Origin of the sequence: Streptococcus sp. 27098_8_73, from assembly GCF_041432495.1 — a bacterium.
Classification (GTDB): domain Bacteria; phylum Bacillota; class Bacilli; order Lactobacillales; family Streptococcaceae; genus Streptococcus.
Genome location: NZ_JAPVZT010000009.1, coordinates 1 through 57,671, shown reverse-complemented (window position 1 = coordinate 57,671; position 57,671 = coordinate 1). Strand labels below are relative to the sequence as shown.

Annotated in this window: 53 protein-coding genes, 2 pseudogenes and 1 riboswitch (1 of these 56 running past the window's edge); of the genes and pseudogenes, 5 read left to right on the top strand and 50 right to left on the bottom strand. The window is 42.5% G+C overall.

All coding sequences use genetic code 11. The features are described 5' to 3' along the window. From O3651_RS07230 to O3651_RS07220, 3 genes are all read left to right on the top strand, one after another. A protein-coding gene (locus O3651_RS07230; protein ID WP_179856437.1) for a DUF1836 domain-containing protein crosses the window boundary here: on the top strand, positions 1-55 show its 3' portion. 407 nt of this gene lie to the left of the window's left edge; 55 of the gene's 462 nt are visible here — the last part of the coding sequence; the start codon falls outside the window, past its left edge; it ends in the stop codon at positions 53-55. Then, positions 39-686: a hemolysin III family protein gene (locus tag O3651_RS07225; protein WP_005590131.1), complete on the top strand. Its 648-nt coding sequence runs from the start codon at positions 39-41 to the stop codon at positions 684-686. Before O3651_RS07230 ends, O3651_RS07225 begins: the two co-directional genes overlap by 17 nt. A gap of 189 nt (positions 687-875) precedes the next feature. Beyond that, a complete protein-coding gene (locus tag O3651_RS07220) occupies positions 876-1,634 on the top strand; it encodes a CPBP family intramembrane glutamic endopeptidase (RefSeq protein ID WP_005590130.1) in 759 nt (252 codons plus the stop codon). A gap of 105 nt (positions 1,635-1,739) precedes the next feature. Here the strand turns inward: O3651_RS07220 and O3651_RS07215 are convergent, their stop codons facing one another. The 4 genes from O3651_RS07215 to O3651_RS07200 form a co-directional block, all read right to left on the bottom strand. Then, a complete protein-coding gene (locus O3651_RS07215) occupies positions 1,740-3,380 on the bottom strand; it encodes a hypothetical protein (protein WP_371610043.1) in 1,641 nt (546 codons plus the stop codon). Continuing rightward, a complete protein-coding gene (locus O3651_RS07210; protein WP_371610042.1) occupies positions 3,370-4,113 on the bottom strand; it encodes an ABC transporter ATP-binding protein in 744 nt (247 codons plus the stop codon). Before O3651_RS07210 ends, O3651_RS07215 begins: the two co-directional genes overlap by 11 nt. 110 nt (positions 4,114-4,223) lie before the next feature. Then, on the bottom strand, positions 4,224-5,837 hold the full coding sequence (locus tag O3651_RS07205) for a M20/M25/M40 family metallo-hydrolase (RefSeq protein ID WP_371610041.1): 1,614 nt from the start codon (positions 5,835-5,837) through the stop codon (positions 4,224-4,226). Between the two features lie 124 nt (positions 5,838-5,961). Continuing rightward, positions 5,962-9,006, bottom strand: a complete 3,045-nt coding sequence (locus O3651_RS07200; protein WP_371610040.1) for a CocE/NonD family hydrolase — start codon at positions 9,004-9,006, stop codon at positions 5,962-5,964. Between the two features lie 179 nt (positions 9,007-9,185). Here O3651_RS07200 and O3651_RS07195 point away from each other — a divergent pair, with 179 nt between their 5' ends. Continuing rightward, positions 9,186-10,634, top strand: coding sequence for an alpha-amylase (locus tag O3651_RS07195; RefSeq protein WP_371610039.1), 1,449 nt, complete (start codon positions 9,186-9,188; stop codon positions 10,632-10,634). Positions 10,635-10,705: 71 nt separating this feature from the next. Here O3651_RS07195 and O3651_RS07190 read toward each other — a convergent pair whose 3' ends face one another. The 36 genes and pseudogenes from O3651_RS07190 to O3651_RS07015 form a co-directional block, all read right to left on the bottom strand. Further along, positions 10,706-11,620: an alpha/beta fold hydrolase gene (locus O3651_RS07190; RefSeq protein ID WP_371610038.1), complete on the bottom strand. Its 915-nt coding sequence runs from the start codon at positions 11,618-11,620 to the stop codon at positions 10,706-10,708. A gap of 156 nt (positions 11,621-11,776) precedes the next feature. After that, the gene (locus O3651_RS07185) at positions 11,777-12,814 is read right to left on the bottom strand and encodes a M42 family metallopeptidase (protein WP_371610062.1); all 1,038 of its coding nucleotides are present in this window, start codon (positions 12,812-12,814) and stop codon (positions 11,777-11,779) included. Between the two features lie 191 nt (positions 12,815-13,005). Then, a complete protein-coding gene (locus O3651_RS07180; protein WP_371610037.1) occupies positions 13,006-13,710 on the bottom strand; it encodes an MIP/aquaporin family protein in 705 nt (234 codons plus the stop codon). A gap of 68 nt (positions 13,711-13,778) precedes the next feature. Further along, a complete protein-coding gene (gene glpO, locus O3651_RS07175; protein ID WP_371610036.1) occupies positions 13,779-15,605 on the bottom strand; it encodes a type 1 glycerol-3-phosphate oxidase in 1,827 nt (608 codons plus the stop codon). A gap of 68 nt (positions 15,606-15,673) precedes the next feature. Next, positions 15,674-17,182, bottom strand: coding sequence for a glycerol kinase GlpK (gene glpK, locus O3651_RS07170; protein WP_371610035.1), 1,509 nt, complete (start codon positions 17,180-17,182; stop codon positions 15,674-15,676). Positions 17,183-17,339: 157 nt separating this feature from the next. Continuing rightward, positions 17,340-18,767 (bottom strand): helix-turn-helix domain-containing protein, encoded by a 1,428-nt coding sequence (locus tag O3651_RS07165; protein WP_371610034.1) that lies wholly within the window; start codon positions 18,765-18,767, stop codon positions 17,340-17,342. A gap of 188 nt (positions 18,768-18,955) precedes the next feature. Next, a complete protein-coding gene (locus O3651_RS07160; protein ID WP_371610033.1) occupies positions 18,956-19,468 on the bottom strand; it encodes a DUF6630 family protein in 513 nt (170 codons plus the stop codon). A 135-nt stretch (positions 19,469-19,603) separates the two neighbouring features. Further along, positions 19,604-20,059, bottom strand: coding sequence for a hypothetical protein (locus tag O3651_RS07155; protein WP_371610032.1), 456 nt, complete (start codon positions 20,057-20,059; stop codon positions 19,604-19,606). Beyond that, positions 20,052-20,243, bottom strand: coding sequence for a hypothetical protein (locus tag O3651_RS07150; protein ID WP_371610031.1), 192 nt, complete (start codon positions 20,241-20,243; stop codon positions 20,052-20,054). The genes O3651_RS07155 and O3651_RS07150 overlap by 8 nt, the downstream gene beginning before the upstream one ends. Positions 20,244-20,297: 54 nt before the next feature. Then, complete coding sequence (locus O3651_RS07145) at positions 20,298-21,185, bottom strand: DUF4300 family protein (protein ID WP_371610030.1); 888 nt, start codon at positions 21,183-21,185, stop codon at positions 20,298-20,300. A gap of 315 nt (positions 21,186-21,500) precedes the next feature. After that, positions 21,501-21,812, bottom strand: coding sequence for a hypothetical protein (locus tag O3651_RS07140; protein WP_371610029.1), 312 nt, complete (start codon positions 21,810-21,812; stop codon positions 21,501-21,503). A gap of 113 nt (positions 21,813-21,925) precedes the next feature. Then, positions 21,926-23,692: a glycoside hydrolase family 13 protein gene (locus O3651_RS07135; protein ID WP_371610028.1), complete on the bottom strand. Its 1,767-nt coding sequence runs from the start codon at positions 23,690-23,692 to the stop codon at positions 21,926-21,928. Positions 23,693-23,995: 303 nt separating this feature from the next. Beyond that, positions 23,996-24,331, bottom strand: a complete 336-nt coding sequence (locus tag O3651_RS07130) for a PoNe immunity protein domain-containing protein (protein WP_247951313.1) — start codon at positions 24,329-24,331, stop codon at positions 23,996-23,998. A gap of 393 nt (positions 24,332-24,724) precedes the next feature. Next, positions 24,725-25,825, bottom strand: a complete 1,101-nt coding sequence (locus tag O3651_RS07125; RefSeq protein ID WP_371610027.1) for an AAA family ATPase — start codon at positions 25,823-25,825, stop codon at positions 24,725-24,727. Then, the gene (locus tag O3651_RS07120) at positions 25,825-27,078 is read right to left on the bottom strand and encodes a hypothetical protein (RefSeq protein ID WP_371610026.1); all 1,254 of its coding nucleotides are present in this window, start codon (positions 27,076-27,078) and stop codon (positions 25,825-25,827) included. The genes O3651_RS07125 and O3651_RS07120 overlap by 1 nt, the downstream gene beginning before the upstream one ends. Positions 27,079-27,081: 3 nt before the next feature. Beyond that, positions 27,082-27,381 carry a hypothetical protein gene (locus O3651_RS07115; protein ID WP_247951316.1) on the bottom strand — a complete coding sequence of 100 codons (300 nt, stop codon included), beginning with the start codon at positions 27,379-27,381 and terminating at the stop codon, positions 27,082-27,084. Further along, the gene (locus O3651_RS07110) at positions 27,378-29,189 is read right to left on the bottom strand and encodes a hypothetical protein (RefSeq protein ID WP_247951317.1); all 1,812 of its coding nucleotides are present in this window, start codon (positions 29,187-29,189) and stop codon (positions 27,378-27,380) included. The genes O3651_RS07115 and O3651_RS07110 overlap by 4 nt, the downstream gene beginning before the upstream one ends. A gap of 543 nt (positions 29,190-29,732) precedes the next feature. Beyond that, positions 29,733-29,873, bottom strand: a complete 141-nt coding sequence (locus O3651_RS07105) for a group II intron maturase-specific domain-containing protein (RefSeq protein WP_371610061.1) — start codon at positions 29,871-29,873, stop codon at positions 29,733-29,735. A gap of 96 nt (positions 29,874-29,969) precedes the next feature. Continuing rightward, positions 29,970-30,391 (bottom strand): annotated as a pseudogene (locus tag O3651_RS07100) (SAP domain-containing protein); the annotation flags it as partial. A 104-nt stretch (positions 30,392-30,495) separates the two neighbouring features. After that, positions 30,496-30,624, bottom strand: coding sequence for an ADP-ribosylglycohydrolase (locus tag O3651_RS07095; protein WP_148880911.1), 129 nt, complete (start codon positions 30,622-30,624; stop codon positions 30,496-30,498). A gap of 11 nt (positions 30,625-30,635) precedes the next feature. Further along, entirely contained in the window at positions 30,636-31,442 is an 807-nt protein-coding gene (locus O3651_RS07090; protein WP_371610025.1) for an alpha/beta hydrolase, read from the bottom strand. Between the two features lie 44 nt (positions 31,443-31,486). Then, complete coding sequence (gene rlmD / locus O3651_RS07085; RefSeq protein WP_371610024.1) at positions 31,487-32,845, bottom strand: 23S rRNA (uracil(1939)-C(5))-methyltransferase RlmD; 1,359 nt, start codon at positions 32,843-32,845, stop codon at positions 31,487-31,489. Between the two features lie 182 nt (positions 32,846-33,027). Then, positions 33,028-34,365 carry an LCP family protein gene (locus O3651_RS07080; protein WP_371610023.1) on the bottom strand — a complete coding sequence of 446 codons (1,338 nt, stop codon included), beginning with the start codon at positions 34,363-34,365 and terminating at the stop codon, positions 33,028-33,030. Further along, positions 34,362-35,210 carry a prephenate dehydratase gene (gene pheA / locus O3651_RS07075; RefSeq protein ID WP_371610022.1) on the bottom strand — a complete coding sequence of 283 codons (849 nt, stop codon included), beginning with the start codon at positions 35,208-35,210 and terminating at the stop codon, positions 34,362-34,364. The genes O3651_RS07080 and pheA overlap by 4 nt, the downstream gene beginning before the upstream one ends. Beyond that, positions 35,207-35,683, bottom strand: a complete 477-nt coding sequence (locus O3651_RS07070; protein ID WP_371610021.1) for a shikimate kinase — start codon at positions 35,681-35,683, stop codon at positions 35,207-35,209. The genes pheA and O3651_RS07070 overlap by 4 nt, the downstream gene beginning before the upstream one ends. Continuing rightward, positions 35,676-36,959, bottom strand: a complete 1,284-nt coding sequence (gene aroA / locus O3651_RS07065) for a 3-phosphoshikimate 1-carboxyvinyltransferase (RefSeq protein ID WP_371610020.1) — start codon at positions 36,957-36,959, stop codon at positions 35,676-35,678. The genes O3651_RS07070 and aroA overlap by 8 nt, the downstream gene beginning before the upstream one ends. Positions 36,960-37,169: 210 nt before the next feature. Continuing rightward, positions 37,170-37,361, bottom strand: a complete 192-nt coding sequence (locus O3651_RS07060) for a DUF3272 family protein (protein ID WP_125379726.1) — start codon at positions 37,359-37,361, stop codon at positions 37,170-37,172. Positions 37,362-37,399: 38 nt separating this feature from the next. Then, positions 37,400-39,064, bottom strand: coding sequence for a DNA polymerase III subunit gamma/tau (gene dnaX / locus O3651_RS07055; RefSeq protein WP_371610019.1), 1,665 nt, complete (start codon positions 39,062-39,064; stop codon positions 37,400-37,402). After that, positions 39,064-39,561 carry a GAF domain-containing protein gene (locus O3651_RS07050; RefSeq protein ID WP_371610018.1) on the bottom strand — a complete coding sequence of 166 codons (498 nt, stop codon included), beginning with the start codon at positions 39,559-39,561 and terminating at the stop codon, positions 39,064-39,066. Before O3651_RS07050 ends, dnaX begins: the two co-directional genes overlap by 1 nt. 220 nt (positions 39,562-39,781) lie before the next feature. Next, positions 39,782-40,384, bottom strand: coding sequence for a lysozyme family protein (locus tag O3651_RS07045; protein ID WP_371610017.1), 603 nt, complete (start codon positions 40,382-40,384; stop codon positions 39,782-39,784). Next, positions 40,384-41,358: a nucleoid-associated protein gene (locus O3651_RS07040; RefSeq protein ID WP_371610016.1), complete on the bottom strand. Its 975-nt coding sequence runs from the start codon at positions 41,356-41,358 to the stop codon at positions 40,384-40,386. The genes O3651_RS07045 and O3651_RS07040 overlap by 1 nt, the downstream gene beginning before the upstream one ends. 1 nt (position 41,359) lies before the next feature. After that, positions 41,360-42,622 carry a serine hydroxymethyltransferase gene (glyA, locus tag O3651_RS07035; RefSeq protein WP_371610015.1) on the bottom strand — a complete coding sequence of 421 codons (1,263 nt, stop codon included), beginning with the start codon at positions 42,620-42,622 and terminating at the stop codon, positions 41,360-41,362. Positions 42,623-42,669: 47 nt separating this feature from the next. Then, positions 42,670-43,260: an L-threonylcarbamoyladenylate synthase gene (locus tag O3651_RS07030; RefSeq protein ID WP_371610014.1), complete on the bottom strand. Its 591-nt coding sequence runs from the start codon at positions 43,258-43,260 to the stop codon at positions 42,670-42,672. Further along, complete coding sequence (gene prmC / locus O3651_RS07025) at positions 43,253-44,083, bottom strand: peptide chain release factor N(5)-glutamine methyltransferase (RefSeq protein WP_371610013.1); 831 nt, start codon at positions 44,081-44,083, stop codon at positions 43,253-43,255. The genes O3651_RS07030 and prmC overlap by 8 nt, the downstream gene beginning before the upstream one ends. Further along, entirely contained in the window at positions 44,083-45,162 is a 1,080-nt protein-coding gene (gene prfA, locus O3651_RS07020) for a peptide chain release factor 1 (RefSeq protein ID WP_371610012.1), read from the bottom strand. Before prfA ends, prmC begins: the two co-directional genes overlap by 1 nt. A 35-nt stretch (positions 45,163-45,197) precedes the next feature. Further along, positions 45,198-45,770 carry a thymidine kinase gene (locus O3651_RS07015; protein WP_062123192.1) on the bottom strand — a complete coding sequence of 191 codons (573 nt, stop codon included), beginning with the start codon at positions 45,768-45,770 and terminating at the stop codon, positions 45,198-45,200. A 161-nt stretch (positions 45,771-45,931) separates the two neighbouring features. Here O3651_RS07015 and O3651_RS07010 point away from each other — a divergent pair. Continuing rightward, positions 45,932-46,120 (top strand): annotated as a pseudogene (locus tag O3651_RS07010) (4-oxalocrotonate tautomerase); the annotation flags it as partial. Between the two features lie 206 nt (positions 46,121-46,326). Here the strand turns inward: O3651_RS07010 and O3651_RS07005 are convergent. The 10 genes from O3651_RS07005 to O3651_RS06960 form a co-directional block, all read right to left on the bottom strand. Beyond that, complete coding sequence (locus O3651_RS07005) at positions 46,327-47,667, bottom strand: MATE family efflux transporter (protein ID WP_371610011.1); 1,341 nt, start codon at positions 47,665-47,667, stop codon at positions 46,327-46,329. 238 nt (positions 47,668-47,905) lie between these two features. After that, positions 47,906-49,171 carry a nucleobase:cation symporter-2 family protein gene (locus O3651_RS07000; protein ID WP_371610010.1) on the bottom strand — a complete coding sequence of 422 codons (1,266 nt, stop codon included), beginning with the start codon at positions 49,169-49,171 and terminating at the stop codon, positions 47,906-47,908. A 1-nt stretch (position 49,172) separates the two neighbouring features. Next, a complete protein-coding gene (locus tag O3651_RS06995; protein ID WP_371610009.1) occupies positions 49,173-49,754 on the bottom strand; it encodes a xanthine phosphoribosyltransferase in 582 nt (193 codons plus the stop codon). 146 nt (positions 49,755-49,900) lie between these two features. Further along, positions 49,901-49,998: riboswitch (purine riboswitch) on the bottom strand. Further along, on the bottom strand, positions 49,993-50,976 hold the full coding sequence (gene guaC, locus O3651_RS06990) for a GMP reductase (protein WP_371610008.1): 984 nt from the start codon (positions 50,974-50,976) through the stop codon (positions 49,993-49,995). (Overlaps the previous riboswitch by 6 nt.) A gap of 170 nt (positions 50,977-51,146) precedes the next feature. Next, complete coding sequence (locus O3651_RS06985) at positions 51,147-51,332, bottom strand: twin-arginine translocase TatA/TatE family subunit (RefSeq protein ID WP_061423004.1); 186 nt, start codon at positions 51,330-51,332, stop codon at positions 51,147-51,149. Beyond that, positions 51,332-52,039, bottom strand: coding sequence for a twin-arginine translocase subunit TatC (gene tatC, locus O3651_RS06980; RefSeq protein WP_371610007.1), 708 nt, complete (start codon positions 52,037-52,039; stop codon positions 51,332-51,334). The genes O3651_RS06985 and tatC overlap by 1 nt, the downstream gene beginning before the upstream one ends. Continuing rightward, positions 52,032-53,729 (bottom strand): FTR1 family protein, encoded by a 1,698-nt coding sequence (locus O3651_RS06975; protein ID WP_371610006.1) that lies wholly within the window; start codon positions 53,727-53,729, stop codon positions 52,032-52,034. The genes tatC and O3651_RS06975 overlap by 8 nt, the downstream gene beginning before the upstream one ends. Continuing rightward, a complete protein-coding gene (gene efeB / locus O3651_RS06970) occupies positions 53,707-54,915 on the bottom strand; it encodes an iron uptake transporter deferrochelatase/peroxidase subunit (protein WP_371610005.1) in 1,209 nt (402 codons plus the stop codon). The genes O3651_RS06975 and efeB overlap by 23 nt, the downstream gene beginning before the upstream one ends. Positions 54,916-54,919: 4 nt before the next feature. After that, complete coding sequence (gene efeO, locus O3651_RS06965) at positions 54,920-55,792, bottom strand: iron uptake system protein EfeO (protein ID WP_371610004.1); 873 nt, start codon at positions 55,790-55,792, stop codon at positions 54,920-54,922. Between the two features lie 126 nt (positions 55,793-55,918). Further along, positions 55,919-57,472: a chloride channel protein gene (locus O3651_RS06960; protein ID WP_371610003.1), complete on the bottom strand. Its 1,554-nt coding sequence runs from the start codon at positions 57,470-57,472 to the stop codon at positions 55,919-55,921. Between the last annotated feature and the right edge of the window lie 199 nt (positions 57,473-57,671).

Here is a 57,671-nt window from a genome sequence, read left to right as displayed (position 1 = left end):
TGCTTTTATCCAAGTACCCGAAAAGGAGGCCGATAACGATGAACTACGCGCTTAAACTCAGTAAACAACTCTCTTTTGGAGAGGAAATTGCCAATGCTGTCACTCATGCCGTCGGAGCTGTTTTGATGCTGATTCTTCTACCCATCTCTGCTATTTACAGCTATGAAGGGCATGGCCTCGTTTCTGCTGTTGGTACTTCTATCTTTGTCATTAGCCTTTTCCTCATGTTTCTTTCTTCTACCATTTACCACTCCATGTCCTATGGCTCTACCCACAAATACATCCTACGGATTATTGACCACTCCATGATTTATATCGCTATCGCAGGCAGCTATACGCCAGTCGTCCTTTCACTCATGAATGACTGGCGGGGTTATCTGATTATCGTGATTCAGTGGGGCACGACCATCTTTGGTATTCTCTACAAAATCTTTGCTAAGAAGGTTAATGAGAAATTCAGCCTAGCCCTCTATCTAATTATGGGTTGGCTGGTGATCTTTATCATCCCGCAAATTATCGGACAAACTGGACCAGTGTTTTGGGGACTCATGCTAGCAGGCGGTCTTTGCTACACAGTAGGTGCTGGTTTTTATGCCAAAAAGAAACCCTACTTCCACATGATTTGGCACCTCTTCATCCTAGCCGCTTCTGCCCTCCAGTACTTAGCTATTGTTTATTTCATGTAAAACTGCTTTTCAAGCAGTTTTTTCTATAGCATAAGGCAGCTCTTCAACCAATCCTGCAACAGGTCTGCACTAACCACCTCTCAAAAGTAAGAACTTTGAAATAATATAAATTTAAGCTTTCTCTGCTAAGATAAAGATAGAAAAGATGATCTCTGGCAATTAAATCTGCCAATTATGGAAGGGAAATGAATGACTATTTTATCAAAAATCCGCCCATCGCAGCCCCTGAAAGAGCTGAAATGGTTCGATATTCTTGTGATTACTCTGCTCATGTTTGGTCAGTTCATCTACACATCAACCGAACTTTATCTAGCTAGCTTTGCAACAACAGCGACGACAGCGGCAACTGAAACGGTCAGCAATACAGCTAGCGAAGGCGCAGCATTCTCAAGCAATTTCAATCTTCAGCTCCTGATGCTGGTCTTGACCATTCTATACCTATTGCTTCGGCGCTTCGACTTTAAGCAGCTTCCTATCCGTCTGAGCTGGTCAGTTCTCCTTTGGACTCCTCTTATTTTTGTAGTGGTAGGGTTCTTTGGTGACATTGTGACGACACTGAGTGGCGAGTATAATTACTTTGATTCAACCCTCTGGTCCTATATAGATTTACTGGAAATCTTCCGGAAATTTGCTGAACTGACACCTATGGCCATCCTCTACGGACTTCTCAATGGTTTCTATGAGGAATTCTTCTTTCTGGGTCTTATGACCTCAGTCAAGGATAAGTATAAGTGGTGGGCACTGGCCTACTCTACCATCATTCGGATTTCTTTCCATACTTATCAAGGAATGCTCTGGGCCTTGGTTATCGGAGTGGTCTATGGTCTCTTCTACTATTTTCTTTACAAGTACAAGGTCAAGAACCTCCTGCCTTTCTTTCTCATGCACGCCTTGGCGGATATGTTTGGCTCCAGCTTAATGTATGTCTTGATTAATTGGCGTTCCTAAAAGGATAAATATCAGCTAACAAAAAACTATAGAATAAATCGCAACTAAAAAGCTTAGAAGTAGGTAATCAAATCACCATGCTGCTAAGCTTTTTATTATTGTTATTTAGGAATTGAAACTAGCAATTTCGCTATCAAGTTTTTTCATATAATAGCGATAAATCAGATAAGAAACAAGTCCAGAAATCAAAATCAGCAGAAGGGAAAGGAGGTAGAGAACAGTGAGAGGCAGGGAGTATGAAATCACATAGAGAAGACCAATCACGATAATCACTCCAATAGTAAAGGCTAGTCCTAATAAGGTCTTACCCATACTATTATCTCGAGTCATCAGCTCGTTGACATTGGACCAGTTGGTCACTAAATGCTTATAATCCCGATGATAGCCCCAAGCGCTCCAAGCTAGGCTAGCCATAAACCAAACCAGCAGCATAACCAGAAAAGTCACTTGATGAACATGGAAGATAAGACTAGTCACCAACAGAAGAATCACTGGTAGAATGGACTGAATAGCAAATAGATACCAAAATTTGAGACGAACGTATTTTCTGAGCTCAAAAGGCAAAACCTTCAGATAATCAAAATTTTCCCGCTCCAAGGATAAACCAATAGAGGTCAGATTATTCCCACCCGAATTGAGGGTAGCGATGAACATAGATAGGAAGATAAGCGGAAGCAAAAATCGTGGAATCAAGAACGGGCTAACATCCAGACCTGCATTGATCGCCCCCATGACCATGCTAAAAATGATGATGTAAGGTATCAGTGCCGACATAAAGAGAGCCTGCAAGATGACCGAACCTTCACTCAGCAGCCGAATGTGATAGCGCCAGACGAACTTCTTGAAATTCTTGGCCTCGTCCATATTGATATCGTGCACACGCTCGCGTTTGCCTCCTGCTGCTCCTGTCATCAAGGCTGCTTCATAAAATTCTGGTATGACCTTGAACTTGACCACCAAAAAGAGCAGAACCGCCACAGCAAGCCAAGCTAAAATTCCTAAAATCGCAGTCAAGCTAAGAGGGTTGATGATAAAGTCGTAAAAGGCTACAACTGGCGGGAAATAAGGTGTAACCATTGTATTGCTGGCGATACTACGACTGTTCATTTGATTGATAAAGATATAGAGTCCTACCGAACCAAGGGAAACCAGCCCTAGAATCACATTGGATAGAATAGTCTTATACTTTCTAAAGAAAGCTGTCTTGGTGATAAAATGCACCAAAATCAAAATGATAAAGGTTATAACAGAGCTTAAAATTCCAATCGAAATCAAGGCCATAGGCAAGCCGACTAAGGGATTTCCGCCTTGAAGAGCTAGCACGATGAAATAGCTATACATGGGCAGAATTGCAATCAAGAGTGTCAGGACAACAGAGATACTCTTTCCGACAATGATTTCTGATTCACTAAAGGCATAGGGCCGATAGGACTGCAAATCCTTGCTTTCATAAAAGACATTATAGAAAACCAAGAAGCCCTGTGACATGGAAAATATAGCAAATACGGAGACCATATTGGCAAAAAGGCCCGGATTTCCTACCATGTGATTGAAGGCACTCATGATGCCAAAAATAACCAAGTAGACAAAACCCAAAATCAAGTACATGCGAATGGTCTTCTGAGAGACATTAACCTTGACCGAGGGATTCTTTTCCTGCTTCTTGCGGTATTGCTGCAACTGCGAAGCTTGAATCGCATAAAGAATATTGATATCAACCAATTTTTTAATGGCATTAAAGCGCATCTGGACTCACCTCTTCTCTGCGGCCAGCCAGACCTAGATAGATGGTTTCGAGGGATTGGTCTGGATGCTGGGCTTTCAAGTCTTCAACCGTTCCGTAGAATATCAGCTCTCCTTTTTTGAGAATGGCAATCTTGTCGCATAGCTGTTCAGCTACTTCTAACACGTGGGTTGAAAACAGAACTGTATTTCCCTTGTTAGCATGCTCACGCATCATCTGCTTGAGATCAAAAGCTGCCTGAGGATCCAATCCCGTCAAGGGCTCATCCAAAACCCAAATATCTGGATCGGACAAAAGGGCACCAATAACAAAGACCTTCTGCCGCATACCGTGTGAAAACGACTCAATCACTTCATAGCGATGGTTGGCAAAGTCAAAAATAGCCAGCAGTTCACCCAAACGAGCTTCTACTTCTGCCGTGGTCATATCGTAGGAAGTCGCTACTAGCTCCCAAAATTCATTAGCTGTCAGGCGCAAGAAAAGGTCAGGAGAATCAGCTACATAGCCGATTTTTTTCTTGATTTCTAAACGATTACTGGATAGCTCCTTGCCATCCACAAAAATTTGTCCCTGTGTCGGATTGATGACGCTGACCAAGGATTTAATGGTCGTTGACTTACCCGCTCCATTGTGACCAATCAGACCGACAATCTCACCGCTTTCCAAGGTCAGATTCAAATGGTTAAGCGCCAGCTTGCCATCATAGTCTTTTGTAACATCTCTAAATTCAATCATGAGAATCTCCTTTACTATGTTTTAAGCTTATTATACTATCTTAAAAGTTATTTGTCTTAAAATGAGCGAAAAAGTTCGGATTTTGCTTTGAAAGAATCCATAACTATCCTTTAGACCTTAAAAGATTGAGCATTCTCCAGCAGATAGAGCAAGAAATTGGGAATGGTTTCCAGCATGTCCTGCTCATAAACACGCTCAGTCAGCTGATGCAAATCTTTCCCCCATGGGCCTAGATTGATGCCGGGGATATGATTGGCCGCAATTTCTGGGAAATCCAGATGATAGAGATTCTCAGGAACAGGCATACTGGCAATCAGGTCCTGGTATTCAGCGGCAGGCTTCTCCAAGGCGCAGTAGCTAAGGTCACATATTCCCATAAAAAATTCGTCCACTTGGAGCTGACAACCAGCTTCCTTGTCCAGATAATCCCCATAAAGTTGAACGACCTTATCAATCATAATCGGACTATCTGACAAGCGGCGACAATTCATAGATGGATAGTAAGGCGGCGCGATCGCTAAGACAACCAAAGCTTCCTTACGGTCGTAGAAATCTAAAACCTTCTGGATATTTTGAATGCTGATTTCCTGATAGGAGGCACCCTCTTGCAGAGCCTGCTGTGCTTCTTCATAAATTTTCTTCAAGGTACCTTCAAAACCGATTTTTTCTTGGCATTCTTGCAGTAATTCCTGATAGGTCAGCACGCGCGGTTTCGCTACAAGCTTGCTTTCTCGATAGACTTTCTGAAGCTGACAGTAGTTTTGATAAAAGCAATCCACTGCTTCCTGACTGAGATTCTTTATGGTTGCCAGCAGGTCACTTGGACTCTTTTCTAAATAAAGGACGCTGAAATAGCCTGCAGCACGCAGCACAGTTGACACATCGTAATTTTCCTTCAAATCACGCAGATAAGACCAAGATGGCAAGGGCGAGCGTTCGCCGTAGGCTATGTCGGATAGAGCCGGATTAAGGTCAATTTTTTCAGCAACCTTGGCCAGCAAGGACAGGGCATTAATCCCCTTGAGTGGCTCTTTCATGTGAGAAAGGATACCCTGAGTCACGACAACTGGCATCAACTTGCCAACTGTTCCTATATGAAGCACCTTTTCCTCCGCTGACTGACTCTCAAAAGGCTCAGAATCCACGGCCAGAAGATAATGAAGGTGGAAACGCTCCTTTAATTCAGCAAGCAAGGCTGTTGCTGCCCGCATGCTTTGGGAATAGGACTCCTCATCTCCGACCGACAGATAGAGCAAATTGACCTGACCAGACTGTCTCTGACTGTATCTTTCCACCACTCCCAGCTGCAAGGCCAGAGCCGCCTTCATGTCGCAAGAGCCCCGACCGAACTGCCACTTGTCTGAGGCAATATCCGCTAAAAGATCTGAATCTGAAGAAATGGAGGGTAATTTTTCTTTAAGGGACTGATTATCAAAAGCCCAGTCTTTGAGACTGCCAAAGTCCTCAATGTCCACTGTATCATGATGATGAAAAAGAATCACGGTGTCAGCTGTATCTCGCTTGACCAAAGCCCAGTTGACACTGCGTTCATAAAAATCATTCGGAATCTGATAGCAGCCAAACAGCTCAGGATGCTCCTGAAAATAAGGAATCTCCCCTATCCGCTCCTGAAGAAAGGCTTCAATCTTCCGCTCAGAACTAGTATGGGTAAAACTTTCAATCGCCATACTTTGGTCAAAAATATCTTGAATATACTGTTTCATTCTTTCTACCTCTATATTGCTGGCACTTCTGACTTGCAGGCCAAGGCCAGCTGAAAGACGATAAGGCAAAAGCAGCCAATCTTTACCTAGTCAGGAATGTTTGGCTGCTTTCTTCTTGTAATGACTAACGATGAGAATATTTCTTAACGAGGCCAGACATACCGAATGTGCTGACAAGAAGCACCAAGCCAAGATAGAACATTCCTTTTTCTGAACGACTACCAGTTTTTGGCAAGGAAGCTGCGGCTTGTTGAGCTTGTTGAACAGCTGCCTGCTCCACTTGAGACGCTTCTGGTTGACTAGCCAATTGCTGCACCTGAGACACCACTTTCTGACTGCCTAATTGCTGCACATGGTCAGTCACGCCTTTCTCATCTTCTTTACGTCCAACCCTCGAATCGACTGACGGCGCTCCTTGTTGCGGTTCCTGTCTATCAAAGATATATTCTGGAACTTCTCTGATTTCTGGTGCAACTAGTTTTTCCCCAAGAATTTCAGGTAAGTTAGCATATTCCGTATCAAGGGCACTCGCTACATAATCAGCTTTTTGAGAACGACTAGCTTCCACAGTCGGTACTAGCGCACTAATAGAATCCATCTTGAAAGTCACCGCATACTGACGCTTAATCGTCAAGTCGCTAGGGTCATAGGTATTGAAGACCAGAGCCAGCTTGTGGCCCTTTTTCACCGTGTAAAGATTCGGCTGCAAATACATGGTATAATCATGGAATTGGCCGACTTTTGGCTTAATACTTTTTTCTGAACTAGACGGTGTATAGCCTGATTCTGGATTGGCTAAGTTTAGCCATCCCTTAGCAATCACCTTGTATTTAGTTTTGATTGTCGCAAAGTTTTTAACATCCAGATTGCTGAGATTGCTACCCATCCAGAAGTCACCAGCCTTGCTGTCATCACTAGCAGCACCATTTCCAACAACATCAAACTCTTGGTCTGATACATCTACCAAGAGCGCATTGACCTGCAGATTTCTGCCACTGCCCTTGGCCAAAGCTGCCTTGAAGTGAACCGGAATATGGCCTTTGATAGTCGTATCTTCTTTGACTTCTGTCATAAAGGTCATGCTAGCCTTAGAAGATCCTTGACTGACAGTTTCATCTCGCTTGCTAGTGTCAATCCCAGCCCCCGCATAGTCACTGGAAATGGTTTCTTCTAGACGTTTGGACTTAGCTGTCAAAATCAAACGATTAGTGCTTTTCCAATTGTCATAGCTCGTCCATTTATTTGGATCGTAGTTATTTTGTGCCAAAACAGCAGGAAGCTTGCTAACATCGTTCTTGACATCGTAAAGATAATGAGAGAACCAAGTATTGAGCAAGTCGTAGAAATCTTGATTGTTGGCCTTGATACCATAACCTCGAGAGATAGCTGCTGGATGGACATGGTCTCCTTGGTGGAGGTAGAGTTTTACGTTTTGTCCCGCTTTTTTCAAGACATCATACATAAGCTCAAATTGTTTGGTTTTGACATTGTCATCATTTAAGCCATGTACCAGCAGGGCACTAGTCTTTATCTTTCCTGAATTTAGGGTATAATCGCGTTCCCGCCAAACTTGGCTATAATTGCGACCGTGAGCTTTTTGGTCCTTGTTTAGCTGATTGATGTAGTCAGCATACTTGTTCCAGATTGAAGCCCAATCGTCTTGATCAAGCATCCGAGTAGAAACGTAGAGTGACAGCCAAGACAGATCACTGTATGGCGGATTGCTGTAGGCTGTTCCTTGACTATTAAAATAATCATACCAGCTAGCAATTCCTGCGGCTGGAACGATGGTTCTCAGACCTTCTACACCCGTTGTTGCCACACCGAAAGTTGTCGTACCGGCCCAAGATAGGCCTGTCATGCCGACCTTGCCATTGGCCCAGTCAGCCTTGATTTCAATATTGCTAGTTCTGTCCGTGTAGGCTGTTCGTTTACCGTTGATCCATTCGACAATATTTTTAAAGGCTTCTACTTCCAAATCAGATCCAGTTGTATTGAAGCCTTCTGAACCCTTAGTACCCAGACCAGCACTGGAAACAAAGGCATAGCCGCGCACTAGGAAGTAATCATACCAGTTCAAATTCTCGTAATCATGAATCCCTTCATAAGGGCTATAATAGTACCAATCTGACGCTTTGGCCTTCTTTGCCGCATCAATACTGCTCATGCTAGAAACCGGTTGGCGCTTAGCGGGCTTATTGTGCAAACTCTTCATATCATAAGAACCGTTTGTCGGCAGATTGAGGCTTTCTAAGGTCACATAGTTTTCATCCAAAGTCCCTGCGACGTAAGGACGAGCTTCTAAAATTGTCGAAGCCTTAAAATCGCCTTGGGCTACTGCTTTAGGAAGTTGTACGATAGCCTTGACGAGGTCCCGCTTTCCATCTCCATCCGTATCATGATCCGTCTCAACATAAACAGGAAAACGGACGATGTCGCTTTTCTCATACGAATAGTCTTTATCTTCCTTAGCTCCACTGCTGTATGGGAAAATTGGCTGCGCCCGACCATTCAAAAAGAGCGGTGCTTTCTTTTCAGCACGATAGGCATCATGCAGCCGCTTGGCAACAGCATACATAGTCTGCAGATTGCTTCCCTGTACACGGGCTGTCAAATCAGCCTCTTTGTCAATCATTCCCATGCTCTTGGCTAGATTCACTCTATCTTGAGCACTGGTGCCTAGCTGAGATTCATTGACGGCTGCCCATTTCAGTAGTTCATCGACTGCTTCTTGTAGGGTCAATTCCTTATCAGCCAAGGCTGGATTTGAAAGACTTCCCGTATAAACGGACAGGTCTTGTCCTTTGGCAGTAGCAGGCACAGCAGAAGGCACTAAGCTAGCCTCTTGAGCCCAAGCTAAAGGTGGCGACTCCAATGATGAAGTAGGCTTTTCAGAGTCCACAACTGATTTTTCAGCAGTGACCGATTCCTCTTCTTGCTTTTCTGGTCTTGCAGTAACCGACGATTCCTTGCTTTCAACCTCTAAAACTGCTGGCTGCTGGACTGAAGATATAGGCTCAGATGGCTTTGCGACAGCTTCTGTATGAAGAATCTCCTTGCTTTCGACATTCGCCTGACTCGCCTCATCGGCTTGAACAACTTGGCCTAGGGCCAAAGGCGCAAATAACGAGACTGATAAGAGTAACCTCACTAGTCCTCTCTTTTTCATAAAGAACCCCTTTCTTTTTATAAAGTTTATTACTTGTCCATTATACTATGTAAGCGTTTCAAATTCAATGCTAGTTTTAGCTTATCATCAAAAAATATAAAATTAACTTGTATAAACGTTTGTATCATCATTCTTCTTTTGGTAAAATAGACCCATCCCAAGAATGTGAGGTATCTCGTATGGAAAATCAAACATTAATGCAATATTTTGAATGGTACTTACCAAATGATGGACAACATTGGAATCGCTTGGCGGAGGATGCTCCTCATCTAGCATCAAAAGGCATCCGCAAGATTTGGATGCCGCCAGCTTTCAAAGCAACAGGCTCAAATGATGTCGGCTATGGAGTTTATGATCTCTTCGACCTAGGCGAGTTTGACCAAAAAGGAACTGTCCGCACCAAATATGGTTTTAAGGAAGACTACCTAAATGCTATCCAAACTCTCAAATCCAATGGCATTGAACCCATGGCTGATGTGGTTCTGAATCACAAGGCTGCCGCAGACTACAAAGAGCGTTTTACTGTCGTTGAAGTGGATCCTAACGACCGAACAAAGGTTTTGTCAGAACCTTTCGAAATCAAAGGCTGGACTAAGTTTGTCTTCCCAGGCCGCAAAAAGACCTACAATGACTTTGAATGGCATTGGTACCACTTTACCGGTACGGACTATGATGCCAAAAACAACAAGTCCGGTATTTATCTCATCCAAGGAGACAATAAAGGCTGGGCGGATGATGAGTTAGTGGACAATGAAAACGGAAACTACGACTATCTCATGTATGCCGATATTGACTTCAAGCATCCAGAGGTCATCCAAAATCTCTACGACTGGGCCTACTGGTTTATCGAAACAACTGGCGTTCAAGGATTTCGTTTGGATGCTGTTAAGCACATTGACTCCTTCTTCATGAGAAATTTTATCCGCGATATAACTGCAAAATACGGTGAGGATTTCTATGTCTTTGGGGAATTTTGGAATAGCGATGAGACGGCTAATAACGACTATCTAAAAAATATTGAATACCGTTTTGATCTTGTTGACGTCAAGCTCCACCATAATTTCTTTGACGCTAGCATAGCTGGGGCAGACTTTGACCTACGGACAATTTTTGATCAGACGCTTGCCAAGAATCATCCTGAATCAGCCGTGACCTTCGTGGACAATCACGACACTCAGCGAGGTCAAGCTCTGGAGTCCACCGTCGAAGAATGGTTCAAGCCAGCAGCCTATGCTCTCATCCTGCTACGAGAGGAGGGACTGCCTTGCGTCTTTTATGGCGACTACTATGGTATTAGTGGAGAATTTGCTCAAGAGAGCTTCCAAGAAGTGCTGGACAAGCTCTTGGATATTCGTCTCAACCTAGCTTACGGTGAGCAGACTGACTACTTTGACGATGCCAACTGTATCGGCTGGACTCGTCAAGGCAAGGACGGTGTGCAGCCAATCGCTGTCCTTGTCAGCAATGACCAAGCCAGCAACAAACGTATGCTGGTCGGTTCAGAATGGGCAGGTAGAGAATTCAGCGATTATCTGGGCAATAGTTCTCAAATCGTGACCATTGACGAAGAAGGCTGGGGAGAATTTCCAGTGGAGGAAAAGTCAGTCAGTGTCTGGTCTGTCAAATAATCTGTATATTCAAAAACGAGAGGGAATCTTTCCTTCTCGTTTTTCTAGTATTCAAGCTCATATAAAACTTGCTATTTTAAAAATTGCTTTATTTTTTCTGCCAACTCATCACTGGCGTAATCATGCACATAGTGAGGGCAGTCCAATAGAATCAGCTCTGTCTGTGGATGCTGCGTTGCAAAATCCTTCTGGAAACCCTGCCACTCTTCCTGACTGTAGCCAGTCCCTTGGCCATTTGAAGAAAAGAGCAAGATCGGTAGTTCAGGAAGCTTTTCCTTCGAAACCAGCTCAGCATTTTGCTTGACCTGAGTGACCTCTTCATAAACAGCATTTGACAATGGACGACGATAGAAAAGAGCCTTGTATGCTTGCTTTTCTTCTACTGTCAAATCACCAGCCGCAAGAGCGGGAACCTGCTTGTCAGCATCATAAAATACCCGACTTAAGCCTAAATTAGCAGCCATTTGTAAACCTTTATAAGCCCATGGATAGAGGTTCAAATCGTTGTAAGAACTTGGCAAGGCCATATCTAGTCCGATAATAGCTTGGACTTCTTCAGGATATGTTGCAATCCAATGAAGCACTTCTAATCCGGCCATAGAGTGTGCTACCAAAGTATATGGACCTGTGATTTCAGCCTTTTTCAAAGCCTGCCTCGTCTGGGCAAGTACCGTGTCAATATCTCTGCTATCCCCTTGGCTGTCATCACTGAAGCCATAGCCTAAGCGTTCAACAATAACAACCCGATAGTCTTTTTCCAATTTAGAATAGAGGGTCTTAAAGTCAAGAATAGGAGACGTTGTGCCACCACCCGCCAAAAAGACCAGCGTCGACTCTCCCTGACCAGTTACATAGACATTCATATTCTTGCCGTCTACTTGAACCTGGCGACCTGCGGGTTTATCCAGCAATTTCTGCTCTTTAGTCAGGCAGATTCGATGATAAGTAAAGATTAAGGCCAGAGCACTGATGATTGTAAAAAGCAAACATAGAAAGAATTTCTTCAAATACCTGAACATCATAAATTTCCAAATATTTTTAAGCATCTACGAAAATTTAACCAATTGAACAAGAACAGCCATTCTGATTTCCCATAGGATACTCAGATCTCTGCCTTTTATTCAAGGCTAGATACCCTACTATTACTTCACCAAGCCACTTCTTAGATAAGCGTCCACCATGCGCTCAGTTGCAACGACCGAGTCAATATGCGTGCGCTCATAAGAGTGGCTGGATTCGATGCCAGCGCCTAGCAAGGCATGCTTGACTTCTGCTCCTGCGCTCATGGCTGCCGAGGCGTCTGACCCGTAAAATGGATAGATGTCAAGTTTGTAAGGAATGCCCTGCTCCTTGGCTAAATTTACCAAATGCTGGCGGAAAGCATAGTGATAAGGCCCTGAAGCATCCTTGACACAGATGGAAACCGTGTACTCATCTGTCTGCTGGTCGTCACCCATCGCCCCCATATCAACTGCCAAATACTCTACCGCTTGCTCCGACAGACTGGAATTAGCCCCGTGGCCGACTTCTTCAAAAACACTGAAAGCAAAATGAGTCGTCACTGGCAGCTGAATATTTTCCTCTTTGTAGACGCGCAAAAGATTGAGCAAAATAGCTGCGCTGACCTTGTCGTCAAGAAAGCGGGACTTGATGAAGCCTGTCTCGGTAACTATAGTACGCGGATCAAAGGAAATAAAATCACCCACTTCGATTCCTAAATCCCGCGTTTCTTTCTCACTTGTCACCTTTTCATCCAAACGGACTTCCATATTATCCTGAGTACGTTCAACCGTCCCTGCATCCTTATAGACATGGCAGGATGTCTGGTGAACTAAGATTGTGCCGCTGATAGTCTTGCCACTGCTGGCCACATGGACTAGACAGTTTTCTCCTTCAATCATGTTCCAAGGGAAACCGCCAATTCGATCCAGCTTGAGACGACCATCTGGCTTGATTGCACGCACAATAGCCCCCAGAGTATCCACATGAGCCGTCACAACCCGATGCTGGGCATCATTTTCGCCCTTAACCACAACATGAACGCCGCCTTTATTGGTCCGGACAGGCTCATAGCCCAATCTTTCAAGCGTTTTTACCAAATAGTCTGCCACCTCAGCCGTAAAACCTGTTGGGGAAGGAATAGCCGTTAATTCTTGTAAATATTGAACAGTTTGATTCATCATAACTCCTTTAGATCATTTATACTGTCAATTATAGCATAAATCTGCTGTCAAATATCGTCCTGACTGGCTCTTTTCTCCTGATTTTAGATTGCTTTAGCAAGTTCTTCGAAGAAATTAAAAAATCTATACAAAAATACTCTTCTCTAAGCATGTATCAATCTCAGAGAAGAGTATTACTTTATTTTAGTCTAAAATAGGGAGAAGACTGCTACTGCAAGGACGGCACCAATGATTGGTCCAACAACTGGAATCCAAGCATAGCTCCAATCGCCATTTCCTTTTTTGGGAATCGGAAGAAGACTGTGCATGATGCGAGGTCCTAAGTCACGAGCGGGGTTGAGGGCATAACCAGTCGTTCCACCAAGTGAGAGACCAATCCCGACAATCAAGGTTCCAACTGCAAATGTACCAAGGCCTGCTTGCAGCTCATAAAGTCCTAGAGCAAAGATAGTCAGAACAAGGACAAAAGTTCCAAGAATTTCACTAATCAGGTTCGAGAAAGTATCTTTGATAGCTGGCCCAGTGCTGAATGTACCCAGGATATTAGCTGGATTTTCTTCGGCCAGATAGTGAGGCTTGAACTGTAGGAAGACCAAGAACTGTCCGACCATAGCACCCGCAAACTGTGCAAGGATATAAGGAAGAACAGATGCCCAAGACAAATCACCTTTGAGAGCTACTCCGATTGTTAGGGCTGGATTCAGATGGGCTGGGCCAAGGTTGCCAGATACAAAAGCAGCGATGGCAACGGCAATCCCCCATCCCATGGTAATCACAATCCAACCAGAGTTGTGGCTCTTAGTTTTGGGAAGAACCACGCCTGCAACGACACCATTTCCCAAAAGGAGCAAGAGCAGTGTTCCTAAAAATTCGCCGAATATTTCTTTCATCATTTATGTTACTCCATATAAAAGAAGGGGAGGCAGACAGTTGTTTTGCCTACCGCCTCTTCTCGTATTTTCTATTTTTTTAATTCTTCTAAATCGTTATTTGCAAGGGCAGCTTCTAGGTCATTTCGATAAGCTGCTTTTTCTTCTTCTGTCCAGTCGTAGAAGCGTCCCATTTCTTCCAGAACAGGCTCTACAATAGCATCCAAGCTATCGCGCATAAAGAGCATGTGGTTTGTCCGGCGAAGTAGGAAGTCAACTGGACTGAGTGCCAATTCACTGCGCATCGCATAGTGGAGTGACAAGGTATCCGCTAGGCTAAGTCCTGGCGCTTGCTCGATGCTGTGAGCGAGAGCAAAGACCTTAGGAGCATTGGAACCATAAAGGTTCGCAAGATAGAAGGCTTCTTTGCTGTCCAATCCACGTGAGACACCAAGTTGCGCAAAGGCTTCGATTTCTGAGTCCACATTTGCTGGGTTCAATTCTCCACCTGAAACTGGGTAGGTCTTAGAGTTGATTAGTTTAAAGCTACGGTCAAATTCTGCTTTGAGGATGTCAACCACGCGCTCCATAGCACCTTCTGCCATCTTACGGTAGTCTGTAATCTTACCACCAGCAAGGGTCAAGAGGCCATTGTTATCACGATCCAAACTAGAGCCACGAGATACGGCAGATGGATCCAAATGTTTTTCAGAAGTACTGCTTTCGAGCTTAGTAACAGCCGCCTCAACATCCTCACGAGATTTTTCTTTGGCCAGATAGCTTTCAACAGTCGCAATCAAGTTATTAAAGCTTTCATCACTGATGGTTCCGTTGTTTCCGCCGTTGTAGTCAGAAGCGCTGTTTCCTGCAATCAGAGGACGCAGACCTGCCCAGCTGCTTTCGATGTCGTCAATTGTGATGTTTGCTTCTGGGAAGCGATTGTTGACAATGCCCAAGAGGTAATCAACATCTTCTTGTGTTACTTTTGGATGCTCAAGGTCGCCAGTGTAGTCAGTATCTGTCGTACCAAAGTAGGTTTTATTTTCACGTGGAAGAACAAAGACCATCCGGCCATCTCCCAAGCCTGTATCAAAGTAAACTGGCTGAGAAACCTTGATCTTGCTAGAATCAACCACCAAGTGAACTCCCTTAGTTGGACGCATTTGTGAGTATTGCTCACCGTCATTTGACAGATTGCGCACCTTGTCGCTCCAAGGTCCAGTTGTATTGATGACTAGGCGTGCCTTGATTTCAAAGACTTCATCTGTCAAGAGGTCACGCGCAACAACGCCTGTAATCTTTCCAGCTTCATCAAAGAGGAAGCCTTCTGCCTTGACATGGTTGGCAATCAGGGCACCGTCTTGGTTGGCACGTTTGATATTTTCAATTACGAGGCGTGCATCGTTGTTGCGGAAGTCAAGATAGACACCGCCGCCGACCAGGCCTTCCTTCTTGAGTTCAGGTTCCCGTTCTAGCACTTCTTCCTTGCTCAAGACCTTGTTGGCAGCAGGAGTGTTGTTAACACCAGCCAGAAGGTCGTAGAGATCCATAGCCACTTTGAGACGGAAAAGGCTAAATGTCGCTCCATCCTCATCGTAAACTGGCAAGAGCATAGGATCTGGTTTTGGAATATGTGGAGCAATTTGCTGTACCACAGCACGCTCAGAAACTGTATCTGAGACCACCTCTACGTCGAATTGCTTAAGGTAACGAAGGCCACCATGGACCAGTTTGGTAGAACGGCTAGAAGTTCCTTCTGCAAAGTCCTGCATTTCAATCAGACCGGTCTCCAGGCCACTAGCTGCAGCTTGCAAGGCTACCCCAGCACCGGTAATCCCACCACCAATAATCAGGAGATCCAAGGTGCGTTCCTGCATTTTTTTAATCGATAATTCACGTGTTTTCTTTGAGAATTCCATAATTACACACTTTCTAACTTCGTCGTTTCATGCTTCTACTGACTTGATTATCAAAATAAGAATCAGTATTAGTCGTCGATTTCTGCAAAGACTCGGGTTGCCTTAACGGCTTTTTTCCACCCTTTGTAGAGTTGTTCCTTGCGAGATTCGTTCATAGACGGCTCAAAGAGTTCTCCAGTTTCATTGAGGGTGCGGAGTTCATCTAAGTCTTTCCAGTAGCCTACTGACAGTCCTGCCAAGAAGGCTGCACCTAGAGCCGTTGTTTCTAAGTTCTTAGCACGGGCTATATCGATTCCCAAGATGTCAGCCTGGAACTGCATAAGGAAGTTATTCATAGCAGCACCGCCGTCGACTTTAAGCACTTGAATGGCAGTATTAGCATCCACCTGCATAGTATCGATAATGTCACGTACTTGGTAAGCGATGGATTGCAGAGTAGCCTTGATAAAGTCTTCCTTGCTGGTTCCGCGGGTCAAGCCAAAGACAGAACCACGGGCATTTTGATCCCAATATGGAGCTCCCAGTCCTGTAAAGGCAGGCACTACATAAACTTCATCGTTGTTGTGAGAAGCAAGGGCATATTTTTCAGATTCTGGTGAGCTCTCCACCATCCGAAGACCGTCGCGCAGCCATTGAATAGCACTTCCGGCAATGAAGATAGAACCTTCTAAAGCATAGTAAACCTTGCCGTTGATACCGTAGCCGATGGTTGTCAAGAGGTTGTTTTCAGACAGCTGCATCTCTTCACCAGTGTTCATGATGATGAAAGAACCAGTTCCATAAGTATTCTTGACCATGCCAGGCTCAAAAGCTAACTGTCCAAAGAGAGCTGCCTGCTGGTCACCAGCCATACCAGAGATTGGAACTTCTCCGCCGTAGAAATGGAAGGCAGCAGTCTTACCATAGATTTCTGAGTTAGAGCGAACTTCAGGAAGCATAGCCTTTGGAATGTTGAGGATTTCCAAAATCTCATCGTCCCATTTGAGGTCCTTGATGTTATAGAGCATGGTACGGGCTGCATTTGAGTAGTCGGTCACGTGAGAAGCCCCGTCAGTCAATTTCCAAACCAGCCAGGTATCGATAGTACCAAAGAGCAATTCACCCTTTTCAGCTCTTTCTTGCGCTCCCTCAACATGGTCCAAAATCCAGCGAACCTTGGTAGCAGAGAAGTAAGCGTCAATGATCAAACCAGTCTTTTCGTGGAATTTTTCCACATAACCTTGGCTTTTTAGTTGTTCAGCCAAAGGTGCTGTCTGGCGTGATTGCCAAACGATAGCATTGTAGATAGGAAGACCTGTATTCTTATCCCAGACGACAGTTGTTTCACGCTGGTTGGTGATCCCGATGGCTTCGATTTGACTTGGTTTCACACCGCTTTCGATAAAGGCTCCAGCAATTACAGACTGAACAGAATTCCAAATTTCATTAGCATTATGCTCAACCCATCCAGCTTGAGGGAAAATCTGAGTAAATTCTTTTTGACTGGAGCTAACTTTTTCTCCTTTTTTATTAAAGATGATGGCGCGGGAACTAGTAGTTCCTTGGTCAATAGCCATGATGTATTTTTCTTGTGACATGAACTGTCCTCCTGGTAAAAATCTTGTGGATGTTTCCTCTACAGTAACTAGTATACAAAATAAAGCGCTTTCTTCTTTATCAACTTTTTTAAAATTTTAAAAAAAATTGAGGAGATTGTGTGAAAATCACAAAGAAACCTAGATTTCTCCAAGTTTCTTAATGAAATATCATGTGACGGATTTGAGCCAAATCTTCCAAATCCAAGTCATTTTTTAAATAATAAACGGGAATCTGCGGGGTCTGATGTATAGGATTATTGGTGATGATGAGGTCATAATTTTTAGCTGGATCGTAGGCTTCAATGCTAATAAAGCGATTGTACTCTAAATATCGTCTTAAAATGGCCGTCATCCTGGAAACAACGATAAAGCTATCTATCAAGTCCATGCCTATCTTGATGACTTGACCGTCGTTTTCAGCAATGTACTCCATCAGCTGGAGCCATTCCCACAAAACCTTTTTATCCAAAGATGTTCCCTGCTGGAAAATAGGCAGTTTGCTAAAAATAATGTCTGCCACTTGTCGATAATCGTCTTCGCTCCATAAGTAAGGATGGCGAAGTTCCAGATCATGCTTGTATTTGTCTTGCAATAGGTAGCCTCGGAAAAGAAAGACGCGGGCGCAGAGCTGGCTTAGTTCATAGGTCACTTGGTCTTCGATGTAGTCACCAAGCAAGTCCTGACTCTTCATTTCTTGAATCAGTTGCGTAATCAGACTGGCAATTTCACCGCCAAAGCCCAGTATATACTCCATGGTGTGCAGGGGTAAAATCCGATGGGAGAGCAGAAATGAAAAGAAAATCATCATTTCCCCGTCTTCGAGACTCAGGGTGATGTGCTGTCCGGAAAAGAAATCATTTGTCCGGCGATGTAGACGCTGATAAAAGATATTTTCAAAATAGCCCTGCATTTTCTGCTCAATGTTTTGAAATTGGCAGGCATTGACTCTTAGGCGCTGTTGGGTAATATGAGCCCAAAGAGCTAAATCCAATCGCTGTCCTTGCGAGAGCTGGGCTCCGCAGAGTTCTTCTAAGACGGCAACTTCCTGCCTTCTTTCTGATTTTTGAAGTTCTTTTTCCCAATCTTGGCTGGACCAGACCTTGCGAAGGAGGCAAAAATAAAAATAGCGGATCTGGTGCTCAGGCCCTTTCAAGCGACCATTTTGGATAGATAGCTCAAACTCTGATAAAATCTGATTTAGACCAGCTATATGACGGCCGAGGGTCGCTTCGCTAATCATCAACTCCTGAGCTAACTGGTGAGCCAAAAACTGCTGATGATAGAGCAGGTAGTTTAAAATCTGGTATTTGACGGCATTGTCCAAAAAAAGTCTGCGAATGTCCCGTCCCTTGGTATCCGGTCCGATAGACAGACTGAGCGTTTCGTCCTGGAGCTGGATGGATAAGGCTGTCTGATGTTCCATAGCCTTGTCGTTGATCAGGCTAATGTACTTGGTCAAGGTTGCTTTCGAGAAGCCTGTTTCAGACATGACGTCCTTCAAACTGGATGTAGAATGCTGCTGTAAATAAGACAGGACAATAAACTGCCCCGCTTCACTCTTTTCCATTAAGTCTGCTAGATACATCGGAAAAACCTTTCAGTTTGCTAATCTTAGCTTAACACAAAAAGAAAAAAAGACGAAGCAATCTGCTTCCTCTGCTACATCCATCTATGACTAAACAAAAAGGAAACCCGACCAGCGGGATGATTTCCCCAGCCGTCTCAGGCTTCCTTTATATCATCAGGCTTGGTTCACCTTTTTAAGCATGATATTTACATATTCTTTGCAAAATCAAAACGGAACCCAACCTTTTGACCTAATTGAGTCAGTTCAGTCAAAGCCTCTCTGCGGCAGACAAAGATGACATAACTGTCGCTATCGATGTCCATTGCTCCGAGGCAGTAGCCTGCTTCCTCCCATTTTTCATCCAAAACCTTGCACCATGATGGAATGTCTCCATCTTCATCTAGCCAGTCATCTTGCAGTGGGAGATTCTTTTGCTCTGCCAATTCTTTCATGAAATAGGTGAAGTCTTCTAATATTGAATTCCAATCCAGTTCAATAGCCTCACCACTCTCAATTAACTCATCCACAATTCCTAGCCAAACAATGGTATCTTCTGATTCATCGTCCTCTATCCCACGATCGTTATAGCGATCGATATTTTCATCAAAGTAGTCCCACGGTGAGGCAAGACAAGCTTCTATAGCAGAACGGACAGAGCTGTCCTCTGTAAGTAGTTCAACTATGCTGGTAAACATTTCTTTGTTCAGTTCATTTGTCATAACTGACTCCTTTCTTGTCCATAAGGACATATTTTTAACGTTATTGAAAAAAATTTTATCTATAATCTCGACTAATCCTAGTCATAGGACTGATGATTTAGGCAATTATCACTTGTTCGTTTAAGAAGGTTTCATTCATCCATAGTGTTCAGAACCTTCAATATCTCTGTATTGGAATTCTAAATCCAAAATTAATTTTTCGCCATATTCCAATAATTGAGCTTTAGTGAGAGCATTTACATTCTTGCCAGAAAAAGCAAGCTTTGCCTTCAAGTCAACTCGACAACTTCCAATAAGACTCGCTTGGATATAGGCTGTATAGTCATTTCTAGCAGACGCCCAGCCCATTAGTTGAAAGTCCATTTCAAAGCGAATGAACAATTCCCTACCATTCTGCTGCAAGTCTACAATAGTAAGGCCTTCGCTATCATGGATTTCGGATGAATCAACCATATCTAGCTTTTCTCTATTAAGATAGGGCAAATTCTCAGATAAGGCTTTGAATACGGACAATTCCTCTACTTTATGACCAATAAATTCCCATAAAATAATTTCTAAATCTTTTATTCGTAAGTACTGCTCTTTAATCATTATGCCTCTTAGTCTTTGTTAATAAGATAATGACACCTAGTAAAATAAGAATTCCAATTACAAAAACAACTATTTCTAATTCTTTTAATCCTTCAATATAGGGTATGATATAGATGCTTGATTCCACAAGTAGAAAACCGATAAGAACAAGGGCAATCGAAAAATATGTCTGTTTTTTATCCATTTTTATGGCCTTCCCTTAACTAGAGTTTACATAAAACTTAACTGGCTAAAAATTCTATTTCCCCTCTACCCACTTATCGTTGTCCATGATAAAAGGTTTGGCCAAACCTTCCCCTGTATAGTCTTTATATTTGGTCTGCAAGTATTTGTACACATCTTCCTTGGTCGCAAACTTGATAGCCTGGTAAGGCTCTTCAAAGGTCAGCTTTTCGATAAATAAATATCCGTCTTTATCTGGAACCAAGACGCCGACATGCCCTACAAAGAGAGAATCACCGTCAAGATTGTCGTGGACGATGACGGAGAGCATCCGAGCCTTTTCGTTAAACTTGAACTGTTTGAAGTATTCCTCCATCTTCTTAGCATGGACTTTGACATCTTGAGTCGCTTCAGTCTTGACTCTTGAAAATAGGATATTAAATTCTTCCTTATCCTTGGCATCAAAGAGCTTGCCCTTGTCAATCGAGTCATTATCGATGAACAAGAGTTCGTCGTCCTTTGCAATTTGAGGAATCTCGATGCTATTTTTCAGCAAAGTATAAGTATTGATCCGGCAATTTGTCCCGATAAAATCACCCTTCTTGGCCTGCCAGAGAGGATTGATTTTTTCTACGTCATATTCTGTTTTGCTAAATTTAGTGAAATCGCCTGTTAAACCAGTCGAGCCAACAAGTCCATTGTAGTCATTGACTAGATTGACAAAGTTATCGACACTGTCTTTATCCAAGTCGGCTGCCAACAAACTCTTGACTTCTTCGACACTCTTTTTACTGTTTAAATTTGAATAAGTCGCCTTCCATGGATATTTTTCCGAGCTAGTCTGACCAACTGTTGGATTTTCTTGACTGCCGTTTGATTGCTTTTGCGCCTTCCCACATGCGGCTAAGCCAAGAATAGCCAAGGTGCAGGCACTCATCAACATAATCTTTTTTACTTTCTTCATTCTTTCGTCCTTTTTATATTTTTCCAATATTCATCTTCAAATAATTCCTCTTGTTATTATATCAAGAAATATTGAAAAACAGAAAGGAAAGATCTAATTTGATTAGAAACTTCCTTGTTCTTGAAATCACTTTTGAACTGAAAGAGCAACATTATAAAACAAACACAAGAGTCAATGGAGCTATTTCCTCTAAGCAAAAAAATGACTGCAGTTGATAAAAGTGCAGTCACTTTGATTTATGAATTAATGAACAAGATAGAATAGCTAACTCCAAATGCCAACTTAAAGAAAATGAATCACTATACACTGGTAAGTCTACTTAATCTTGTGCTTGTTCATCTTTTCTTCAAAAATAGCTGTCATGATAGCGCGCAATTCCTCACTCTCCTTTTCAGGAAGCTCTCCTGCTTGCTTAGCCACAGCGTAGAGTTCTGGGTATTGCTTGGCAACTCGCTCAACCGTCTTGGTCGTTGCATGCCCTCTCACAAGGAAGGGAATTCGCTTAAGCCATTCTTGTGGCACCAGCGCCAAAATCTTTTTAGCCGCTTCCTTATCGCTAATGACGGCTGTACTAAGCCCTTCTTTGATTTGCTCTTGCTCTTTTTCGGTAAAATCTTTTAATTCCATTCTGAACTCCTCTTTTCTAATAAGTTACTTGCTCTTCTTGAACAGACTGCTCTTAGATTGGGTTTTTGAAATTTGAGTAACCCTGACAAGTCTTTCAGTCAAATTTCCAAAAATTAATTTGCAGCAGTTTCCAAAACTTCCGCAAAGATTACGAAGCCTTTTGATAAGATATGAAGCTGCCCGTCCGAGATTTGGCAATGACTTGCTAAAGTTGCAGAATCACTCTCTACAAGATAATTTTCTGCTGATTGGTTAAAAATGGCTTGGACCTTTTGACCATCATAATCCCATTCCAGAGACAGGACATCAGGCGTGATTTCTTCGAGACTATATTTCCCATGCTGGATAATATCTGAGACACTCTTGCGAAGCTGAATCAATTTCTTCATGAAATCGAGCATCTCATTGCTATCGGAAACACGTTCCCAAGGCATGACACGACGACAATCTGGGTCTGGTCCTCCGTCTAATTCTAGCTCGGTTCCATAGTAGAAACACGGTGTCCCTCTTTGTAAAAAGAGGCTGGCTACAGCAGATTTAACCAGTTGGGTATCTCTTTTGGCCGTTGCCAAAATGCGCTCCGTATCGTGCGAATCCAGAAGATTGAACATCACTTCTGAAATCTGCTGTCTATAATACATAGACTGACCATTAATCTCATCGATAAATTGACTGGTCTTCTTGACCCCACGTAAGAAATAATCTTTGATACTATCAGAGAGAGGATAGTTCATAACTGCGTGGAACTCATCACCATTTAGCCAAGGCTGAGAAGTGTGCCAGACTTCTCCAAGAATATAAAGGTCAGGCTTCTTAGCCAAGACAGTCTTTCGGAAATCTCTCCAAAATTGGTGGTCCACTTCATTTGCCACATCCAAGCGCCAAGCATCGATATCAAACTCTTCAATCCAGTAGGTCGCAACGCTCAACAAATAGTCCCTCACTTGAGGATTTGCTGTATTTAGCTTGGGCATATAGCTCTCAAAGGCAAAGGTATGATAAGGGAGCTTTCTTGGATTTGCAAGCTTATCCTTTGTCACTGGGAACTCTTGAACATGGAACCAGTCTTTATAAACAGAATTTTCACCGTTTTTGAGGACATCCTGCCACTGTGGAGATTGGTCTCCGATATGGTTGAAAACAGCATCCAGCATGATCTTCATACCACGCTGATGGGCTTGCTCCACCAGTTGACGGAAAGTCTCCTTGTCTCCAAAATGACGGTCAATTTCGAAATAATCCGTCGTATTGTACTTATGATTGCTTGGAGATTCAAAGATAGGACAGAGATAAAGTCCTGTAATGCCCAAGTCTTGCAAGTAATCCAGATGGTCAATAATACCCTGTAAATCACCACCAAAGAAATCGCTAATTTTTGGTTTGATAGAGGAATCCCAAGCTAGCGCACCTTCCGGAGAAATCTCAGGGTTCCCATTTGCAAAGCGTTCTGGGAAAATCTGATACCATACCGTCTTTGAAACCCAGTCAGGAACATGACAAGCATCAATTTCATGAATATAAGGAAGCTTAAAGCCATTCCCCTCGTAATGAAGATTTTCAAGCGTATTTTCAACACATCCCTTATCTCCATACAAGATAGTCTGGCCTTGCTTATCCTTAATCTCAAAGAGATACTGAAGTCGCGCATAGCCGACTGAAACCTCCACCTGCCAATAATCAAACAAAGCATCGGAGGTGACTTTGACCATTTCCTTGCTGTCCTCATAATAATCCTCCATAAAGATAAAAGGATCTCCATAGTGCAAGGTTATACTTTCAATATCTCCCCTTTTCGTCCGAATGCGAATGTGCATTGTCTTATCTTTATAAAGATAAGCATACTCCGACTCTGGACTGTGGTAAATAGCTGACAATTCCATATTTTCTCTCCTAGATTTCTCTTTATGGACTCATTGCAATTTTATGCAAACGATTTCAAAACATAGCCCTAGTATATCACTTTAAAAAAACGAATGCAAGGTGTTGGGTTACAAACGTTGTAATCTGAGAGTAAGGTAGCAAGTCAAACTTGACATGGAATTGATACTCACGGCCAATGATCTACTCATGTATAACAAGATTATGCCTCGAAACTAAAACAGAGACTCACAACAAATGTGAATCTCTGTTTTTCTTAGCCGAGAAAACTTTTTGTCCTAGACTCCATAATACATTTCTATTATTTAAAAACTTGGATAATATATTGACTCCTTCAACTTACTTTCTTTAAGTTTCAGAACAGTCGCTATAGCTGCGGCTTCAAAGCTCCAATATCCACAATATGTGTCTGAGCTACCCTTATGTGAATCATACCAAGCATATTCAGAATGATTCTTGTACCAACTATTCAAATATTCCAGAAGAGCAGCTTCCTTATCACTAGCTTCAAAAACATCATCCAATGCCGAAAACTCTCTTCCTAATTGTGCCTTATTATCCCATAATGCTTTTTTACCTTGTATATTGTTTGCGATATATTTAAGAAGTCTATCCTTCTCAATAATATCAATCCTTGTCAATTATTTCTCTATTCTATTATTTGACCATTCTTATGGACTCAATCTTATTTTCTCCAGTTCTTAAACTCACCTGTAGTTATTCTTCCATCAATTAATCTATTAATATATTCGTGAATAGCCCACGATCGTCCAAATTTAACTGCTCCTCGCATCTCACCACTGGAACACATGATTTTAGTCCGTCGTGGAGATTATCCCCACTCTACGACAGCTATCGCATGGGCGGAACATCTGCTTCTACTTCGTCGATGAATGAGCCCGTACAAGCAGTGATACTGCCTCCACATGGCTCGACATGACAGGAAGTACGTCATATCAAGTCGGTCGTTTACGGAAACTTATCCACGATACAATTTAACGATAGTTCAAAAAGTTATCGTTAAAAGGTGAACCCTAGTCTATCTTAAAGTCGTCCGGAAGTATTTGCGTCAAATCTTCCCTTGAGGGATTCTCAATATTCACCACGCGCTTTGCATGATTCATAATCATACCATCAAAGATATTTCGAATCAGTCTTGCATTTCCAAAATACTCGTCTTTGCGTTCCAATTCGTGGGTCAGGTAATTAAGAACTTTTTCTTTTATTTCTTCTTCTATGACATATGCGTTCTTTTCGCATTCGTACTCAAGTATCTTAATTAACTCATCAATACCATAATCCGGAAATTGAATAAAAGTATTAAACCGTGATCGTAATCCAGGATTCGACTCAAAAAACTTCTCCATTGGTTCAGTATAACCAGCTACAATCACAACCAAGTCATCTCTATGGTCCTCTAACGCTTTCGTCAACTCCGTCAGGCATTCTCTGCCATAAGAATCGCTATGATCATTTTCAGTGATGCTATATGCCTCATCTATAAACAAAACGCCACCCAAAGAGCGATCAATAACCTCTTTAACCTTTAATGCCGTCTGACCTTGATATCCGGCAATTAGATCAGTTCTTGAAACTTCAACAAAATGCCCCTTTGATAGAAGGCCGAGCTGCTTATATATTCTGCCTACTATACGAGCTACGGTAGTTTTACCTGTTCCTGGATTTCCCATGAACGCAATATGCATCGTACTTTTTTCTGAGTAAAGTCCGTATTCTCTACGTATTTTCTGCACTCTCTGATATGAAATAAGATTCTGTACCTGCTCTTTAACAGATTCAAGTCCAACTAAAACATTTAAATCTCGTAGCAACTCATCCAATGTTCTAGTATCATCATATGATTCGTCGTCCTTTTTACAGATATCATGCAAAGTTGTGTATCCGTAAAATTCAATTAAATTTCTGTGAACCACATCAACCAACTTATGTTGTTCTGGTCTGCATTCTGGCTCATTGATAGTTTCCGAAAACTTCTCCAATAATTGAATGGTGCACTTTTTATCTCTTTGCTCACACACTTTACTTACGAGCTGCGTAATCTCACCACAGCTGTCCGTTAGTGCATCAAGTTTTGAGGCATTGTTAATTAATGTTTTTTCATATTTATTTCCCATCATATTATCCCAAACAGAACAGCAGCGAGTTCACATAATATCAATACCAAAGATACACCCACACCAATATATGAATATTGAACTCTTTTCTTTAATAAAGCTATTTCATCTTCGCTTTTCGATAACTGCTTTGTTAATTCCTGATTCTTTTGTAGTAATTCCTCAATAGAGTTGCTATTTGCTTTAATACCATTTTGTATCTTGTCCAATCTTACAGTCACTGACGATAGATCATTCCAAATTACATCTATATCCATCACATGCTCATGACTAAATAATTCATACACTTTATTGTACATTTCATCTATATCAAAAAGATGATGTAACTCATCCAGTTTCGATACTTCAAGCTGTAATGCATTATACCTTTCTTCAATAGAATTATAATTTAATGATAAAGTATTAACGGTATTACTGAGTGTTTTTCTATTTTCAATTTCCTTATTGATTCTGAAATTCTGTACATCAATCTCAGCAACCACAGAGCTTTGCTTTTCAACAATACCTTCTAGCTGATTTTCATAATTAGTAAGCTTTTCTGTCAAATCGTTTACTGCAGTGGCTACTTCATCCAAACGAGCTTTCTCGCTAATATATGATTCTTTGACTTTATCAATTTTCCCTGAAAGTGATTTGATTTCCTCATATATCTTTGCCCTTGCTTCTTTGTTTTCTTTCGACACATGGTTTAGCGAATCGGATAAGCTACATATTTTTTCTCCCCATTCATCCCACATCTGATCCACATCCTGTAGATGTGCATAACCTTCCATTTTCTTCTTGAAGCTTTTTAATACTTCAAGTGTCTTTACTTGATCATCAACGATCTTGCTTATCTTTTTCTGCGCATCCGCAGTAGCTTCACTATTTTTCTCCGTAGCCTTGATCGAAATCAATATTGCAGATATATAATCTTTATCAAGAGCTTCCAATGCTTTATATACGTGACCTATCTGTGATATAAAAGCTTTGTGCATCTTATTAATATCGATCAGATTATCTTGTACATGACTTGCAAGAGTATTAAGCTCTTCTCCTGTCACTCTATGTTCTGTATCAATTCCTTTACCAAGGAAAAAGTCACCAACACCACCAAAGAATCCTTTTTTCTCGTCTACCATTGGAAGCTTATAATCTTGCGTCGCTTGTTCAGAGAAAATCTGTAAAGCTTTTTTATCACTCTCAAATTCATGGGTTTTTATTGTATCAAGAGTACTGTTTCCTTCACTTTCTTGCCTTGTACTACTGCTCATAATTTAATCCTCGCTTAACAGGTCATCTAGTTCTTTTGAAACCTGTTCCATTCTTTCTTGATCATCTTGGTCATATTGTACGTTTGCAATAATATTTTCAGTTGCTTCTCGTATAATTTCAGCTGCATCCTCGTGTCTAGCTTTGATTTCTTCAGAGCTATTTATCGAATTATTATGAGTCTCTGATTTTTCACAATTACTAATATCTTGGTTTTCTATATTTTTTCTTTTATTAATACATACTATTGCTGATATAACTGATGCCACAGCAGCAATGCCGATTACAATCCATGTTTTTCTCATAAATCTTCCTCCAATTCATTTAAAAGATCGTCAACCTTATCTAATTTTTCGTTCGTTTCTTCATCTACAGTACTATTGCTTAGGATATTTTCCACCGAGGTACTTACAATCTCCCCAGCTTCATAATGCCTCTGCTTTATAATTTCCGTATTTTCTTTAACTGTTCTTCTGAGTTTTTCTTTACTTACTTCAAGCAGCTCATGTTGCTTTACAATAACATCATTTGCCTTTTCAAAGTGTTGAGCACCATTTTCTCTTTTTAAATCTTCTTCTATCTTTTTTTCAATTGCATTTATAGAAATTGCGCCTATAATTCCAGATATTACAGCAGATAAGAAAATGCCTAAAATGTTAGCCAAGCTACCAATAAGCGGTATTTCGATGCCAAACCCAGGAATAACCAGAAGAGCTTTTTCTATTACATCACCGAGAACAATGGCACCCACACCGGATAATCCAGCAATGATGATTTTTCCAGTCTCCATCAGTAATCTACCAATAGGTTTTCCTTTATTTACTGGGTTACGTAAATAATCAATCGCATTTTTTAAGGACTTCCCACCCTGTTTGATTATTATCCAAGCCTTCTTAATAGTTGCAAATACTGGTCCGACAATTGCGGTAACAATAGTACTAACCACAACGTTTGCTACATTAAGTACTCGCTCCTTTAAATTCACAATAAACGAATGTATGGCGTCTTTGATACTGTTTCCCAATGATTTAAGAGTTCTTTCCGCAGATCTAAACCAACTCACAAGTTTTGCAATAATTGATTTCATCAAATCTGCCAGCAATGTCATAACAGCTGCACGTAATGCCTTTCCACCTATGCGGAAAGCTTCAGCCTTCTGAGATTTTCTCCCCTCATTTATTACTCTCTCTTTAGCTTTTCCTTTTTCTTCATCATATGCTTTTCGTGCATTTTTATCATTTTCTCTTAGTTCATCTTCGTCCAAACCAAAATAATCTGCTTGTTTTTGTCCATCTTCTCTAGGTTCGTTCAACCACTCTTCTGTTGATAAATCGCTTTTAGATTGATTTGCTGCGCTGTCTAAATCCTGAATATTTACATCATTCTTGGCAAACTTTTGTCGTTCATCCCTGTCCATATAAGCCGCTGCTTCATTGTCCCTCATTTGCTCAGCTGCTGATATTACATGATCTTTATTTACTGTTTTGGTACCTTTTTCATTTTTTGTTCTGGTGTCAAAATTCTTTCGTGCATCTTTTGCAAGCTTCTTTTGCCACTTACCGTTTCTAAGGTTATAATCCTCCCAGATCTTTGTTTCCTCGTTATATCTCGTTTTTCCGACCCATTTACCGGATTTTTTGTCATACCGCTCATATGTTTTGGTATTCTCGTCATACCTCATATTACTAGACATTTTAACTTCCATATTTGGATCAGTTTGAAAGTCAGCTCTCGTCTCATCAAAACGTTTTTTATATTTTTCTATATTTTCAAAATTATGCTCCGGCAGTTCTCCCTTCTCAAATCTATCCGGATCTATGATATGCGCCTTGCTACGTAAATCAAGAGTAAGTCCTCTATTTTCCTTAATAAAGTCCTCTCCTGCAGTTACTGCCACTTGATTAATAAACTGGTCCCAAATAACTCCCTGTATAACTTTACCCAAATTATCTGGACTACCTATCTGTTTCTTCTCCTCTTCCATAAATTTAAGTTCATCGAGTTGTTCATCTACTCCTCTTTGCAAAGCAGCCTCTAGATCATCCAAGTCAAACGAATCCAGTTCCTCTGCTTCTGTTAACGATGTGCCCGCCTCTGCATTTTTATTGGCCATGTGAAACTCGCCTCCTTCAGTATGTGATATTACATTTCTGACATCTTATTTTTTACATACTTTCCACTCTTAATCCTCTGATCATCTGACTTTTCAGCATCCGCAGGGATAGCCCCGTATGATCCAATCTTAGTGGCTCCAGGGATACGACCTTCAACACAAAGTAGTTGTATTCTCCTAACCGTAATACCCATTTTTCTGATGTCTGCTGTATTGATAAGTATTCCATTTCAGTCTCTCCGTAAAATAACTTTACAGTCTATACTTTCATACATTACAGTATATTCCAAACTACGAATAAAATCAATCTACAAATCGAGTAGGGGAGATTTTCTCTCCCCTCTCACACCACCGTACGTGCCGTTCGGCATACAGCGGTTCAAAGCAACTTTAGCGAGTGACGCTCCTTGTAGTAATCAAGACAGCTGACGAGACCTGCTTTTGCTAGTATTGGCTTTGAAATGGTTCTGCTGACACACGTTTTCACGGCAACCAAGTGGTAGCGCTTCCCACAATACGATGTCAATCTCGCCAAATCTTTTCCTATACCGAGTTTCTGCAGACCCCATTACCCTTCTTCGGGACTTTCCACTGCTTCCATATGATGATTCGTAGTCGTGTCCGCAAGTGAGCATCAGTTTCTGCCATTGCTGTTTTCATCGAGCCAAGTGCATAATAGTTAATCCATCCTCTAGTCGCCTAGTTAATTTTGGCAATCTTACCAGTGACTGTTTTGGGCATTTTCCTGCAGGTCAGCTCTTTTAGTCTGCTTTTGAATCTCTTTACAGAGTCCTGATTTCCATAATAAACTTTTAGCATATCTTGGATTGTAAAACTCAAATCATTTTCTCTTTTTACTTTTCTCCAAGCAGTCGCCATATCGGCAGTAAATTTAAAGGGCGAAACATCTGTTAAAGTTGAGAAATATTCTCTAAAGTGTGCGTTAAAGGAGAATCCGCATTCAAGTAAGGGCGTGTCTAAGGTAACGACTTCTACTTGTTTCTTCTTGCTTTTTATTGATGATTTTTAATCAAATTCCCCTTAAAGTACTGCTCAATAATATCATTGAGTTCTTGTTTTGTACCTCTATTTTCAAGCCCTAATGACTTGCATATCTGCGAAAGTTCATCACGATACCAATAGTATTTATTAAACTCATCAAAGGATGCGATTTTATCAAACTCAGGTCTAATCTCTATCAATATTTTACCTCCTCAAAACCAATTTACTTTTACATCTCAAAATAATGGAGTTTTAGTTTCTTTATTTTGAGGATTAACTACGTTTCACCAACAAACTCACACACTCAGCGGTTCGAAATTACCGTATCATCTGTAAAAAAGCAGTCTTTCCGAAATAAAGGAAAATCCTTCGTTTTGATATTGTTCCATTCGTATACTGAACCTACAATGTCTCCAACTATTGCTCCTAGCATACGTTTCCTCCTTATGGCATATCAGATTCGTTACACATTTCTAATGAGTCACTCTTTAAAAATGGCACCACCAAATCAATCCACTCATAAGGCAGGTAAGCTGATAAATAGCCGTGGTTATAGCCCTTTGCTTCATACAAAATTGTATTTGAATGTAGCTGATGAAATAATTTCGCTGATTCTTTCACACCGTTCAATTCTTTTTCACCATAGATATACAGAACCTGAGCCTTGCTAGCAGAAATCATATCTTTCAGCTTGTAACATCCCATATAGTTTTTGTAAATGGTCACCAATGTTTTGACAGGGGTCCTTGGCAAATCCTCCAAATAATAAGCTTTTATTTCCTCTGGAAAAGCCAGTTTAGGATAGAGTTTGTTCATCATGCTTAACTGAAGTTTGCAAGAGAATTTATTGAACATCAGTTTACCAAATAGAGACACTAGAAAGATACTGATTTTAGCTAATCTTGGTTGAGGAATACAGAGGCTTCCATCTATGATGGCCTTCTCAGCAATTTCACTGTCTAAAGACAAAAGCTCCATGGCAATTTGACCACCAAGTGAAACACCACCGATTGCAAACAATTTCCCACCACAGTTTGCTTTGATATAGTCTAGAATCTCCAAAGCAGAATCTTCAGTAGAAACATAATCAAGTTGATATTCCTCGCCGTGGCCATTCAAAGTGGGTAGAATAATACGGTATTCTTTTGACAAGATTCGTGCTTGACGAAGATAATTCCACCAAGAACTGCCACCACCATGTATCAGTAAAATAGGAGGCAAATTCTTATCACCAAATTCATGGAATTTCATGTTTAAACTCCTTACTGTTGAACTTTCACCAGCTACACCCTTGTTTAATCAGCTCGTACAAGCAGTGATACCGCCTCAACATGATGCGTCTGCGGAAATAAGTCAACTGGCTGGACTTTCTTCAGTTCGTAGCCTAGCTCTTGATAGAGTTTGATATCACGCGACATGGTAGCAGGATTGCAGGAAATGTAGACGATCCGCTGGGGCTCCATGCTGACACTGGAAGTGATAAAGCTTTCTGTCAAGCCCTTGCGCGGCGGATCGACTAGGATGACATCTGCCTTGATTCCCTGATCCAGCCAAGTTTGGATGGCTTTTTCTGCAGGGGCGCAAACATAGCTGGCATTGGTGATACCGTTGAGCTCTGCGTTTCGCTGACTATTTTCCACGGCCTCAGGAATGACCTCGACTCCATAGACCTGCTGGACTCGGTCAGCCAGCGACAGGCCAATGGTGCCAATGCCCGAGTAGGCATCCAGCACAATATCCTCTTTTTTAAAATCAGCAAAGTCAAAGGCCGTCTGATACAGCTTTTCTGCCATCTCAGTATTGACTTGGTAAAAGGCTGGCGCAGCAATCTGGAACTGCTTGCCTAGCATGCTGTCAGTAATGAAGTCTTGGCCGTAGAGTGTCCGAAATTCCCGACCGAAAATAGCATTGCCCGGCTGGTCGTTGATATTTTGCATGATAGACTTAATTGCTGGGAAAGCTTCTGTCAAGCGCTCAATTAACTGCTCCACTCGAAAAATCTTAGGCCGGCTGGTCACCAAAATCACCATAATTTCACCCGAATAATGGCCACGGCGAACAACGAGGTTCCGAATCAGGCCAGTGCCCTCCTTCTCATCGTAAGGCTTGAGGTCAAATCGGCGCAGCAAGTCGCGTACAAAAACGATGACTTGGTCGATAACTGGATCCTGAATGTAAAAATCCTCAATCGGCAGGAGATCATGGGAATTTTTCCGGAAAAAGCCCGTTTCCAGCTGGCCATTGACACGACGGACTGGCACCTGAGCTTTATTACGGTAGGCCAGTGGATGATCCATGCCCAGTGTCTCCAGCACTTCCACGTCTGAAATGCCAGCAATTTTATAGAGACAGTCCTGCACTTGCTTGCCTTTAAAAGCTAGCTGGGCTGGGTAAGCCAAGTGTCCTAAATCAGCAATTCCAGTCCGCAGATAGGCCAAATCGACATGCTCATTGCGCTGGTCAGACTTCTTCACAAATTCCTCAACACGGCCAAAGCCGATTTTTTTATTGACCTTGAGGACCCGCATGCGAATCACTTCACTCGGCAGGGCATTTTCAATGAAAAAGACGCGGCCGTCTACCTTGGCTACACCCGCTCCCTCATGACTGAGATCTACAATTTCTACTTCAATAATATCGTTCTTTTTTAACATTTCTTTACTTTCTAATCAATCCTGCACTCAACTACAATTATACTAAAGCAGGGAATCACAGGATTTTCTACTGTTTATTTCTTTCTTCCTATTGGAAAATATGTTCACATTTCTGCTCTGCTATTTTCCAAAAAGAAAGGGAAGAGACAAAATCTGTCACTTCCCATTATATCATAAGAGCCTTATCTTAATCCCATTTGTTTCAATCTTTCTCTATAGGCTTCAAAATCAATCAAGAGTCCTTGTCCACCATACATATCATAGGTATCCGTCCAGTCGCCTAGTTCTGGTATAGTGAGGCGCTCTATCCCATTGCGTGAATCAAGCACTAAGGATAAGCCTTGTGACCAAATAAAACTCTGAGGTACATTGGTTGAGGTCAAGGCAAAGACTTTTCCTAATGCCTCAGATCCTGTAAAAAGCTTCGTAGGGTCTTTTATCTGCTGCATGATAGCAGTCAATACTTCTTGCTGGCGGCGTGTCCGTCCAAAGTCACCCTCATCGTCCTTACGGAAGCGGGCATAGTTTAAGAGCGTTCGACCATCCATGTGCTGACGACCAACCTTGATGGTTTGAGTAGGAACCACTCCATCCTTCATGTTCAAATCATCTGGAACTTCCACTTCTGTGACTTTTTCCCCATCAATAGTCGAAAATTTAGCATCCATAAATACACCATTTGGAAAGAGGGTGTCAATTGCAGTCGCAAAGGTGTTAAAGTCCACTAGAGCATAGTATTTAATGTCAATATCGAAGTTATCTTTCAATGCTTGGCGCACTGCCTCAGCTCCACGATGATTGTCTTGTTCACCAAAAGTATAGGCGGAGTTCAATTTTTGATCATAATAATCATCATCCGTCGGCTCCGTGTAGGAATTGCTGACACCATCAATATGAATCAAGGTATCACGCATAAAGCTGACTAACTTCATCTTATGGTCTTTATTGCCAACGTTCAAGACCATAATTGAATCGGTCCGAGTCTCCGTTGAATTTTCTCCAATTCGGCCATCCGTCCCTAAAACAAGAATATTGATCCCATCTCGAGCATCATGCCCATCAAAGTACTCAACATCAGCCGCTTTAAGATTTCCTGGTCTCGCTGTATTTAAGCCTTTGAAAAACATAAAGAGCATGCCAGAAACAACCAAAAGCACAAAAATCAGGAGCCACATCAGCACGCGCTTAGGACGAATTTTTTTGTAGGTTCTCGGAGTTTTCTGAGTTGATTTTTTCGTTTCTTGCTTTAAAGAAGTGCGGGAATTCTTTTGGCTTCTGCTGAGAGAACCCTTGCCTGGGTATTTAGGTAGCAAACCGGATGAATCCGTCTTCGGATCCTCTGATAAAGACTGCACGGTCTGCTTGGTAGACGCCTTTTGCGCAGCATCTGGCCGTCCTTTCGACTTTTGACGGAGGTATTGATACTCCTCTTTTTCATGTTCGTTAAGATAGTAATAGTTTGTATGGAGATAATCCAGCCTTAACTGCTCGTGTCGACTCAGATTTTCTGTTTCTCTCATCTCTGCTCCAATCTATAATCCTGAATTTGAAAAACGGGATAACTGCCTAGAATTTTAAAGGTGATACCAAGTGTAGCAAGCTCTTGGTAAGCAAAATCCACTAATTCTTTCCGTTCATTATCAATATCAATAATAAAGAAATATTCCCCTAGTGCTGTTTTAAGAGGGCGGCTTTCAATCTTTGTCAGGTCAATACCCCGCCAAGCAAAAGTTGATAGAGCCTTATACAATGCACCGGGCAGATTATCCGGTAAGGTCAGAGCCAAACTTTGCTTTTCCTCTTGCTTTACAAGCTTAAGAGCAGGAGTGGTTTGTCCCAAAATCCAGAAACGAGTGAAATTTTCCTCCATTTCCTGAATATCCTGAGCCACCACTTGCAAACCATACTCATCTGCCGCAGTCCGCGGCGCAATAGCGGCGAAAGGTTGGTCAGGATGCTCTGCCACAAAGCGAGCCGCATAAGCTGTACTAGCTGTAATTTCTATTGCTGCTTCTGGATAATGCTGGCGAATATAGCCCTTCCCCTGAGCAAGCGCCTGAGGATGGGAAAAGACTTTCTCAATAGGCTTGTCCAAACTGGTCGCCAACAACTGCTGCTTAATGGGCTGAACAATCTCTGCTACCGCTTGAATCTCAGCTTGATGGAAAAGATAATCCAAGGTCTCATGGACACTTCCTTCAATCGAATTTTCCACGGGAACAACTGAATAATCCACCTCTTTCCCTTCATAAGCCTTCATCACTTCTGTGATGTTTTGATAAGGCACCAAGTCTGCTTGGGGAAAGGCTTCTTGGGCAACATGGTGGGAAAAAGATCCCTTGGGTCCTAAAAAAGCTACTTTCATTGGATTTCCTCAATAATTTCTTGTGGCGTTTTTCCTACCACGTCAATTGTTTGTGTCGCGACCGCCTCATAGAGAGCCTGCCGTTGTTCAAAAATCTCCTGCAAATCTGTCTTGCTCTTGGTCAGATACAAGGGGCGCTGATTTTCCTGATCTCCCTCAATCCGACGAAAGAGGGTCTCAAAGTCAGCTTTCAGATAAATATTTTGGGGATTTTGAGCCAATAATTCACGGTTTTGGGGATTCAAGACAACGCCGCCTCCCGTAGAAAGCACGACATCCTGCTTGATACACTCAGCCAAGACTTCAGCTTCAATTTTTCGAAAGGCTGGCTCGCCATATTGAGCAAAATACTCTTGGATGGACATGCCGATTTTTTGGACAATCAGCTCGTCCATATCCAGAAAATCTGCTGTCAATGCTCTCGCAATCGTTGATTTTCCCGCTCCCATAAAGCCAAGTAAAATCTTAGCCATTCACCAAGCCCTCCAAGTCTGAGAAGAAGCTTGGATAGCTGGTATTGATAGCCTCTGCCCGCTCCAGCTCTACCTGACCATCCGAAACTAACAGGGCCGCAATGGCTGCCATCATTCCAATACGATGATCGCCGAATGTATTGATGGTTGCACCATGAAGAGGCGTTTTTCCATCGATAATCATGCCATCTGCTGTGGGAGTGATGGTTGCTCCCATGCTATTTAAAGCATCTGCGACAACCTGAATCCGATCGGTTTCTTTGACCTTTAACTCCTCGGCATCTCGGATCACCGTTCTGCCCTCAGCTTGGGTAGCTAAAAGGGCAATAATCGGAAGCTCGTCTATCAAGCGCGGAATAATTTCTCCGCCAATCTCCGTTCCTTTCAGCTCAGAAGTCTCAACGGTAATCATAGCAGATTTGGCCACCTCATCTATATTAGAAAGGCTCATCTTACCGCCCATAGCCTTGATAATATCAAGAATCCCTGTCCGAGTTTCATTGATTCCCACATTTTCAAGGACGATTTTAGAATGGGGCAGAATCAAGCCTGCAACCAGCCAGAAGGCTGCACTGGAAATATCACCAGGAACTCTCACTTCTTGCCCAGTAAAGGTCTGACCACCCTGCACACGGATTTCTTTATCCTTGACCTCAATTTGACCACCAAATTGGACAATCATATCCTCTGTATGGTTACGGGTAATTTCCTTTTCAATAATGACTGACTCGCCTTGAGCCTGTAAAGCTGCAAAAATCAAGGCTGATTTGACCTGAGCAGAAGCTACTGGCAGCTTGTAATAAATCGGTTTTAAATCTTTTCTGCCATGAATGTGAAGTGGCGGTAAATCTCGTTCTGTCTGACCCCAAATATCCACACCCATTTGACTAAGAGGCAGGGTTACCCGATCCATCGGACGCTTGGACAAACTATCATCCCCAAACATCTCTGCTGTAAAATCCTGACCTGCCAAGACACCCGAAATCAAGCGGATAGAGGTTCCTGAATTTCCCATGTCTAATTTATTGTGCGGCGCCTTGAGACCATCAAACCCAACACCGTGGATCTTAACAGTCTTTCCATCATCTTCTATCTTGACGCCTAAATCACGAAAGACCTGCATCGTAGAAAGGACATCCTCACCTCTCAAAATATCGTGAACCACTGTAAGGCCCTTGGCCAAGCTCCCAAACATAATCGAACGGTGACTGATTGATTTGTCGCCTGGTACACGGATGCGACCATTCAGGCCTTTGGCCTTTGTTCTTAACTTCATAGATGCCCCTTTCAATTGCTACTAACTTCTATTTTATCATAAAAATAGCAATTTTCTAAAAAATTCTTGTATTCATTCCGACTTCTTCCTTCTTTCTACTTTTATACATCATAAAAGAGGCTGCGACAATCGTCTCTCAGCCTCCCTTTATTCCTTATCAAAACCACGAGAGTGCTAGATTCTTGCTCTAGTCATTCTCTGATTTAGCCATTATTTGTGTCCTAGATGCTTATCAATCTCATCCATAATCCGCCCCATCACATAGCTAATCTGCAGATTGCGACCAATCAGAATGGCCCAGAAAATAGCCATCAGATAGTTCTCAGACATGATTGCTTCATTAAAAAAATATGTTTCTAAAGCTGTAAAAGCCGCCATTACTATAAATTGTCGTCTATTCATTCTTACATTATAGCATGAAAAATCATAAAAATCTAAATTCAATCATCTTGAACAGTGATTTTTTCCGCTAAAAAATCAAAGCCTTCCGGTATCAAACTTTCTTCCTGCTTTTCAGCTACTTCTGCTTTATTGCTACGACTTCTAGCTGAAAATTCTGCTCGAATTTGAGTCCAGTCCTCTAGGGAAATAGCCAGAATATCTGGTGAAAAGCCAGCAGCATTACTCAGCAGATTTCCAAACATGGTATTGAGATTTTCTCTTTTCATAGTCTGCTCAGCGTTGAAATGAGACTCAAAAGCCAAAATAGCATGGTTTTCATTGGCTGCGACTGGCTGCGAACCAATGAGCAGTGCTTTGTCAGCTCCTGCCAGACTCTCGATGATTTCACCCCAAGCATTTTGCAGCTTAGTCAAATTGCTGCGAGCCAAGTCAGGATTTTCCACCGCTTCTTCCAAGATAGCATTGACCTTATTGCGGTCTACTCGATAGGTCTTAGCCTTCTGAGGTCGTGCCTCTGATTTCTTAGCTGCTGGAACTGGCTGACTGCCGACATTGGCCAATTGCTGCTTGAGCTCTTGGATTTCCTGCTTGAGATTAGACAGTTCTTCTGCCAAGTTGTCAGGAATCTGGTCCAAGCCTGCTTTTTCCTCAGCCAGTCGAATAGTCATCATTTCTGTATAAATCTTAGGCTGCAGGCTGTTCTTGATGTCTGCCAAACTCTTGGTCGCCATTTCGATCATGGCAAAGAGAGTCTCCTGCGGTGTCTTAAGATTTTCCAGAAAGAGCTCACTGGCATGATGATTTTCCCCGCCAGTTTTGACAATGATTAGGTCACGCAGGTATTGCAGGAGGTCCGTCACAAAACGGGCCATATTTTTTCCACTGTCAAAAATCAGATTGAGATTATCCAATGCCGCAACTGCATCATGCGCAATCAAGGCTGCTACATAAGCATCCAAGGCTCCCAAGCTGATCGAGCCAGTGATTTCCTCAGCAATGTCCGTAGTCAAACGATTTTCCTGAGTCAAGCTAAGAGCCTGATCAAGGATAGACAAAGCATCCCGCATACCGCCCTCAGCTCGACGGGCAATAATCTGCACACCTTCTTGCTCAAAGTCAATGCCTTCCTGCTCCAGAATCCACTCAATATGACCAATGATGTCCTGCGTCTTGATAGACTTAAACTCAAATCGCTGAACACGAGAAAGAATGGTCGCCGGAATCTTATGCAGCTCTGTCGTCGCTAGGATAAAGACCACATTTTCGGTCGGTTCTTCTAAGGTCTTGAGTAAGGCGTTAAAGGCTCCAGTCGAGAGCATATGCACCTCGTCGATGATATAGACCTTGTGCTTGGCAAGACTAGGCGCATAGGTAGACTTGTCCCGAATATCACGAATCTCATCAACCCCATTATTAGAAGCCGCATCAATTTCGATGACGTCTTCAAGGCTCCCCTCCGTGATAGCCTGACAGATATAGCAGTCATTGCAGGGCTCGCCGTCCTTTTGATTCGGACAGTTCATTGCCTTGGCAAAAATCTTAGCAACACTGGTTTTTCCTGTTCCACGAGGACCAGAAAAGAGATAGGCATGACTGATTTTCCCTTGCTCCACAGCCTGCCGCAGAGTGGTGGCCACTACCTGCTGACCAACCAGCTGACCAAAGGTCTGACTGCGGTACTTTCTATATAAAGCTTGATACATTAGGCTTTTTCTCCAAACATTTCAAAATTCCAAGTCGTTTTTTCAAGCAAAATCTGGACGAACTTTTCCAGATATTCCTGGTCTAGCTTATCATAATCACCTGTCAATGCTGAGTCCAAATCCAGCACACCAAGAAGGCGGCCGTCTTTTACCATGGGTACCACAATTTCGCTCTTAGCCCGGCTATCACAGGAGATATAGTTGGCATGCTGGGTCACATCATCTACGATAATCGTCTGCTCTTTCTCAGCAGATTCCCCACAGACTCCCTTGCCTAGCGCAATGTGGACACAAGAAACGCCCCCTTGAAAGGGCCCCAAAATCAGCTCCTTCCCATCAAAAAGATAGAAACCAGTAAAAACCGAATTGGGCAGGGCTTGATTGAGCAGGGCGCTAGCATTCGACAGATTAGCCAAAGCATTGGTCTCACCCTCCAATAAGGCTTCTAGCTGAGCCAGTAACAGTTTATAATTTGAAATTTTTTCCCTTTTATTCATACTCTCTATTATATCAAAAAGCCCGTCCTACAGAAGAAAAAATAAAATTTTTTTAGCTTCTTTTCTAGTCCGAGCTTCAAGTTGGAAAACATTTTCTTATTCTGACCACCACAAAGGATAGTCCTAAGCTTCATCTTTCCTGCTCAAAAAATAAGAGGCTGAGATTATTCATCCCAGCCCCTGATACTATAGAAACACAAAACATGCTCAACTCATCTTTTTACAGCCATCCCATAAAGCGGATAAGGTACATATTTAGTCGCACCTGCCGTGAATAGTAGTAATTTCCACCATTGATATAAAGCTCGGGCCCGTAAAAAATGGAAAGTAGATTATAGTATGAATAGGTTTTTCCAGTCACATTGCCAAGACTCGGTGCAACCACTTCTTTTGAGTATTTTTTTGCAAGCTCGAGCGTATTCTCGCCGCCATTTTGCGCCACATAGTCGATATAGGCCTGACCAAAATTGTAGGCCTGAACCGCTGTCCAAACATCTACCTTTTTCTCGCTGGCCAACTCTAGATTGTCCGATAAAGTCTGAATACCTTGCCGAACACTTTCTTTATTGTCTGTAATCGAATTGATTTCGCCTGTTGCACTCTCACTAGACTGCATGAGGTCGTTATTTCTTCCCTTGGTTTCCGTGTAGATCATGGCTAGGACTAGCTCTTCATTGGCCGCCGTGTCCTGCTCGTCCAGCACTTCTCTAACCAAACTTTGATAGGTCATAACCTGCTTAACATCACGATGGACTTGGTAGCCTTTCATCGCGATGGCAGCCAGAATGATGAGCAAAATCAATCTTCTGATAAATTTAAACATTATTTACTTTGTATAGCCTCGATATTTTTGATGAGAATAGAGTAGGTCCCGTTGTCGTTCTGGATAAATTCCACAGATTCAGCATCCTGATAGACATTATTGGGAACGATCAGCTCTATTCCATTAGAGAGGGATAATTTTTGATTTTCAAACTTCTTTTTCTGGCGACTGCTGTCAATCTCATCAAACTTGATTGGCTCTGGTACGGTTTCCTTGACCTGGTCAATAAAGGTAAGTCTGGCTGTCAGATTGCTGTCAAACAGCTCGTCTGCCAGCTTTTCAGGAGATAATTCATCATTTTCTTCCAGATTTTTGAAAATGCTGGATTTGACCTTGGACTGGAACTGAAAATCGTCTGTATTAAAACTTTCAGCAATCTTTTGAGCCATTTTTTCCAGAGTTTTGATAGATTTTTTTGGCGAAATCTTGGGACTGACCTGCAAGAGATTATCCGAAAAATAGTTGAGAAAGGCACCATTGTACTTGATGCGCTTTTCAATCAGATGGTACTTGCTAGACTGGAGATTGATAACCAAAGCCTCGTCCGCACCCGTACCAAAGCCAGGCAGATTGTTCTGTGTCAGCTTGATAGGGTTGTCCGCCTCGCCACCCAAGTGGGTTAGGGTTTCCCGCAGAGCAATCCGAAGAAAAGCAAAGTGCTCCACCCCTTCTTTGTCAAACTGGACAAAAATCAGATCATTGGTTTTCTGGTTCTCACTGACCGAAAACTCTTCCTGCCAAAGCTTGGCCACCGTCACGGAGGTTTCCAATAAGTTGTCCGAAAGCTGGGCTAAAAAGACATTATCAGGTTCGAAAATGCCTGTTTTAGCCTCATCAGAATAGACTCGCTCGATTTTCTTACGCAAGTATTCCTCAATCTTGGGAGTAATGTTGAGAAACTTATCCGCCAGCAGTAGTTCAGTATCGGCTGGGCTGAATTGATGAATGATGGCCTTCTTTACATAAATGTCCATCTTAGTTCAAACCTTCATAGAGCGGAAAAGCGTCTGTCAATTCACGAACTTCCGCCCGAACTTGATTGAGCACCGCTTCGTTTTCAGCGTTTTCCAGAGCCTTGATAATGAGCTCAGCTACCTTGATACTTTCTGTGACACCAAAGCCTCGAGCTGCAATAGCTGCTGTACCAATACGAATGCCGCTAGTCTTAAATGGTGACAAAGTTTCGTAAGGAATGGAGTTTTTATTAAGCGTGATATTGACCTCATCTAAGAGATTTTGTGCCACTTTCCCATTTTCTACAACCTTAGTGACATCAACCAAGAAAAGATGATTTTCAGTACCGTCAGAAATTACACGGAACTTGTCATGCTGACGGAAGACTTGGGCCATAGCTTGGGCATTGTCCAAAATCTGCTGAGCATAAACCTTGAAAGCTGGATCCAGCACTTCTTTAAAGGCCACTGCTTTGGCTGCGATGACATGCTCCAATGGTCCACCTTGAATGCCTGGGAAGATAGCTGAGTTAATTTTCTTAGCTAAGTCTTCATCATTTGTCAAAATCAAGCCACCGCGAGGTCCACGCAAGGTTTTATGAGTTGTTGTTGTTGTGATGTCCGCATAAGGCACGGGACTTGGATGGAAACCTGCAGCGACCAAGCCAGCGATGTGAGCCATATCGACCATCAGCTTAGCACCGACTGCATCAGCGATTTCACGGAATTTTGAAAAATCAATGATATGAGAGTAAGCTGAAGCACCTGCCACAATCAACTTAGGCTGAACTTCCTTGGCTTGCTTGAGGATGGCATCAAAGTCCAGTAATTCTGTTTCTGGGTCAACGCTATAGGATACAAAATTGTAGGTTTGACCAGAGAAGCTTACTGGAGCACCATGGGTCAAGTGACCACCAGCAGACAAATCCATGCCCATCACTGTGTCGCCTGGCTCAATCAAAGCCATATATGCCGCGCAATTGGCCTGACTGCCTGAGTGAGGTTGTACATTGGCAAATTTGGCACCAAAGATTTCCTTGGCGCGCTCAATGGCCAAGCTCTCCACTACATCCACTACGTCTGTTCCACCATAATAACGGCGACCTGGGTAGCCCTCAGCGTATTTATTGGTCAAAATAGAACCTTGAGCGGCCATAACAGCTTTAGAAACGACGTTTTCTGAAGCGATCAGCTCGATATTATGTTGCTGACGCTCTTCCTCATTGGCAATGGCATCCCAGAGTTCTTTGTCAAATGCTTTATAGTCTTCTTGGTCAAAAATCATAAGGTGTCTCCTTCTTTTGAGAAAATAGGGCGCTAGGCTCCTAATAGTTAAAATGTTATATCACTTACTTGGGCGAGAATGTCCTCGCGGGTAATGGCTCCTTGGCGCAAAATACGTGCCTTTTTTCCAGACAAGTCCAGAATGGTTGAATCCTGACCTGTCAAGGAAGCATCATCTTCTACTCCCGAGACTTGCTTTCGGAAATCCATCATAATCTGCTGGAAAGAAGTTCCACTGGCTTTTCCAGAAAGATTGGCAGATGGACCGATCAAGGGTCCATACTTGCGAATCAAGTCCAGCGTAACTGGATGCTTAGGAACCCGAAAGCCCACGGTTGCCATACCAGAGTTAATCCAAGATGGCACACGGTCATTGGCCTGGAGGATAATAGTCAGTGGCCCAGGTAGAAAGGCTTGATAGAGTTTTTCTAGATAACTGGGCTGGTTCTTAGAGAAACGGTAAACTTCTTCCAAGCTAGCCACATTGAGATTGAGAGCTTTGTCACGTGGTCTTCTTTTTAATTCATAGACTCGCTCAACCGCCTCTTCGTTCAAGGCTTGGGCAAAGAGGCCATAAACAGTTTCGGTGGGCAGGACAACTGCTCCGCCTGCTGCAAGAGTCTTTTCTATCTTATCCATTGTCAACCGCCACCATTCTATCTTTACCAAATTGATCCTGCAAGACTCGGATTCGTTTTTGCGGGAAGGATTTTTTGAATAACTCCCTGACGCCGACTCCTTGCTTGTAACCAATTTCCAGATAGATTTTTCCTTTTTCTGTCAGATGGCCCCCTGCTTGCTCGGCTATTTTCCGATAGACGGCATAACCATCCTCCTCTGCGAAGAGGGCAAGGTGAGGCTCTGAGGTCAAAACATTAAGTCCAACTTCATCATTATCCGCTTCTGAAATATAGGGCGGGTTGGAGACAATAATGTCAAATTTGCCACTGATTGTTTCAAAACAATCGGATTGGACAAAAGCAAGATTGAGGGCACAGGACTGGGTGTTTTCCGCAGCCAAGGCAAGAGCATCTTCCGAAAGATCAGAAGCAGTAATCTGCCAGTCTGGACGGCTATTTGCCAGTGCCAGAGCGATGGCCCCGCTGCCCGTGCCGATATCCAAGACTGACAAGGATTTTTCGGGATTCTCCGACAAAATCAGCTCCACCAGCTCCTCCGTCTCAGGCCTTGGAATCAAGACTCGCTCATCAACCTTGAGAGTCAAGCCGTGAAAATCACTGCTGCCAATAATATACTGGGCTGGCTTATGAGCAAGTAGATGCTCATGAATTGCTTTTATCTGGTCACGATCTTCTTGGCTGACTTCTGTCCGAAGCTTGAGAACAAAGTCGGTAAAAGAGAGCTCATTGAGTGCCCGATAAACGAAAGATAAGCTTTCTGCTTCTTCTCCCGCTGCTACTAGCTCCTGCTCTAACTCAGCCAAATATTGAGCTAATGTCATTATTTATTCAGTTCTTCTAGTTTTTGCGTTTGGTCATAGAGCACCAAGGCATCTACAACTTCATCCAATTTACCAGACAGGATGGTATCTAGCTTTTGCAGGGTCAAGCCGATACGGTGGTCTGTGACACGATTTTGTGGGAAGTTATAAGTACGGATACGCTCTGAACGGTCACCAGTACCGATGGTTGACTTACGCTCCGCGTCTTGCTCATCTTGGGCAATTTGCGCAAAGTGGTCAGCCACACGCGCACGGATAATTTTCATGGCCTTCTCACGGTTCTTCTGCTGGGTACGTTCTTCCTGCATCTCCACCTTGATATTGGTTGGCAAGTGAACGATACGAACGGCAGTCGCAACCTTGTTGACGTTCTGTCCACCAGCACCCGATGCGTGGTAGATATCGACACGAAGGTCTTTTGGATCAATATCGTATTCTACTTCTTCGACTTCTGGCATGACGAGAACTGTCGCTGTCGAAGTATGAACACGGCCTTGGCTTTCTGTCACAGGAACCCGTTGCACACGGTGGGCACCTGATTCATACTTGAGTTTAGAGTAAACGGATTGCCCTGAAACCATAGCCACTACTTCTTTGAAACCACCGACACCGTTCATTGAAGCTTCCATCACTTCAAAACGCCAACCTTGGGCTTCTGCATATTTCTGATACATAGTCAGCAAATCTCCAGCGAAAAGTGCTGCTTCGTCTCCACCAGCTGCCCCACGAATTTCAAGGATGATGTTCTTGTCATCGTTTGGATCTTTTGGAAGGAGCAAAATTTTCAGTTTTTCTTCGTATTCTTCTTTATCAGCCTTGGCATCCTTGAGTTCTTGCTTTGCCATTTCTTCCAAGTCTGCATCTCCGCCAGATTCCTTAATCATTTCTTCGGCATCAACGATGTTTTGAAGGACTTGCTTGTACTCACGGTAGGCTGTTACCGTATCACGAGTTGAAGCCTCTTCTTTTGAAAGCTCCATGAAACGCTTGGTATCTGAGACCACATCTGGGTCACTGAGTAATTCTCCGAGCTCTTCATAGCGGTCTTCCACTGCCTGTAACTGGTCATAAATATTCATCTTTGTAATCTATCTCCTTGATTTTCTAATTCATTCTACTTAATGGGCGGATTGAAATAATGCTTGCGGCAAACAGAAATATAGGTCTCATGGCCACCGATTTTGATCTGTTCGCCATCATAGACAGGTTTCCCGTTATCCGTCCGCAAAACCATGGTTGCCTTTTTAGAGCAATATTGGCAAATGGTCTTGATTTCGTCAATCTTATCAGCCAAGAGCAAGAGGTGCTTGGAACCTTCAAAGAGTTCATTGCGAAAGTCATTTTTCAAACCAAAAGCCATGACCGGAACATCCAGCTCATCCACCACTCTTGCCAAATCATAGACATGATGGCGTTTCAGAAACTGAGCCTCATCAATCAAAACGCAGTAAGGCTTTTCAGGCAAACTTTGAATATAGCCAAAAATATCTGTTTGGTCCTCGATTGCCATAGCAGACCGCTTCATGCCGATACGACTGGAAACAACACCAAAGCCATCACGTGTATCGACAGCTGAGGTCATGATGACCACGCTTTTCCCCTGCTCTTCATAGTTGTGGGCCACTTTCAAAATTTCAATGGTCTTGCCCGAATTCATTGTGCCATATTTATAATATAACTGAGCCATTTTATTCTTACATTCTCTCTAAGTATTGTCTTTCTAGGACTTTCAGCACTGTCCATAAACTCCGCTGGAAAGACCGACCGTACTTCCTATTATTTTACCACAATTCACTATTCTTTAAAACCTAATTTGTGATAAAATAAGATTAGCAAAAGAAAAGGAGAAATCATATGCCATTTGTCAGAATTGATTTATTTGAAGGCCGCAGCTTGGAACAAAAGAAAGCTTTGGCTAGGGAAGTCACTGAAGCCGTTGTCAGAAATACTGGCGCGCCTCAATCTGCTGTCCATGTCATCATCAACGACATGCCAGAAGGCACTTACTTCCCCCAAGGTGAAATGCGAACAAAATAAAACCAAAAGGAGAGTGGGACAGAAATCGGTAATTCGTTAGAATTCGATTTCGTCGTCCCACCTCCGCACAGTTGAGTAGGGCTGTAAAAGCGGATGAAATCGACGTAGTAGAGCCCACTCAACCACTGCGTCTTGCTCGACAATCCAAAGACAATTGAGAGGCTAGGATTTTTGTCCCAGCCTCTTTTGATTTTATGTGAAAACACTCAGCGTTGCTTCTTTTGAATATAATTCAATCGCAGTTGGTAAAGGATTGCACTAACAACCAAACTCGCAAGCAGTCCAATCCAATACCCATAAGGTCCCAAGTCCGTAGCCTGATCTAAAAACAAGCCCAGAGGCAAGGAAACGCCCCAGTAAGCTAGCAAGCCTAAGTAAAATGGAGCTTGAGTATCTTTGTAACCTCGCAAAATTCCCTGCAAAGGAGCGGCAATCGTATCAGCCAATTGGAAAAAGAGGCTAAAAGTCAGAAAGATTGAGGTCAGACGTATAAAATCTGGATCTGAGCCATAAAGGCTGGCAACCTTATCTCGGAAAATATAGAGAAAAATCAAGGTAAAGACCGCGAAACCAGATGCTACAATTCTACCCAAAGTGCAATACTTTTTCACATCGTCAAGTCTTTCAGCCCCCAGCTCATAAGAGATAATGATGGCCATAGCTGTGGAAATACTCATAGGAAAAGCATACATTAGGTTTGAAAAATTCATGGCAGCCTGATGGCTAGCAATAATCAAAGAAGAAAATTTTGACATCACTAGTCCGACGATTGAAAAGATGACAACTTCGGCAAAGACTGTCCCTCCTATTGGCAAACCTAAGCGAAAACCTTCAGCCAAACCAGTTTTGTTCAAGGGACGAATTTTCCAGAGTTGGTATTGGCGGACTTTAGGATGTTTGATGGCCAATAATAGTGATATGACTAATAAAACCCAATAAGCTAAAGAAGTGCCTAGTCCCGCACCAGCTCCGCCCATTTCGGGAAAGCCAAAAGCTCCATAAATCAATACATAATTAAAGCTAGCATTCAAAGGTAGGAGCAAGAGCATCAAATACATAGAAAGCCGAGTTAACCCCAAAGCATCCAAGAGAGAGCGAATAACGCTAAAGAGCAAGAAGGGAATAATACCGATGGACAAGTACCAAAGATAATGCTGGGCCACATCTTTTACTAAAGGGTCTAAGCCTAGACGCTGCAAAACCAAAGGGGCACCTAAAAATACCAGCGCAAATAAAATCAGAGATAGAGCCAAAGAAAGATAGATGAACTGATAAAAATCAGAGGCTATTTTTTCATCTTTCCCCTGTCCCAAATGATGACCAATGATCGGAACCAAGGCAGACACAATCCCCGTCAGAAAGGAGAAAAATGAACCCCATAGACTGGTTGCCATAGAGACGCCTGCCAGATGCAAGGTATCGTATTGACCCGTCATGGTCGTGTCAACAAAGGAAGCCGAGAAATTTGCCAGCTGATAAATCAAGATAGGAAGAAAAATTGAGACAAACAGGCTTAGGCGTTGTTTCAAATGATAAGTCTGATACATGTTGAAGTCCTTTTTTTAATCTTCTTTAACTATACTACAAGCCAACTGAATAGTCAAAATAGGCTAGGACAAAAGTCCTAGCCTCTCAATTGTCTTTGGATTGTCGCGCAAGACGCAGTGGTTGAGTGGGCTCTACTACGCTGATTTCATCAGCTTTTACAGCCCTACTCAACTGTGCGGAGGTGGGACGACGAAATCGAATTTTAACGAATTACCGATTTCTGTCCCACTCTCTTTCTTATTTATTTTTGCGATTTAAGATCGCGTTTAGGACAATGGCAATCAGACTGGCCATGACAATTCCATTTGAGAAGAACATCTGAAGGCTGGTCGGTAGGCTGTTGAAAAGACTGCTACCATTGAGTCCGACACCTGCTGAGATAGAAATTGCTGCAATGAGGAAATTATGCTCACTGTGCTCAAAGTCAACACGCGCTAAGATTTGCATCCCTTGAACGGACACAAAACCAAACATAACCAGCATAGCACCACCAAGAACTGGACTTGGGATAATCTGCGCCAAGGCTCCGAATTTTGGCAAAAGGCCGAGGAGAATCAGGAAACCAGCCGCATAGTAAATCGGCAACCGCGTCTTGATACCAGATAATTTGACCAAGCCCACATTTTGAGAAAACCCCGTATAAGGGAAGGTATTGAAGACACCACCCAGCAGCACCGCAAGTCCTTCTGCTCGGTAACCATTTCGTAAGCGGGTGCTATCAATTTTATCTTTGGTAATGTCAGAAAGAGCTAAGTATACACCCGTTGACTCCACTAGAGAAACCGTTGCAATGATACACATCATCACGATAGAAGAAAATTCAAACTTTGGTGCTCCGAAATAGAAAGGGGTTGGCACATGGACCAGCGGAGCCTGTGCGACTGGCGTTAAATCTACCAAGCCCATGGCTCCAGCAATGCCCGTTCCGACAATCAAACCAATCAAAATAGAGATGGATTTGATAAAACCTTTGGTAAAAATGTTAATCAAAAGAATAATCAGAACCGTCACAGCTGCTAGAATCAGACTTTGAGCGGTTGGCTTGTCTACATTATTTCCCATATTACCAATGGCAACTGGAATCAAGGTCAAGCCAATGGTCGTAATGACCGAACCAGTCACAACTGATGGAAACAGATTAGCGATTTTTGAGAAAATCCCAGCAATCAGAACCACATAAATCCCTGATGCAATCAAGGCGCCAAACATAGCGCCACTACCATGGCTCTGCCCAATGATAATCAGAGGAGCAACGGATTGGAAAGCCACGCCCAACACGACTGGCAGACCGATACCAAAAAATTTATTTAATTGAAGTTGCAAGAGTGTGGCAACACCACACATAAAAATATCAGTCGAAATCAGATAAGTCAACTGCTCAGCCGAATAGCCCAAAGCCCCAGCAATCATAATCGGCACCAAGATAGAGCCCGAATACATAGCCAACAAATGCTGCAAACCTAAAATGGCTGCCTGTGAATGTTTTTCTTCATTATAATTCATCTTATAGATCTGCCTCTCTAAATACAACTTTTCCATTTTCAAATCGGTCAATTCGAGCCAAAGAAAGAACTGTTTGTCCTTGAGCCTCTAGCAAGCTTCGACCATCTTGGAAGGATTTCTCAATCACAATTCCAACGGCTGCCACTTCAGCGCCTGCTTCTTCAATGATTTTAATCAAGCCCTTGGCTGCCTGACCATTTGCCAAGAAATCATCAACGACCAGGACCTTGTCACTTGACTCCAAAAACTTACTAGCGATGGAGACCGTCGAAGTAACCTGCTTGGTAAATGAATACACTTCCGCCGTTAAAATCCCTTCAGTCATGGTGATGTTCTTAGACTTTTTAGCAAAAATCATTGGAACACCCAAGGCTTCCGCCGCATAGACAGCCGGTACAATCCCTGAAGCCTCAATCGTCACAACTTTTGTAATGCCTGCATCCCTGAAATGCTCAGCAAAAACCTGCCCGATTTCTTTCATAAGCGAAAAATCAACCTGATGAGTCAGGAAAGAGTCAACTTTGAGAATATTTTCTCCCAAAACGTTGCCGTCTTGCAGAATTCTCTCTTCTAATTTTTTCATGTATCTCCTCTTAACATATCTTGTCTTAACATATCTTGTCTTAACATATCTTGTCTTAACATATCTTGGTTCAATGATGAAAGGACCTGCCACGATAAGCAAGTCCTTTCTTTTAATGACAAATAGCCTGACACTAAAAGTACCAGAAAGTCATTAGACTCACTTATTGTTAGATGTTTGGCATCTTGTAGAGACCTTGCCCCAATCATTAGCAAGATAAATAAGTTATTCTATTTAATTAATGAGCATCGCCATTCCAGATGGAGTTTTTTACGATGACATAGTCCACGCGAGTCAGGCTATGCAAATCACGACCGCCCGCATAGGAAATCGAGCTCTGCAAATCCTGCTCCATTTCAGTTAATGTATCTTGCAAGTGGCCCTTAGCTGGCAGCAAAATCTTCTTACCTTCGACATTTTTATAAGCACCTTTTTGATACTCGGATGCAGAACCATAGTATTCTTTAAACTTATCGCCGTCTACTTCAATGGTTTCCCCTGGGCTTTCAATGTGGCCGGCAAAGAGCGAACCAATCATGACCATGCTAGCTCCGAAACGGATTGATTTGGCAATATCACCATGCGTCCGAATCCCTCCGTCCGCAATAATAGGCTTGCGAGCAACCTTTGAGCACCAACGAAGAGCAGACAACTGCCAGCCGCCTGTACCAAAACCTGTCTTGACTTTGGTAATGCAAACCTTGCCTGGTCCAATACCGACTTTAGTTGCATCTGCACCAGCATTTTCCAGCTCCCGTACGGCTTCTGGAGTTCCGACATTGCCTGCAATGACAAATGTCTCGGGCAATTCTTTCTTGATGTGCTGAATCATTTGAATCACACTGTCTGAGTGTCCATGCGCAATATCAATAGTAATGTATTCAGGCGCATCATCTTTGAGACTGCTAACGAAGTCATACTCATAGTCTTTCACACCGACGGAGATCGATGCAATCAGACCTTGCTCATGCATTCGTTTAACGAATGGTTTGCGACCTTCCTCATCGAAACGGTGCATAATGTAGAAATAGCCTCCTCGAGCAAGCTCTTCAGCGACAGATTCGTCAATAATCGTCTGCATATTGGACGGTACGACCGGCATCCGAAACCTATGTTTACCGAATTTCACACTGATATCAGCCTCTGAACGACTTTTCACAATACATTTCGCTGGAATTAGTTGAATATCTTCATAGTCAAAAACCTGAAAATCATTGAGCATAGAAAACTCCTTATCAATACTAAAAAATGACCTACCTATGCTCTTCAGCATCGCTACATCTATCCAGACGTTTCCAGAAAAAGTATATCATAAGGTACAGGTTTTGTAAAATATTTCAAGTATATTATTGATAAAGTTCGGAAATTAAGAAAAACACGGTCGCCCGTGTTTTATTCTTTCTTATCTTTTTCTGAGTTAGAGTCTTCTGCTCCTCCATCGACTGCCTTTTTAAACTCTGAAAACATTTTTCCAATTGACTGCCCTAGCTCTGGCAGACGTTTTGGTCCAAAAATCAGTAAGGCACCTAGGACGATAACGATAAGCCCCGGTAGTCCGATGTCTTTTAAAATTCCCATTACGATGTTCTCCTTTTCTCAATCATTTTACTCAGTAGGATACTGACTTCATACAGCAAAATCAGCGGCATTGTCATTGACAAGTCACTGATGAAATCAGCCGGCGTCAAGACAACTGCTAATACTAATAAAACGAAATAGGCATAGCGTCTATATTTTATCAAAAATTGCGGTTTGAGCAAACCGATTGATGTTAGAAAGGCCACAATGACAGGCAATTCAAACAAGCAAGCAATCGGAATGGTCGTGTGAAACAGAAAGGACAGGTAGTTCTGCGCTGTCATCTGGACGGCAAATAAACCATCCCCTAAAGAGAGTAAAACTTGTAAAATAGCAGGGCTGACAAAATAAAAACCAAAGGCCAAGCCCAAGACAAAACTGAAAAATGTAGCTGGTATATAAGCAAAAATCGCTTTTGCCTCACTATTTCTAAGAGCAGGTCGGATAAATTCCCAAATCTGATAGACCATAAAAGGCAGGGTCAGTGAGAAAGCCACAAGACTAGCCAAGCTAATATAAATCCAAAGAATGTCGTCTGGTCCCAATACAATCAGCTTCTGCTCAAAGGAAGCGGTCAGCCATTTGTAAATATCCGCTGCAAAAAGTAGACTGAGCAAAAAAACCAAACCGAACCAGATTAAGACAGCAAGGAAGCGCCATCTAAATTCCGTCAAATGCTCAACAACAGTCTGTTCCTTATTAGGCATCTGCTCGCTCCTTTTGCCGATTTTTAAATGTCACATAAAGAACAACGACAAGAAAGATGGCTTGACTTAGAACTACTTCTAGGCTCGGATAAATTCCCAGCCAATCAATGGTTGGAAGATGAGACAGCAAGTGACTAGGAAAAATAGCTGTTAACTGCAGGGCATGAATGCTGACACCTAACATCTTAAAGGCCAATGCATAAATCAGCCAGGTCAGACCAAAGAAAATCTGATGAGGCCGAATCAAACTGCTGGCCTTAGTCATTAGAATTGCGAGCAAGACTAAAACCAAAATAGCAAGTCCCAGTCCTAAAAAGAAATCTAGAGCAGTAATGCGCGGTAAAATTCCTGCGTAGAACAAGATGGTTTCTGCTCCTTCACGGAAGACAGCGAGAAAGCTCAGGGCAAACATGGAAATAAAACTACCACTAGCTGTCACTGCCTGCATCTGACTTTCCATGAAGTCATTCCACTTCTTGACAGAGGACTTGCTGTGGAGCCAAATGCCGACCAAAATCATCATGACAACCGCAAAAATCCCCACTGCTCCCTCAATGATTTCACGATTTGAGCCAGAGGCAACGGCTGGAAAAAGAGTTTGCAGTAAAATAGCAATGGCCGCACTGGCTAGTACGCCCAAGCCAGCACCAGTATAGACCCATTTAAGGCCTTTTTTCATCTTGGAGGCCTTGAGCGTCGTGACAAGTGCCATCACAATCAAGAGAGCCTCGACGCCCTCACGCAGCAAAATCAGCATGGCATCAAAGAAAGTATAAGACCCGCTAGTATCAATCTGCTCTAGCTCACTAATCAAGGACTCTAGCTGGTCTTGATAGTCCTTATCCTTGCCCTTCACCATGATGACAGGCGACTGGCTTTCTACTTTGGTATAGAGGGAAGGATTTTTAGTGCTGACATCTCCTTCAACGCTTGGCCAAATCGTGATAAATTTCTTCATCGCAGCCTTGCCCTGCTTCTCGTCTCCTTTTTGGAAAGCAAGCAGAGCCTTTTTCAGAAGGCTAATACCATCCGCCAGTGTAAGATTTTCACTGCTAGCAGACGCCTCTTCTCCCTTGACAAAGCTATCAATCGCTGCTCTCAGGTCATCATAGGAAGTTTGAATAGCTTCAAAATCCGTTGGCTCTGTTTCAATGGCACTCCGTAAAAATGAAATGGCCGTTTCCACCTTGCCATAATGAGCCGTGCTATGATCCCGCACCACGCCTTCATTGGCTGTCCAAGTCGAATTCATTTTTTTATAGGCTTCACGAATTTTTTCAAGATCCTTGCTCTTAATCGCTGCCTGAAGAGCTTGAAATTTTGATTCTAGTTTATTGACCAGCTTGTTTTTTTCCGCCTCGAGATCAACGGGATTCTGCTCCTTTTCAAAAGCTAAAAGAGCAGCTGAAACCTTGGTCAGCTTGTCCTCTGTCACATCGCCCGAGATAGTCAATGCCTTGCTGACTTCTTTCCCTGCAGCTGAGTCATGGTTGCTTAAAGCCGCAAAGTCAGTCTGGATTTCCTCCAGCAATTGTTTGGCACTGGCTTGATCACCCTTTTGAACAGCGGTACTGGCATCCGTAATCTTGATAAAGAGACTACTATAAGAATCCTCAGCCGATACAGGCTGAGCTAGGAGTACGAGCGCCAAAAGTAAAAACAAGATCTTATTCAAATAATTTCTGACCAAGATATTCTCCTTCTTTGACACCGCCGAAGCAAGCAAACAAGCCACTGCCCACATGGGTGATATATTCATTCATCTTATCCTGTGCTCCAAGATTGGTCTGGACTTTGATAAAACTGTCGGGATCCTTTTGGAAAGAGATAAAAAGGAGGCCTGTATCAAATTGACCCGTTGTTTCATCAATCCCATCCGAATAAGAATAGGAACGGCGATAGAGAGGCTTGTCGACTTCCTTGGCTAGTCGCACATGTGCATCAACTGGAAGCAAATCCAAGTCTACCTCGTCAAATTCATTCTTCTTGCCAAAGGGCGCTCCGCTCTCCTTATAACGACCAAAGGTGTTTTCCTGCTCTTGCAAATTGGTCCGATCCCAAGTCTCAAGAAACATCTGGATCCGGCGGACAGCCATATAAGAGCCACCCTTCATCCAGTCCTTGCTGTCACACCAAACCACCTTGTCAAAATCTTTCTCCTTGGTGACATTGGCCGTGCCGTCTTTAAAACCAAATAGATTGCGGGGAGTAGACATACGATCGCCTATAGCAGCAAAACCAGCCTGACTCCATTTCATGGTGACAGCATTTCGCGCTTTACGAACCAGATTGCGAACAGCATGAAAAGCCACCTGCTCGTCATCTGCGCAAGCTTGAATGACAATATCACCGCCAGTATATTTCTCTTTTAGTTGTTCCTTGGGAAAAGGAGGCATATCGCGAAATTCCTTAGGCTTTTTATCCTCCAAGCCCATTTTTTTCAGAAAAGAGCTGGAGATACCAAAGGTCAAGGTCAGTCGATAAGGATTGAGTCCGACTGTTTCTCCAGTATCCGTAGGTGGCAAGAGGGTATTAGAGCCATCTTTTTTGACTAGCTCTCCATTAACCAACTTTTCACTGTAAGCTGTCCAGTCCTTGAACATCTGGATAATGGTCTCTCTATCCGTCGTATGCAAGTCCAGGATGACAAAATAGATATTCTTTTGCATGGCTGTTGTGATGCCAGCTTGATGCTCACCGTAAAAACTGATTTCTTCATCACCGTCAGCTAATTTTTTGTCTTCTTTCGCTTGATTAGCGAAAAAAGCAGATGCACTGGAGACACCAAGTGCTAAGCCTGCGCCTCCAATCCCTGCTTTTTTAAGAAATTCCCGACGATCCATTTTTTTATTAAACCATTTTTCGTCCTTGGTCATCTTCTTACTTCCCATCTAGGATGATACCCATTTGCGAGAGAGGCTCGCCTAGTTTTGTGACAGCTTCTCCTAACTCTTTAGTATCTTCCTTGCTCAATTCGGTATAAAGTTTATAATTCTTAGAATCAGTCATGTGCTTGTCTAGCAAACTATTAACATTCTTGAACTCAGTTTCTATACTTTTTACCAGTTTTTCATCTTTCTTCTCAATCAAAGGTTTAAAGAGTTCGAAAATCTTTTCTGCCCCTTGAATATTGGCACGGAAATCATACAAATCCGTATGTGAAAAGATTTCTTCCTCACCAGTAATCTTGCTGGTCGCCACTTCGTTAAGGAGATCGACTGCACCAGTCAGCATGATATCTGGCGTAACCTCAACAGTCGCGATTTTAGCCTTTAATTCTTTGATGTCATTGACCAACTGGTCTGCATATTTCTCTGTACCAGTCGTTGTATTAGTTTCCCACAGAATTTTTTCAATCCGGTGGAAGCCTGACCAGCCTTCTTCGGTCTTGTTTTCATCCACATAGTCAGCTAAGCGGAAGTCAATTTTCACATCAGACTCTCCGAAGCTTTCGGCAATCGGCTCTGAACGCTCGTAGCTCATGCGAATTAGCGGATACATTTTCTTAGCTTCATCAAGCTTGCCTTCTTTGAGCGTATCTCTGAATTTCTCCGTATCCGTCAATAATTGATCAATTTCTTTCTGTACAAAGGCTTTATACTCTGCTGTTGCCTTATCCAAAGCTTTCTGGTCAGAGGCCGATAGACTTGTTTTAGCTTCCGAACTGCTGGCACTTGTATTCGATTTTTGATTAGCAGCACAGCCAGTCAGTAAAATAGCTGTTGACAATAAGACAATTCCAAGTTTTTTCATCTTGACTCCTTTATTTTCCCTAAAAGGGGCGAATTCATATAAATTATAACAATTTATTTCTCATATTTCAATAAATTGTCAGATAATTATAATAAAACTTTCCTTTCTGAGTAAAAAATGAGCATTTCAAAGCAAGATATCTTTAACTTTGCCAATTTCCGTTTTCTTAACGACTACATAAATCGTATCTCCTAGGTAGAGACGACTGGCTCCATTGACTGTCTGGGTCTTGCCCTTATGGATATTCATGGTAATTAAAACGCCGTGTGGCAGCTCCAATTCATGAACTTGTCGCCCTGCGATTTTTTCTGATACAGGAATTTCAATTAAGGTTGTCTCACCGTCATCTTCAATCCGATGAGGCAGCATTTTTTCAAGCATGGCTTCATAAACAGGCGCTCCCTTTAGCAGATCCATAGCAATATAGGCCATCAGAGTGACCAAGCCCAGTGGCATGAGGTTACGAATATCTCCAACCATCTCCGTCACGAGAATCATAGCTGTCAGCGGAGCTTTGGAAATAGCACCAAAATACCCGCTCATTCCCAAGATGATAAAAATTGGAAATTGTTCCTGCGTGATGAACCCAGCTTCTACACAAAGAGCTCCAATTACTGCGCCTAGTAAAGAACCCAAAGCCAGAATGGGCAGAAAAATACCACCAGGAAGTCCGCTGCCATAACTAATCATGCTCCATACAAAACGGAGTAAGAAAAAGAGAATCAAGGTTTCAACTGTGTAATGAGCACTCGTCAAAGACAAAATCAGCTGATTCCCGCCGCCCAGCAAGTGAGGCAGCAAATAGCCAATCGGAATGATTAAAACAAAGGCAAAAATCGGATAGTAGGCTTTGGGTATTCTAAAAAATTTGCCTAGGGCTTCATAAACCAGATGAATATTAAGGACTGCTTTTTCATAGAGAAAACCTGCCAATCCTAAAAACAGGCCCATCAAGATATAGATCCAGTACTGATTCAGCCCCATGAAAGGAATATTATCCGGCATATCCAAAACAGGAGTCAGGCCAAATATAGACAGTGAAATAAAATTTGCCACCAAACTTGCAGCCAAGGTTGAAACCCAAAAGAAGCGGGAAAAATGATGGTACACTTCCTCAACAACAAAGAGCAAACCTGCAATTGGCGCATTAAAAGCCGCGGCCAAGCCCGCAGCTGCACCACTAGCAATCAAGGTCCGCTCCTCTACCGGACTCAAATTTAGCCATTTAGATATGCCTTTTCCACTCATCGCTCCTAGCTGAATACTCGGTCCCTCACGTCCCAGCATCAAGCCACTGGAAATTGCTAAAATACCAACTAAGAATTTTTTCCAGAGAATGCTCCACCAAGAAAGTGACATCAAGCCTTTCAACTCAGCCTCAACCTGTGGAATCCCTGAACCCTTTATATCCTTTTCTGTAGCTACCAATCTAGCATTGATAAAGACAATGAAAGCATAGAAGAAAAGCAAGGCTACTAGCCAAAACCACTCACTTCTACCCCTCACATAAGCCGCCCGAACCAAGTGAAAACTTTTTTCAATCAAAAAACGAAATGCTCCCACTACTACTCCAGCAAAAATGCCCACCAGAATCCCCCTGAATACTTGGGAAATAATAGAGCTGGATATAAAATTAAATTCTTTTTTCGTATCAGAAATTTGTTCTTTTTGTTTGATCATAATCTCTCTCCAAAACATCTTATAGCAACATTTTAGCACAACATGGGGACAAGAAACAAGGCGATAGCCATGAACATTTTACTTTTGGACATAAATTTTTTAACATCAACTTTATCAGATTTAAAAGAATGCCAAAAATGTTGTTTGAGCATAAAAGAGGCTGGGACAAAAGTCCTAGCCTCTCAATTGTCTTTGGATT

Coding starts and splice junctions, on each gene's coding strand:
- O3651_RS07125 (WP_371610027.1), bottom strand. CDS start 25,825: ATGGGAAATAAATATGAAAAAACATTAATTAACAATGCCTCAAAACTT.
- O3651_RS07110 (WP_247951317.1), bottom strand. CDS start 29,189: ATGGCCAATAAAAATGCAGAGGCGGGCACATCGTTAACAGAAGCAGAG.
- O3651_RS07160 (WP_371610033.1), bottom strand. CDS start 19,468: ATGACAAATGAACTGAACAAAGAAATGTTTACCAGCATAGTTGAACTA.
- O3651_RS07195 (WP_371610039.1), top strand. CDS start 9,186: ATGGAAAATCAAACATTAATGCAATATTTTGAATGGTACTTACCAAAT.
- O3651_RS07115 (WP_247951316.1), bottom strand. CDS start 27,381: ATGAGAAAAACATGGATTGTAATCGGCATTGCTGCTGTGGCATCAGTT.
- O3651_RS07095 (WP_148880911.1), bottom strand. CDS start 30,624: ATGCTAGGAGCAATAGTTGGAGACATTGTAGGTTCAGTATACGAATGG.
- efeO (WP_371610004.1), bottom strand. CDS start 55,792: ATGAAAAAACTTGGAATTGTCTTATTGTCAACAGCTATTTTACTGACT.
- guaC (WP_371610008.1), bottom strand. CDS start 50,976: ATGCTCAATGATTTTCAGGTTTTTGACTATGAAGATATTCAACTAATT.
- O3651_RS07045 (WP_371610017.1), bottom strand. CDS start 40,384: ATGTTTAAATTTATCAGAAGATTGATTTTGCTCATCATTCTGGCTGCC.
- O3651_RS07185 (WP_371610062.1), bottom strand. CDS start 12,814: ATGAATCAAACTGTTCAATATTTACAAGAATTAACGGCTATTCCTTCC.
- O3651_RS07005 (WP_371610011.1), bottom strand. CDS start 47,667: ATGTATCAGACTTATCATTTGAAACAACGCCTAAGCCTGTTTGTCTCA.
- O3651_RS07200 (WP_371610040.1), bottom strand. CDS start 9,006: ATGAAAAAGAGAGGACTAGTGAGGTTACTCTTATCAGTCTCGTTATTT.
- O3651_RS07180 (WP_371610037.1), bottom strand. CDS start 13,710: ATGATGAAAGAAATATTCGGCGAATTTTTAGGAACACTGCTCTTGCTC.
- glpO (WP_371610036.1), bottom strand. CDS start 15,605: ATGGAATTCTCAAAGAAAACACGTGAATTATCGATTAAAAAAATGCAG.
- prmC (WP_371610013.1), bottom strand. CDS start 44,083: ATGACATTAGCTCAATATTTGGCTGAGTTAGAGCAGGAGCTAGTAGCA.
- O3651_RS07050 (WP_371610018.1), bottom strand. CDS start 39,561: ATGAATAAAAGGGAAAAAATTTCAAATTATAAACTGTTACTGGCTCAG.
- O3651_RS07135 (WP_371610028.1), bottom strand. CDS start 23,692: ATGGAATTGTCAGCTATTTACCACAGTCCAGAGTCGGAGTATGCTTAT.
- O3651_RS07090 (WP_371610025.1), bottom strand. CDS start 31,442: ATGAAATTCCATGAATTTGGTGATAAGAATTTGCCTCCTATTTTACTG.
- O3651_RS07145 (WP_371610030.1), bottom strand. CDS start 21,185: ATGAAGAAAGTAAAAAAGATTATGTTGATGAGTGCCTGCACCTTGGCT.
- O3651_RS07220 (WP_005590130.1), top strand. CDS start 876: ATGACTATTTTATCAAAAATCCGCCCATCGCAGCCCCTGAAAGAGCTG.
- O3651_RS06960 (WP_371610003.1), bottom strand. CDS start 57,472: ATGATCAAACAAAAAGAACAAATTTCTGATACGAAAAAAGAATTTAAT.
- O3651_RS07210 (WP_371610042.1), bottom strand. CDS start 4,113: ATGATTGAATTTAGAGATGTTACAAAAGACTATGATGGCAAGCTGGCG.
- O3651_RS06995 (WP_371610009.1), bottom strand. CDS start 49,754: ATGAAAAAATTAGAAGAGAGAATTCTGCAAGACGGCAACGTTTTGGGA.
- O3651_RS07150 (WP_371610031.1), bottom strand. CDS start 20,243: ATGGATAAAAAACAGACATATTTTTCGATTGCCCTTGTTCTTATCGGT.
- aroA (WP_371610020.1), bottom strand. CDS start 36,959: ATGAAGTTAAGAACAAAGGCCAAAGGCCTGAATGGTCGCATCCGTGTA.
- O3651_RS07015 (WP_062123192.1), bottom strand. CDS start 45,770: ATGGCTCAGTTATATTATAAATATGGCACAATGAATTCGGGCAAGACC.
- glpK (WP_371610035.1), bottom strand. CDS start 17,182: ATGTCACAAGAAAAATACATCATGGCTATTGACCAAGGAACTACTAGT.
- O3651_RS07165 (WP_371610034.1), bottom strand. CDS start 18,767: ATGTATCTAGCAGACTTAATGGAAAAGAGTGAAGCGGGGCAGTTTATT.
- pheA (WP_371610022.1), bottom strand. CDS start 35,210: ATGAAAGTAGCTTTTTTAGGACCCAAGGGATCTTTTTCCCACCATGTT.
- O3651_RS07070 (WP_371610021.1), bottom strand. CDS start 35,683: ATGGCTAAGATTTTACTTGGCTTTATGGGAGCGGGAAAATCAACGATT.
- tatC (WP_371610007.1), bottom strand. CDS start 52,039: ATGCCTAATAAGGAACAGACTGTTGTTGAGCATTTGACGGAATTTAGA.
- O3651_RS07155 (WP_371610032.1), bottom strand. CDS start 20,059: ATGATTAAAGAGCAGTACTTACGAATAAAAGATTTAGAAATTATTTTA.
- O3651_RS07040 (WP_371610016.1), bottom strand. CDS start 41,358: ATGGACATTTATGTAAAGAAGGCCATCATTCATCAATTCAGCCCAGCC.
- prfA (WP_371610012.1), bottom strand. CDS start 45,162: ATGAATATTTATGACCAGTTACAGGCAGTGGAAGACCGCTATGAAGAG.
- glyA (WP_371610015.1), bottom strand. CDS start 42,622: ATGATTTTTGACCAAGAAGACTATAAAGCATTTGACAAAGAACTCTGG.
- O3651_RS07030 (WP_371610014.1), bottom strand. CDS start 43,260: ATGGATAAGATAGAAAAGACTCTTGCAGCAGGCGGAGCAGTTGTCCTG.
- rlmD (WP_371610024.1), bottom strand. CDS start 32,845: ATGTTAAAAAAGAACGATATTATTGAAGTAGAAATTGTAGATCTCAGT.
- O3651_RS07000 (WP_371610010.1), bottom strand. CDS start 49,171: ATGAATTATAATGAAGAAAAACATTCACAGGCAGCCATTTTAGGTTTG.
- O3651_RS07140 (WP_371610029.1), bottom strand. CDS start 21,812: ATGGAATTAAAAGATTTTACCGAAAAAGAGCAAGAGCAAATCAAAGAA.
- O3651_RS07120 (WP_371610026.1), bottom strand. CDS start 27,078: ATGAGCAGTAGTACAAGGCAAGAAAGTGAAGGAAACAGTACTCTTGAT.
- O3651_RS07060 (WP_125379726.1), bottom strand. CDS start 37,361: ATGAATAGACGACAATTTATAGTAATGGCGGCTTTTACAGCTTTAGAA.
- efeB (WP_371610005.1), bottom strand. CDS start 54,915: ATGACCAAGGACGAAAAATGGTTTAATAAAAAAATGGATCGTCGGGAA.
- O3651_RS06985 (WP_061423004.1), bottom strand. CDS start 51,332: ATGGGAATTTTAAAAGACATCGGACTACCGGGGCTTATCGTTATCGTC.
- O3651_RS07080 (WP_371610023.1), bottom strand. CDS start 34,365: ATGAGAGAAACAGAAAATCTGAGTCGACACGAGCAGTTAAGGCTGGAT.
- dnaX (WP_371610019.1), bottom strand. CDS start 39,064: ATGTATCAAGCTTTATATAGAAAGTACCGCAGTCAGACCTTTGGTCAG.
- O3651_RS07225 (WP_005590131.1), top strand. CDS start 39: ATGAACTACGCGCTTAAACTCAGTAAACAACTCTCTTTTGGAGAGGAA.
- O3651_RS07215 (WP_371610043.1), bottom strand. CDS start 3,380: ATGCGCTTTAATGCCATTAAAAAATTGGTTGATATCAATATTCTTTAT.
- O3651_RS07205 (WP_371610041.1), bottom strand. CDS start 5,837: ATGAAACAGTATATTCAAGATATTTTTGACCAAAGTATGGCGATTGAA.